Here is a 57,671-nt window from a genome sequence, read left to right as displayed (position 1 = left end):
CAAGAATGGCTACGTCTATTACCCGAATGTGAATGTCGTCAACGAGATGGCTGACATGATCTCGGCCAGTCGTTCGTTCCAGACCAACGCGGAAGTCATGAACACCGCGAAAACCATGATGCAGAAGGTACTGACCCTGGGTCAGTGATAAGGGGCGAAAGTCATGACGGTTACTAACACCAGCAACGATGCCTCGACGGCATTCCTCAAGTCGCTGCAATCGACCGGGACCACGGCAAGTACGAGCAGTACCTCAAGCACTGCAAGCACTGCGAGTACCGGAACCAGCTCGCTGGGCAAGGATTCGTTCCTTAAGCTGCTGGTCACCCAGATGCAGAACCAGAACCCGCTCGATCCGCAGGATAACAGCGAGTTCGTGGCGCAGCTGGCGCAGTTCAGCAGCCTGGAAACCATGCAGAACCTGAGTACCACGGTCGATTCGATCAGTACTCAGTATCAATCGTCTCAGGCGTTGCAGGCGTCTTCATTGGTAGGGCGCTCGGTGGTTGTCGACGCAGGTGCGACCTCCGTGGACACCACGGCCGGGATGACCGGCTCGGTGGTATTGCCGTCCTCCAGTACCGCAACCACGGTCAAGGTTTACGACTCGGCAGGCTCTGTGGTGCGCACCCTCGATCTGGGCAGTCAGTCGGCCGGTACCGCCAGCTTCACCTGGGATGGCAAGGATGAAAGCGGCGAAACGCTGGCGTCGGGTAACTACAGTTTTGTCGCCAACGGCAGTCTTGATGGCACCAGCACGGCGCTGACCACTTACCTGCCGGCCACTGTCAACAGCGTGACCATGGGGACCAGTGGGGCGGACATGACGCTCAATCTGGCCAGCGGCAACAGCATTGCATTGTCCAAAGTACAGAAAATCGGAATTTGAAGCCGGCTAAACGGCGCAGGAGTGAACCATGTCTTTCAACGTTGGCCTTAGCGGGCTTTATGCAGCAAACAAAAGTCTGGACGTTACCGGCAACAACATTGCCAACGTGGCGACCACTGGCTTCAAATCTTCTCGTGCAGAGTTTGCCGACCAGTACGCGCAGTCCATTCGCGGTACATCCGGCACCACGGCTACCGGCAGTGGCGTAACCACTGCGGCAGTTTCGCAGCAGTTCACCCAGGGCACGTTGAACACCGGCACCGGTCGTAGCCTGGACCTGGCGATCAACGGTAATGGCTTCTTCATGCTCAGCAACAACGGCGAGAAGCTCTACACCCGCGCCGGGGCATTCCATACCGACACTAACGGTTATGTCATCGACGAGTCCGGCAACAACCTGCAGGGTTACAGCATCGATGCCGAGGGCAATATCGCCACTGGTGTATCGAGCAACCTGCGCGTGGACTCCTCCAATCTCGCACCTAAGTCCACCAGCCTGATCACCATCGCGTCGAATCTCAACTCTTCCTCGACCGTACCGACGGTGACGACGTTCGATCCGAGCGATGCCTCCAGCTACAACGACACCTACAGCACGTCGATCTACGATAGCCAAGGTAACGAGCACACCCTTAGCCAATATTTCGCCAAGACCGACACCAACAGCTGGACCATGTACAGCTTGATCGACGGCCGCAGCATTTCCACACCGACCTCGACCACCGCAGACGCTACCAAGTTGACCTTCAACTCTGCGGGCGCGCTGATCACCAGCGGCACTGGTGCACCTGACATGACCGATTCGCCGAACATCTCCCTGGGTACCGATGGCACCTTCACCATCAATAACTGGGTACCTGCAGCATCGACGACCGTTGGCACCACCACCACCTGGGGTAGCAACGGCGCTGCGGCCAACAGCAGTGGCATCTCGCTTAACATGCTGGCAACCACCCAGACCAACTCGGCGTCGGGTGCCATCACCAAAACGCAGGACGGCTACGCGACCGGCCAGATCACCGCGATGAACGTTGATGCCTCCGGTAAAATGTTCGCCACCTACACCAACGGCGAGTCCAAAGTGATTGGTCAGGTGTCGCTGACCAACTTTGCCAACGTCCAGGGCCTGGCGCCGGCAGGTGGCACCAACTGGCGTGAAACCTACGCATCGGGTGTACCGGTTACCGGTGCTCCTGAGTCAGGCACTCTCGGGTCGTTGACCGGGCAGGCACTGGAAGAGTCCAACGTCGATCTGACCAGCGAACTGGTCAACCTGATCAAGGCGCAAAGTAACTATCAGGCGAACGCCAAGACCATTTCGACTGAAAGCACCATCATGCAGACCACCATTCAGATGACCTGATAGTGTTGGATTGCTGTCCATGAAGCCCCTCTTGTGAGGGGCTTTTTTATGTCTTTTTGCCGGCCGCGGACGCTGATCAGGGCGATCTGGGTCTTGTCGTCAGGGCCGCGCCTTTGCCGATGCAAGCGAGCAGTCCGATTTCAGGAACTCCCCGCTGATCCGGGCCCAGCCCTTGCCGGGACTGGTCTGGGCGCAAATGGTCCGGTGTTTGCCCTGCCACAGGTAATAAGGCGCGGGGGCTGCGAGCGAGAGGGTCGAGCAGCCAGCAAACGCCAGGGCGAGGGTGAAGCGCAAAAGCATGTCAGATTCCTGTGGGCAAAAGGCCGGGTAGGAAAATTGCTGCAATTATCGCTCCGGTGGCGAAATTTTTTTGGCGGCAAAGGCAGCGTTTTATACAAAAAGTGGCGGTCCACTGTCGCGGCGGCTTCGAAGGCCGATCGGGTTCATGGTTGCAGGCCAATAACCATTGGCAAATCAGCACTTTGTATCCTGTCTGAAAAACTGGTTCGATTATTGCTATGACCTCTTCAGTACAGCTACAGGCGGCAAGCGTCTGGCAGAGGAGGAAGACTGTGGACAAGTTGCTTTACGTGGCCATGAGCGGGGCGTCGGAAAACGCCATCGCGCAAAAGGCCCATGCCAACAACCTGGCGAACGTCTCGACCAACGGATTTCAGCGTGACCTCGAACAGGCCCGCTCGATGCCGGTGTTTGGCGAGGTCAACCCGTCGCGTGCCTATGCGATGAGCGAGCGTCCCGGCACCGACTTCAGCCAGGGTTCGATGATCGATACCGGTCGTGATCTGGACGTTGCCGTCAAAGGCAACGGCTGGATGGCCGTGCAGACCCCCGACGGCGGTGAAGCTTACACCCGCACCTCCAGCATGAATATTGACGCGTTGGGCGTGCTGCGTGATGGCAATGGTTTGCCGGTCATGGGCAACAGCGGGCCGATTGCCGTGCCGCCTCAGCAGCAGATCGAAATCGGCGCCGACGGCACCATCAGCCTCCGTTCGCTCGGTGAGAGCCCGAAGGTGATGGCCCAGATCGACCGTATCAAGTTGGTCAAGCCGGACCTGAAGAACATGGAAAAAGGCCCCGACGGTCTGATGCACACCAAAGACGGCAAACCGGCGCAGGCCGATGCCGATGTGCAGGTGGAATCCGGATTTCTGCAGTCGAGCAACGTCAACGCCGTCGACGAAATGACCTCGGTGCTGGCCTTGTCCCGGCAATTCGAACTGCACATCAAAATGATGAAGACCGCCGAGCAGGATGACGAGTCGATGGCTCGCGTCTTGCAAATGGGCTAATGACTGACAGCTTGCGCCGACAATCAGGCGCTCGAGGAGATTAAGAATGCTTCCGGCACTCTACGTAGCTAAAACCGGCCTGGCCGCTCAGGACACCAACCTGACGACCATTTCGAACAACCTGGCCAACGTGTCGACCACCGGTTTCAAAAGTGATCGCGCCGAATTCCAGGACCTGCTGTACCAGATCAAGCGTCAGCCAGGCGCCCAGTCCACCCAGGACAGCGAGCTGCCTTCGGGTCTGCAGCTGGGCACGGGCGTGCGCATCGTCGGCACGCAGAAAAACTTTACGGCCGGCAGCCTGCAAACCACCAACCAGCCGCTGGACATGGCGGTCAACGGTCGGGGTTTCTTCCAGATTCGTCAGCCTGACGGCACCGTGGCCTACACCCGCGACGGTACTTTCCATCTGGACAGCAATGGTCAGATCGTCACCGCCAACGGTTATGCGCTGGAGCCTGCGATCGTCGTTCCACAGGACTCGCAGACCTTCACCGTCGGCGAAGACGGCACGGTGTCGATTACCACCTCGACCAACACGGCGACGCCTCAGGTCATCGGCAATATTCAGACCGCCGACTTCATCAACCCGGCCGGGCTGCAATCGGAAGGCGGCAACCTGTACCTGGAAACCGCTTCCAGCGGCGCCCCGCAAGTCGGTACGCCAGGGTTGACAGGGTTGGGTGTGGTCAAACAGAACACCCTGGAAAACTCCAACGTCAGCACCGTGGAAGAACTGGTGAACATGATCACCACGCAACGTGCCTACGAGATGAACTCCAAGGTTATTTCCACCGCCGACTCGATGCTGCAGTACGTCACTCAGAATCTTTGACGCGTAGCAGTAAGCGGGACCTGAAACGCCTGATGTCCTGCAATAAACACCTGATCAATCCGATGGGGCGCCTGAAACGCCTGCTACACCGCGAGGTTTTAAGTGTCATGAAACGGCTTTCTGTATTGCGGCTTTCCCTGTTGGCAGCACCGCTGTGCGGTATCGCGCTGTTGACCGGTTGCGTTGCGCCTTCGGCCAAACCCAATGACCCTTACTACGCGCCGGTGTTGCCGCGAACGCCGCTGCCTTCCGCTGCGAATAACGGCTCGATCTATCAGGCCGGTTTCGAGCAGAACCTCTATGGCGACCGCAAGGCCTATCGGGTCGGTGACATCATCACCATCACCCTGTCCGAGAAAATGGCCGCCAGCAAGGCCGCCAGTTCCGGCATCAGCAAGACCAGCAAGACCACCATGGGCCTGACGTCGTTGTTCGGTGCCGGTGTCAGCACCAGCAACCCGGTGGGCGGCGGCAATCTGAGTCTGGATGCCGGTTACACCGGTGACCGCGCGACCACCGGCGACGGCAAGGCGGCGCAGAGCAACAGCCTGACCGGTTCGATCACCGTGACCGTGGCGGATGTGATGCCCAACGGCATTCTGTCGGTGCGCGGCGAGAAGTGGATGACCCTCAACACCGGTGACGAACTGGTGCGTATCGCAGGGCTCATCCGTGCCGATGACATCGCCACCGACAACACCGTTTCGTCCACTCGCGTGGCCGATGCACGGATCACTTATTCCGGTACAGGTGCATTTGCCGATTCCAGTCAGCCTGGCTGGTTCGACCGATTCTTCCTCAGCCCGTTGTTCCCTTTCTGATAGCGGGATAGCCATGATCACGTTCAAGCAACTGATAGCGGCAGCGTTGTTGTTCACCACGGCGCTGGGTGCGCATGCCGAGCGCCTGAAGGACATCGCCAGCATCTCCGGCGTGCGTACCAACCAGTTGATCGGTTACGGTCTGGTGGTGGGTCTTAACGGCACGGGTGACCAGACCACCCAGACGCCGTTCACCTTGCAGACCTTCAACAACATGCTCTCGCAGTTCGGCATCAAGGTGCCGGCGGGTTCGGGCACCGTGCAGCTGAAGAACGTCGCAGCGGTGGCGGTGTATGCCGACCTGCCGGCCTTCGCCAAACCGGGTCAGCAGATCGACATCACGGTGTCGTCCATCGGTAACTCGAAAAGCCTGCGCGGCGGTGCTCTGTTGATGACGCCCATGAAGGGTATCGACGGCAACGTCTACGCGGTCGCTCAGGGCAACCTGGTGGTTGGCGGTTTCGACGCCGAAGGCCGCGATGGTTCCAAGATCACCGTCAACGTTCCGTCCTCGGGCCGTATCCCTGGCGGTGCGTCGGTCGAGCGCGCGGTGCCGAGCGGTTTCAACCAGGGCAACTCGCTGACCCTGAACCTCAATCGCAATGACTTCACCACGGCCAAGCGCGTCGTCGACAAGATCAACGACATGCTCGGCCCTGGCGTGGCTCAAGCGGTGGATGGCGGCTCCGTGCGCGTGACTGCGCCGTTGGACCCCAACCAGCGCGTCGACTATCTGTCGGTGCTAGAAAACCTGGAGATTGATCCGGGCCAGACTTCGGCTAAGGTCATTATTAACTCGCGCACTGGCACTATCGTCATTGGACAGAACGTCAAGGTTTCGCCAGCCGCCGTTACTCACGGCAGCCTGACGGTGACCATCACCGAAGACCCTGTGGTTAGTCAGCCGGGCGCGTTCTCCAACGGCCAGACCGCCGTGGTGCCGCGCTCGAAGATCAACGCAGCGCAGGAAATGCACCCGATGTTCAAGTTCGGTCCTGGCACCACGCTTGACGAAATCGTGCGTGCGGTCAACCAGGTGGGCGCGGCGCCAGGTGACTTGATGGCGATTCTCGAAGCACTGAAACAGGCTGGCGCATTGCAAGCCGACCTGATCGTGATTTAAGGGAAGGGCTGATGAATATTCCTAGCGGCGGCACGAGCACAGCCGATTCCGGGGCGTACACCGACCTCAATCGCCTGGCCGCCATGAAGAACGGCGGCGACCGCGACAGCGATGCAAACCTGAAAAAGGTGGCGCAGGAGTTCGAGTCGCTGTTCGTCAGCCAGATGCTCAAGGCCATGCGTTCGGCCAACGAAGTACTGGCCAAGGACAACCCGATGAACACTGCGGCCACGCGGCAGTACCAGGACATGTACGATCAGCAGTTGTCGGTGAGCATGTCGCGCGAGGGCGGGGGCATTGGTCTGCAGGAGGTGCTGATGCGCCAATTGTCGAAGACCAAGGCCGGCACCGTAGCGCCAGCCACTGCAGACACCACTGCTGCCACCAAAACCGACGCCACCCAGGCTCAGCCCGCTCTGGCCACGCGGATTGCCCAGCGACCGTTGTGGGCCACCCGCTCGGTGGCGGCTGCGGCGACCTCCGCCGACGGCACGGTGCATAACGATGTCGCGGCGCTCAATTCGCGTCGTCTGTCGCTGCCAAGCAAACTCAGCGACCGGATCCTGGCGGGCATCGTCCCGAACACCGCTGCCCCCCAGGACGCGGCGGCCAGTGCGACCACGCTGAAGAATCGCATCGCCGTTTCCAGCGCCGTCGCCGCCGCGAAAAAGGCCGGCAGCAATGGCGACTGGACCATTGGCCCGGAATACACCGCGCAGGCCGACGCTTACGTACGTAGCCGGGTTCAGACTCCGTTGGCGCCTGGCAAATCGGCGTTCGCCAGTAACGACGAGTTCGTCGCTACCATGCTGCCGTTGGCCAAGGATGCTGCCGCGCGCATCGGTGTCGACCCGACCGTGCTGGTGGCCCAGGCCGCGCTGGAAACCGGTTGGGGCAAGTCGATCATGCGTCAATCCGATGGCAGCAGCAGCCACAACCTGTTCGGCATCAAGGCCCAGGGTGGCTGGCAGGGGCCGGAAGCCCGCGCCATTACCAGCGAGTTCCGCGATGGCCAGATGGTCAAGGAAACGGCGGATTTCCGCTCCTACGATTCATACGCCAGCAGCTTCCACGACCTGGTGAGCTTCTTGCAAAACAATAGTCGCTATCAAGCCACGCTGAAATCGGCCGATAACCCGGAACAGTTTGTGAAAGAGCTGCAGAAGGCCGGTTACGCGACGGACCCGGGTTATGCCAGCAAGATTTCTCACATAGCGAAACAGATGAAGAGCTACCAGAACTACGCAGCCGCATCGGGCTCTTCCACGACTTTATAAGGTTTGAATCATGTCACTGATCTCAATCGGGCTTTCAGGGTTGACCGCCAGCAGTGCAGCGATGACCACCATCGGCAACAACACTGCCAACGTCGACACGCAGGGCTACTCGCGCCAGCAAGTGCTGACCACTGCCAGTGCCCAGCAGAATATCGGCGTCGGTTTCATCGGCACCGGTACCACGCTGTCCGATGTGCGTCGGATCTACAACGGCTACCTCGATACCCAGTTGCAGACCAGTACATCGCTCGACTCCGACGCTCAGGCCTATCTCGGCCAGGCCAGCAAACTGGATTCGATCCTGTCGAGCAGTTCAACCGGCATCAGCACGGTGCTGAGTAATTTCTTCACCAAGTTGCAAGCGCTTTCAAGCGAGCCGACCGATTCCGCTGCCCGTAACGATTTTCTGACCAGCGCCTCGGCGCTGAGTGCGCAATTCAATTCGATTTCGTCGCAGATGAAAGACCAGAACTCGACGATCAATACCCAGATGACGGAAGTAGCGGGGCAGGTCAATTCGCTGGCATCGTCGATCGCTGACATGAACAAGCAGATCACTCAGGCCCAGGCCTCCGGTAGTCAGGCGAACACGCTGCTCGATTCGCGCAACGAAGCAGTGCGTCAGCTCAACGAGCTGGTGGGCGCCAAGGTCATTGAAACCAACGGCAGCTACGATGTTTACATCGGCACCGGCCAGCCGCTGGTCACAGGTACCACGGCCAATACGCTGACCGCAGCGCCGAGCGCCGCCGACCCGAGCGTGTATTCGCTCAAGCTCAATTATCAGAACAGCAGCGTCGATGTGACCGGTGTAGTGACCGGCGGTACGCTGGGCGGTCTGGTGCGCTACCGCAGCGACGTGCTGCAACCGGCGGCCAGCGAACTGGGACGCCTGGCGGTGGTGGCTGCCGATCAGATCAACCAGCAACTGAACCAGGGTGTTGATGCCAGCGGCAACTACGGCAGCAGCCTGTTCAACAGCATCAACGATTCAAGTCTCACCAGCCAGCGCAGTCTTGCCAACGCGAATAACGCTCAGACCTCAGGCAACTTTGCCGTGTCGATCAGCGACTCCGGCGCATTGACTACCAACAACTATCAGGTGACGTTTACCGACGCCAGCGGGCAGTACAGCGTCAAGCGTCTGCCTGATGGCAAGGACATGGGCTCGTATAACACCAGTGACAGCAGTGCCCCTGTCATCGACGGGTTCTCGCTCAAGTTCACCGGCGCTTCCGCCGAAGGCGACAGCTTCAAGATCAGCCCGACCGCTACCGGCGCCGCCAATATCAAGACGGTGATGACCGACCCGAAAGCCATCGCCACCGCCGCGCCCCTCACGGGCACTGCGGGGGCGAGTAACAAAGGCTCGGCGACGTTCACCCAGCCAACCCTCAATACCCTGGCCGATATCTACGACACCACGGCCACGACCGATCTGCGCAGTGCTATCACCAGCGCGACGCCGATGCGTCTGGTGCTGGGCGACGTCACCAGTGGCGCCCAGTCCTATTCGTTGATCGACGCCAATGGCGCGGCCGTCACGGACAAGGACGGCAATGCAATCACCGGCAATGTGGTTCAGGGGCAGAGCAACGATATTTCCCTGAACGTGGGCTACACCGACTCTACGGGCACGGCGCAGTCGTTCAATATCGGGATGACCATTGCCGGCTCGGCCACCAGTGGCGACACCTACAGCATCGCGCTCACCGGCGCAGGCTCTGCGGATAACCGCAACGCCGAGACAGCACTGACGCTGCAGACCAAGCAGACGGTCGACAGCGCCACGTCGAACGGCACCGGCATGAGTCTCAGCGGCGCCAACAGCAGCATGATCACCACGGTCGGTTCCAAGGCTGCGCAGGCCAAGAACGATGGCACGGCGACCACCGCCGTACTGACCCAGGCCAAATCCGCGCGCGACAGCGTCTCTGGCGTATCGCTGGATGAAGAAGCGGCCAATCTGATCAAGTACCAGCAGTACTACACCGCGTCGTCACAGATCATCAAAGCGGCTCAAGCCATCTTCAGCACCCTGATCAACAGTCTTTAAGGAGTCGTAATCCATGCGTATTTCCACTACTCAGTTTTACGAGTCAAGTGCGACGAACTACTCGCGTAACTACGCCAACGTCACCAAGACCGGCGACGAAGTGGCCAGTCAGATCAAGCTCAATACGGCGGCCGACGATCCGGTCGGCGCAGCGCGCGTTCTGCAATTGCAGCAGTCGGGCACCATGCTCAATCAATACAAGTCCAACATCGACAATATCAGCACCGGTGTAGTCCAGACAGAGACGGCGATGACGTCCATCACCCAGGCGCTCCAGCGCGCACAGGAACTGGTGCTGGGCGCCAATGACTCCACATTTACCGACAAGGACCGCCAGGCCAATGCCGCCGAGTTGAAGCAGCTGCAGACGCAAATCCTTGGCCTGATGAACAGCAAGGATGCCAGTGGCTCGTATCTGTTCGCCGGTTCCAAATCCACCACCCAGCCCTACGTGGTCAACCCCGATGGCACCTACAGCTATCAGGGCGACCAGACGCGCAACATGCTGGACATCGGCAGCGGCATTTCCATGGCCAGCAACACGACCGGCTGGGATGCATTCGAGCAAGCGGTCAATACGACACGCACAACGGCCACGTTGACCTCGCCGACCACCGACGATGGCATGATTTCCTTGTCCGGCGGCAGCGTCGGCGACACTTCCGCTTTCGACAGCAAGTTCACCACCGGCCAGCCTTACAGCGTCAGTTTCACCAACGGCAGCCAGTACACGATCCTCGACAAGGATGGTACTGACGTCACGGGTGAGGCGAGCTCGGCAGGCAAGTTCACCACCACCAGCGGCGCGTCGCAGGCCATCACGTTCCGTGGCCTGGAAATGAGTCTGAACATCAACCTGACGACGGCGCAGTACGGCAGCTCCACTGAAGCCGACGCGGCCATGACGGCATCGCCCCATACGTTCGAGCTGGCGGTGTCGCCGAGCACCGTCAGCACGGCGCGCCTGCCCACCAACTCGTCGGCTTCCACGGTGATCACCAGCTCCAAGGTCACCGATCAGGCCACGTTCGACAAAACGTTCCCCAATGGCGGGGCGGTGCTGCGTTTTACCGACGCCACCACGTTCAGCCTGTACGCCGCGCCCTACGATGCGGCGACCAGCAAGCCGGTATCCACCGGCACGCTGATCGGATCGCCTGTTGCCAACCAGGCGGTCGCCGCGGGTGTGACCTTTACCTTCAGCGGTACTCCGCCATCGCTGGCCAGCGGAGATCAGTTCACCGCCTCGTCGTCGACCCAGCAAACCCAGAATGTGCTCAACACCCTGTCTAACGTGATCACTGCGCTCAATGGCAAGGTCGATGGTGATCCGGTGGCGGCGCAGAAACTGCAGGCCACGCTGACCTCGACCATCGGCAACCTCAACAGTGCGTCCAGTCAGATCTCCAATGCAATCAGTGACGGCGGTGCACGGTCCGCGACCGCGACCGATCAGGGCGTTACCAACCAGACCCTGATCGACAACGGCAACACCGAAGCCAATACCATCACTGCCTCCGATCCGGTGGACGCCATTGCGCGCCTGACCCTGCAGAAGACCATGTTGCAGGCCTCGCAACTGGTCTTCACGCAACTGTCTGCGCTGAATCTGTTCAGCAAGTTGTAATCATCCCATTGCAAGGCGAGGCCGGATTCATCCGGCTTCGCCACCGCTGAGTCTCTACCGTTAATATCAGCGGCAAGTCCTTCCTTCCCGCGAGGAAACGCGCCGCTCAGTGAGCCCGCCCGTGAATTCAGCTCCCCTGGTCAGCATCGTCATACCCGCCTACAACTCGCGCTTTTTCCGTCGGGCGCTGCTGGATGCCCTGGCGCAGACCTGGCAGCCGTTGGAGGTGGTGGTCTGTGATGACAGCCAGGGCGATGAAATCGAGCAGATCGTCCAACAGCTCACAGGGACGGGGACTGCAACGTTGCGTTACGTGCGCAACCCGCAACGTCAGGGCTTTGTCGGCAACCTGCTGGTGGGCCTGAACGAGGCGCGTGGATCGTTCATCAAGTTCCTGTGCGATGACGACCGGCTGTTCCCTGCCGCAGTGGCCCGGCAGGCGCAGGTGCTGGATAAGCATGATGACGTCAGCCTGGTGTTGGCTCAGCGCTATTTCTGCGATCCGGATGACATCCAACTGCCCGCGCGCATCGAGAACTGCCCCCTGGCCGAAGTCAGTGCATTGTTTTACGGCGCCGACCTGCTGTCGGTTTTTGATATCTCTGCGACCAACTTTCTGGGCGGCTTTACCAGTTCGCTGATGCGCCGCAGCGATGTGGCGCAGATCCTGCCCGCCCTCAGAGAGGTCGGGGACGGGTTCACGGCGCTGGTCGATTTTGCGCTGTACATCTGTATGCTCAAGCGCGGCAACATGGTCATGCTCAACGATGTGCTCAGCGCCGAGCGTTTGCACCCCGAGCGCTTCAGCCGCCAGCAGGCGGTCATTGATCGGATCGACGGTGAGCGCGATTGGCTCAAAAAGATGCTCAAGGCACGTGCAGGCGAAGACGCACCTGACTACGGCTGGGTCCGTTTTGTACCCCTCGCTGAGGCGCATGACGGATCCCGCGTATGGCAGGAATTGCCGCTCAGTCGCATGCTGGGTGACCGACAGGCAGTGCTGCCATGGCGGGTCGGCAGCGACAGCGAAAGTTTTGCCGGGCTGTATCAGCAATGGCTGAGTTATCGCACCCTGTTTGGCGCCGAGCGGGCGCGTGTTCCCGATAACGTCGCTGCCTGGCCGGTGCAGCCCAAGCTGGTGGCGGTGGTTCTGGACCCGTTTGGCAGTTCGGCCAGTCTGGCACTGACGCTGGAAAGCCTTGAAGCCCAGTTGTATCCACCGGAGTTAATCCTGGTGCTGTCCGCCAGCTGTGAAGCGCCGGTGCTGCACGAGCGCGTGTTCACGCTGCCGGCGCAACCCGACTGGGTGACGCAATTAAACACGCTTGTGCCTCAGTTGCAGCGCATCGACTGGCTGTACCTGTTGCGCGCCGGTGATCGCCTGATCGATTGCGCGCTGCTGATCGTGGCCGAACGCATCGCCTCATCAGCCCAGGTGCTGTGCATCTATAGCGACGAGGGTGCCTTGCTCAAAGGCGAGTCGGCGCAGCCTGTGTTCAAGCCTGATTTCAACCTCGATCTGCTGCGCAGTTATCCCTACGTCGGCCGGGTGCTGGCCTTCCAGCTGGAGGCGATCACCGGGCTCGGTGGTTTCGACCCGCGGTATGGCGAACTGGCGCCTCACGATGCGATCTGGCGTTTGTTCGAGGCGCGCGGTGCAGTCGTGCATCACGTGGCCGAAATCCTGGTCGAGTCCCAGCTGGCCTTTGATCAGTGGCTCAAACTCGATCAGGTGGTCGAACAAAGCGCCGAAGTGCTCAAGGCGCATTTGCTGCGCCTGGGCGTAGAACATCGGTTGCATGAGACCGAGCAGCCGCTGATCAATCAGGTTCAATACCTCAGTGCCGATCAGCCGCTGGTGTCGGTGGTCATCGTCCATAAGGACCAGTTGGCTGCCTTGCAGCGTTGCATTGAAACGATGCTGACCCACACCGCCTACGGCAATTACGAAGTGCTGATCGTCGATCACGGCAGCCTGGGCGCAGACGTACGTGCCTGGCTGGCTGACATGCAGGCCGTGGGCGGCGACAAGCTGAGAGTGGTGCATTACGCAGGGCAGGGCAACGCTGCCGACATTCGCAATTACGCCGCGTCCCTGGCGCGCGGCGATTACCTGTTGATGCTCAGCGTGTATGCGGTGGTCGCCAACGCCGACTGGCTCGACGAGTTGCTCAATCACGGGCGCCGCTCCGAGGTGGGTGTGGTCGGCGGCAAACTGTTCAGCGCCGAAGGCTATGTGCTCCAGGCCGGACTCATTCTGGGTTACCACGGGCCCGCCGGTCCGGCTTTCTTTGGCGAGCCACTGAACGCAGCGGGCCATTTGCTGCGTTTGAAGGCAACGCAGAACCTGAGCGCCGTGGGGCCGGAATGCCTGTTGGTGCGTCGGGCCCTGTTCGAGCAACTGGGCGGGCTCGACAGTACCGGGTTCACGGGCAGCCTGAGTGAAGTCGACCTTTGCCTGCGGGCGCGTCAGTCCGGTTATCTGGTGGTGTGGGCGCCCCGAGCGTTGCTGGCCGTAGGTGCGTTGCCGGTGGCCGAGCAGCAGCGTGACAAACAGCTTCAGATCAATGATCAACAGGCGTTCTATCTGCGCTGGCTGCCGACCGTGGCTCGCGATCCGGCCTATAACCACAACCTGCGCCTGACCGGCTCGTTTTACAGCCTGGAGCCGGGGCTTAAAAAAGGCTGGAATCCTTATTCGTCACGACGCCTGCCCAATGTGCTGGCGATTCCCGTCAACAGCACGGCCGTCGGGCATTACCGCGTCGCTCAACCGTTTCTGGAACTGGAGGCCGATGGTCGCATCGAGGGGCGCCTGAGCTATGACTCGCCGTCGATCATTGATCTAGAGCGCCAGTCGCCCGATGTGATCATCGTGCAGTGCCGCTACAGCCAGGCCTCGATCGATGAGATCTTGAAGTTGAAGACCTACTCCAATGCGCGGCGCATCTATGAGCTGGACGATTATGTGATCAGCGTGCCGAAAAAGAACGGTCACTTGCGCAGCATGCCCCGCAACATGGAGAGCATGGTCCGCCTGGGCACGAGCCTGTGTGATCGCGTCGTTGTTTCCACGACAGCGCTGGCCGATGCGCTGTCGGGGCTGCATCAGGACATTCGCGTGGTGCCGAACATGCTGGCTTCGCAATTGTGGAGCAGTGTGCGCAGCCAGCGGCAGACCTCCCGCAAGCCCCGGGTGGGCTGGGGAGGTGGCACCAGTCATGCGGGCGACCTGGACATCATTGCCGATGTGGTGCGTGAACTGGCCGATCAGGTGGAGTGGGTGTTCTTCGGCATGTGCCCCGAGGCGCTGAAACCTTACGTGCACGAATTCCACCCCGCAGTCGGGCTGCATGCCTACCCGGCCAAGCTTGCCAGCCTGAACCTGGATCTGGCACTGGCGCCGTTGGAGTACCACATCTTCAATGACTGCAAAAGCAACCTGCGGCTGCTGGAGTACGGCGCCTGCGGTTATCCGGTGATTTGCAGCGATACCCGGGCTTACGAGGGTTACCTGCCATGCACGCGCATCATCAGCAACAGCACTGAAGAGTGGCTGGAAGCGATCCGCATGCACCTGGCTGACCCTGTTGCCAGCTATCGGATGGGCGATGACTTGAAAGAGATCGTGATGCGCGACTACATGCTGCGCGGTGACAACCTCCAGCATTGGGTCAATGGCTGGCTGGCCGACTGAGAAACTTGCATTTCCCATACGGCGGTTGCCGCCCGGACAGCCGCCGCTCTACCTCATCCCTCCTGTTCAGGCTAACCAGAGTTGGCGTGCTTCCTGCTACGTGAGCCGAATAACGCCATAAATCATGCACCTCTGGCGCTGACATGCGGCGAACGATGCATCCGCAGACAGGCCCCGATCAGCCCGGCCCGCAGCGTGTGCCCCGTTCACGGACAGTTTTCATGCTGACGGCGAAGAGCCTCCCGCTGCCCGGTAGCGCGCAGGGCTTTCACGAACATCGTTTTTTTGACGCTTGGCCGGATTGCAGGGAAAACCTAATGGACAGTCACCAACTTTCGGGAAACACCATGTCGCTTGACGAGCAACTCACCCTCGTTGTCCTCACTCAAGACCGGCCGGCATTCTTGCGTCGGACATTGCAGTACTACAGCACGCTGCCCGCGCGGGTGCTGGTTCTTGACTCTTCGCAACGCACCAATAGCGACATTGCCGCGCTGTTTGCTCAGGTGAGTTACCTGCATTTGCCGCAGTTTGCCGAGTGCGCGCTGCAAAGCATGATCGCCCACGGCGTCGAGCAGGTGACCACGCCCTTCATGGCACTGATCAGCGACGAAGACTTTCTGGTGCACGACGGGTTGGTCCAATCCGTGGATTTCCTGGCTGCGCAACCTGCATACGGTTTGTGCCACGGCTATTGCCTGATGTATCAGGCCCATGGCGACAAGGTCGAGTATCTGCGCCGCGACAAAAAGGTGCTGGAGGATTACGCATCCGATGACGCGGCAGAACGCGTACTGAGCTTTCTGAATCAGTACATTCCACCGTTTTATGCCGTGACGCGTACCTCATTGCTCAGGCAGTGGTTCGCAGCATTGCCGCAGGGCATCAGCGGCGAGCTGCAGGAATATGGTCACGCGTTCTTTCTGCTGGCCAGCGCCAAGGCACGAATCCTGCCGATTCCCTATGGGGTGCGCGAGCGCGATCATCGCTTTTGCGATCAACAGACCAACCTGCTCAAAAAACTGGGCAGCACTGCGCCCGAGGCGATGGTCGAGCGTCAGCAATTTGCCAGTTTTCTGGCTTCTCTTGAGACGGGCCTCGAACGCCTGAGCGTGCCTGCGCGCGTCGAACTTGCGGTCTCGGGTTACGCGGCCCTGCGCGCCTGCCTGGATGAACAGCGTTCGCTCGGCCTGACCAGCATCGTTTCCTCGCGCTGGAATGATGTGTTCAGCCCTGCGGACCGGCAGTTCGGACCCCGTCAGTTCGTTGAAATGCCGTTTTACAACCAGGCGTTCTTCGACGTATTGAACCAAATCGAGTTTCTGATTCATGCCATGCCTGCCGGCCAATTGCAGCTCGAGGCGCTTGAGGGGGTGTGGGTGCAGCAGGCGTTGCTGTTGCGCACCCACGTTAACGACAACCCTGAAACCATCGCCAACCGGCTGTGGGATGCAATGGCCTTGAATATTTTCAACCCGCACATTGTCGAACCGCTGGCAACCCTGATGGCCCGTCAGGACGATCCGCAGGAAGCCGGCCTGATGTCTCGCTGGCTCGAACGCCTGACCTCGGTCAATCGTGAAGACCACCGGGTGCGCTTCGACCGGATGCCGTCTGGCCGCTTGCTGCAATGGCTTGACGCACGCAAGCCTTCGCCAGCCGACGTGCAAGCCATCTCCAGCCACATCGCCGCGCAGGGCGCTGCGCCGCAATTCCTCATCCTGCTGCTGGACCTGGCTGATGACATGCGCAAGTTGCAGGTCACGCTCGACAGTCTGGTCGAAGGCCACTGCAAGGCTTTCAAGGTGGTGGTATTGACCACTGGCGAGCCGCCATCGACCACCAGCGCGCAGAACACCCTGCACTTTGTCAGGGTCACCAAAAACAGCTGGGTCGAGAAGATCAATCAGGCGGTCCAGCAGTCCTCTTGCAACTGGGTGCTGCTGGCTGAAGTGGGCGATGAGTTCACCCCGGGTGGGCTGTTGCGCGCCTCGCTGGAGTTGCAGGCTGCGCCGCAATGTCGTGCGGTGTTCGCCGACGAAATTCAACGCCTGTCTGGCGGCGCGCTGACCCACGTGATGCGCCCCGGTTTCAACCTTGACCTGTTGCAAAGCAACCCGAGCCAGATGTCCCGCCATTGGCTGCTGCGTCGCGACGTACTGCTGGACGCTGGCGGCTATTCGGCCGACTTCGCTCAGGCGCTGGAGTTCGAACTGCTGTTGCGCGTCATCGAGCAGGGCGGCATGGGCTGGCTCGCGCACCTGGACGAGCCGTTGCTGGTCTGCGCCGCGCCGACGAGCGAAGACAACCCGCAGCAGCGTCTGGCGCTGACGCGTCACCTGAATAATCGCGGTTACAAGGCGCAGGTGATTGCCGCCACGCCGGGCACCTGGCGTATCGACTACCGCCACAGCCAGCGCCCGCTGGTGTCAATCGTGTTGTCCTGCGCAGACGATCTGGCCGAGTTGCAGCGTTGTCTGGCGAGCGTCACCTTGCGTACGCGTTACGTCAGCTACGAGGTGCTGCTGGCTGACAATCACAGTCAGTCGCCGGAAATGGTCGAGTGGCTGGCGCGTCAGGAGAAAGGGCGCGTGCGCGTCGTACGGACCGAGGCGCGTCTGAGCAAGGCAGCCCTGATCAATACGGTCGCCGCGCAGGCCAAGGGCGAGTACCTGATCCTGTTGTCAGCTGACAGTGAAGTGACAGGGCCGAACTGGATTGATGCATTGCTCAATCACGCCATGCGTCCCGAAGTGGGCGTCGTCGGCGCCAAACTCATCGACCGCCAGGGCAACGTCAGCCAGGCTGGTCTGATTCTGGGCTTGAACGGGGGCGTCGGTTCGGCCTTTGTCGGTGAGACCAGGGATGCAGCGGGTTATCTGCAGCGCCTGCTGCTGGATCAGAGCTACTCTGCGGTATCGGATGCCTGCCTGATGGTGCGCAAGCAATTGTTTGACAGCGTCGGCGGCCTTGACCAGAAGCAGTTCGCCGAAGCGTTTGCGGATGTCGACCTGTGCCTCAAGCTGGGCCAGGCCGGTTATCTGACGGTCTGGACGCCGCAGGTGCAGGTCATTCACCCAGGCACGTTGCCGACGGCACCTTCGGCCTTGGCGGCGTTGCGGGGTAAATGGGCTGATGCATTTGCCCACGACCTTGCCTATAACAAGAACCTGACGCTCACCGGTGAGGGGTTCACTCTGGGTCAGGCGTGCGGTTCAACCTGGGCGCAGCTGCTCCCCCAGTGATGCAAGGGTAGGGACACAATCATGTTCAACGGCAAGTCAGTATTGATCTCCGGCGCGACCGGCTCGTTCGGTCGCCAGTTCATCCGCACGTTGCTTGCGCGCTATCAACCGCGGCGCGTGGTGGTGTTTTCCCGCGACGAGCTCAAGCAGTACGAGATGCAGCAGGAATTCAACGCCCCGTGCATGCGCTACTTCCTGGGGGATGTGCGCGACGCCGAGCGCCTGCAACAAGGTATGCGCGGCATCGATTACGTGGTTCACGCCGCCGCGCTCAAACACGTTCCGGCGGCGGAGTACAACCCCACCGAATTTATCCGCACCAATGTCAACGGCGCGGAAAACATCATCGCGGCAGCGATTGCCAATGGCGTGAAAAAGGTCATCGCGCTGTCTACCGACAAGGCGGCCAGCCCGATCAATTTGTACGGCGCCACCAAACTGCTGTCGGACAAACTGTTCGTGGCCGCCAACAACATTGGCGGAGAGGAGCAGACGCGCTTTGCCGTGGTCCGCTACGGCAATGTTGCAGGCTCGCGTGGCTCGATCGTGCCGTTCTTCAACAAGCTGATCGCAAGCGGCGCCACGCAATTGCCGATTACCGATCCGCGCATGACCCGCTTCTGGATCACCCTGGATCACGGTGTGGATTTCGTGCTGCAAGGTTTCGAGCGCATGCACGGCGGCGAAGTGTTCGTGCCGAAGATCCCCTCGGTGCGCATCGTCGATCTGGCCCAGGCCATGGCCGCCGAGCTGCCGTATAAACTGGTCGGCATACGTCCGGGCGAGAAGCTTCACGAACTGATGGTGCCGCAGGATGACGCGCGCATGACCCTGGAATTCAAGGATCACTACACCATCGTGCCGTCGATCCGCTTCAACAACGTGGACACCGATTTCGCCGTCGACGCGCTTGGCGAAACAGGGGCGCCCGTGGCCGATGATTTTGAGTACCGCTCCGACACCAATCCGGATTTCATGTCGGTTCCCGAGATTCGCCAACTGCACGCCGATACCACGTCATGATCCCCTACGGTCGCCAAAGCCTGGATCAGGCCGACATTGATGCCGTGGTCGAGGTGCTCAAGTCCGACTGGCTGACCCAGGGCCCGACCATCGAGCGTTTTGAAGCCGCGATGGCCGAGCATTGTGAAGCCGGTTTTGGGATTGCGGTGTGCAACGCCACGGCCGCCTTGCATATTGCCTGTCTGGCGGCGGGGCTGGGGGAGGACGATGTGCTCTGGACCAGCCCCAATACGTTTCTGGCCTCGGCCAACTGCGGGCGTTATTGCGGGGCAGCCGTTGATTTCGTCGATATTGACCCTCGCACCTGGAACCTCGACGTCAACGCCCTGACCCGCAAGCTCGAAGAAGCCGAACGTGACGGTCTGTTGCCGAAGGTGTTGGTGGCGGTGGCGTTCTCAGGCCAAAGCTGTGACATGCGGGCGATTGCCCAGTTGTCGCAGCGCTACGGCTTTGTCGTCATCGAAGACGCCTCCCATGCCGTCGGTGCACGTTATGCAGGACGTCCCGTGGGGTGCGGCGAATTCGCCGACATGACCGTGTTCAGCTTTCATCCGGTGAAAATCATCACCACCGCAGAGGGCGGACTGGTGTTGACCAATCGCCCGGAATTGGCCGATCGTCTGCGTCGCTTGCGCAGCCACGGCATAACCCGTGATACGGCGCAGATGGACGAGCCGAGCCACGGCCCCTGGTACTACCAGCAGGTTGAACTGGGCTTCAATTACCGCATCACCGACATGCAGGCCGCACTGGGACTTTCGCAGCTGAGCAAGCTCGACGGTTTTCTGGCGCGACGTCGCGAGTTGGTGGCCCGTTATCAGGCGCTGCTTGCCGACCTGCCGCTGACCTTGTCGACCGCACAGGCCGACGCCGAGTCCGCCTGGCATCTGTATGTGGTGCGCTTGCAGACCGAACGTCTTTCGCGCAGCCATCGCGAGGTATTCGAGGGCCTGCGCGCGGCAGGCATTGGGGTCAACCTGCATTATATTCCGGTGCATTTGCAGCCGTACTATCGCGACCTTGGCTTCAAGGTCGGCGACTTTCCCGAAGCTGAAGCCTATTACGCGCAAGCCATCAGCCTGCCGCTGTACCCGGCCATGACGAATGAGCAGCAGGATTTCGTCATTGATCGGCTGCGGCACCTGCTGGTCGATGGCCAAGCATCGGGCCTTTGACATGACTGCATCCGTTACCCTGAGCACCAACGCTGTGGCGATCATTCCGGCGCGTGGCGGAAGTCAGCGAATACCTCGCAAAAACCTGAAGCTGTTCAATGGCGAGCCGATGATTGTCGGCTCGATTCGCAAGGCGTTGACCAGCGGCCTTTTCGAACGGGTGGTGGTCAGCACGAACGATGAAGAAATTGCCACCGTCGCCCGTGATCACGGCGCCGACGTGCCCTTCATGCGCCCCGCGGAACTGGCCGACGCGTTCGCCGGCACAGCGCCGGTGATTCAGCACGCGATTCGCAGTCTGGATCGTCATTACGATTTCGTCTGCTGTATCTACGCCACCGCACCTTTGCTGCAGGGGCGTTATCTGCGTCAGGCCCTGGAAGCGTTGCGGGCAGCGCCGGACAAGTCCTATGCGTTCTCGGTCTGTGGTTTCGGTTTTCCGATCCAGCGCGCGCTGTTGATCAATGAGGACGGCAACCTCGATGCCATGTACCCCGAGTACCGGCACGTGCGCTCCCAGGATCTGCCAGCCGCCTATCAGGATGCCGCTCAGTTCTATTGGGGGCGTAGTGAGGCCTGGCTGCGTGGCGATGCGATGTTTTCGCCGCAGAGCGTGCCGGTGATCCTGCCGCGGCATCTGGTGCAGGACATCGATACCGAAGAAGACTGGGTGCGGGCCGAATACCTCTATGCAGCGCTCAAGGCCGGCGGGGAGATCGACGGGTGAGGGTGCTGATTCGGGCTGACGCCTCCATTGCCATCGGCAGCGGGCATGTCGCGCGCTGCCTGACGCTGGCCAACGCCTTGCGCAAGCGGGGCGCCGACGTGCAGTTCGCGTGCAGGCAATTGTCCGGCCATCTGCTGCAACGTCTGCGCGAGCAGGGCTATACCGCCTTTGGTTTACCCGAGCTTTATCCGCAGGAGCAGGGCAGTACACCTATCGAGGTGAGTTTGCCTTGGCAGGCCGATATCGAAGCGCTGGCCGAAGCCTTGCGGAGCGAGCAGCCGTTCGACTGGTTGATCGTCGATCACTACGACCTGGATGCGCGGTGGGAGAGGGCGGCTGGACGGTTTGCCAGTGGCTTGATGGCCATCGACGACCTCGCCAATCGACCGCACGCCGTGGACGTGTTGCTTGACCAGAATTTTTCCGCACAGGTAACGGACAGCCCCTATGCGCAGTGGATACCCGGTGACTGCCAGGCTTTGCTTGGCCCGCATTTCGCTTTGCTGCGCGACGAATTCCAGTGCCAACCCATCGCGATCAACCCTTGGGTGGAACGGGTGCTGGTGAATTTCGGTGGTTTCGATGCCGCGTGTCAGGTGCACGCGACCATGCACGCGCTGCAGGGCTTCGATGATATGCAGGTGGACTTCGTTGCCGGGCTGCACAACCCACAATGGGAAGCCATGATTGAATTGGCACGGGGCCGACCCAACTGGCGTCTGCATGGGCTGGTCGATGACTTTTTCGGATTGATGCAACAAGCGGACCTGTTCATCGGTGCAGGCGGCGGTACGACCTGGGAGCGTGCTGCTCTGGGGCTGCCGACGGTCTGCATTTCTGTCGCCCATAATCAGCAGCTCAATGCTCGGCTGTTGGCCGAGGCGGGCATCCACCTGTATCTGGGGCCCCATGAGCAGTTGGATGTGCAGCAACGGGTGAGGGCGATTGCGAGCCTGCTGGGCGATGCGCCTCAGCGGCAGGCATTTGCCGAGCGTTCGCGAGGGTTGGTGGACGGTTACGGGGCCGGGCGGGTGGCGGATACGCTGGCCGGTCATGACAAAATTTGCAGTGAGTGAGCGAGCATGAACTCTTTCAAGATCGGTTCAAGAATTGTCGGTCCGGATGCGCCGCCGTTCGTTATTGCCGAAATGAGCGGCAACCACAATCAGTCTCTGGCTCAGGCGCTGCGCATCGTCGAGGCCGCTGCCAGGGCGGGCGCTCATGCGTTGAAATTGCAGACCTACACCGCCGATACCATGACGCTGGACATTGCCGAAGGTGAGTTCTTCATTAAGGACCCCGGCAGTTTATGGGCCGGGTCGTCGCTGTATGCGCTCTATGAGCAGGCCTATACACCGTGGGACTGGCACGAGCCGATCTTTGCCCGCGCGAAAGAATTGGGTTTGCTGGCGTTCTCCACCCCATTCGATGAAACCGCTGTGGACTTTCTCGAAGGCCTCAACGTCCCGGCCTACAAAATCGCCAGCTTCGAAAACACCGACATTCCGCTGATCCGCAAAGTGGCGGCCACCGGCAAGCCGATGATCATCTCCACCGGGATGGCCTGCATCGCTGAACTGGATGAAAGCGTGCGCGCGGCGCGTGAGGCAGGCTGCCAGGATCTGGTGCTGCTCAAATGCACCAGCACCTACCCGGCCTCGCCCGAGAACAGTCACATCCGCACGATTCCTCATCTGGCCGGGCTGTTCGGCTGTCAGGTCGGGCTGTCCGACCACACCATGGGCGTCGGCGTGTCGGTAGCGGCGGTGGCCATGGGCGCGACCGTGATCGAGAAACACTTCACTCTGGATCGTGCTGACGGCGGGGTCGATGCCAGCTTCTCGCTGGAGCCTGCCGAAATGACGAGTCTGGTGACTGAAACCGAGCGTGCCTGGCAAGGCCTGGGGCGCGTGCACTATGGCGCTACGCAGGCCGAGCAGGCATCGCTGGTGTACCGCCGTTCGCTTTATGTGGTCAAGGACATGGCCGAGGGGGATGTCTTCAGCAAGGACAACATTCGCGCCATACGCCCGGGGCTTGGCCTGGCGCCCAAACACATCGGCGCCGTGCTCGGACGCACCGCTCGCCGGGGCCTCAAGCGCGGCACGGCGTTGAGTTGGGATGTCGTCGGCTAAGTCGGACTGAGCCCTTAAGAAGCGCGCTTGCCGGACGCATGCCTATCGACAGCTGCACCGCATTCGCCACGGTTGCACAGCCCAGCAGTTCCCACAGGTTCAGCGGCGCTGGCACCGCTTCGGCTTGACGCAATCCCAGTAGGAGACGCCGGAGGTTACGACGGCAGCAAAGGCGGTGGATCAGGCACTTCCATGGGCCTGGCTCCAAGGCATCTGCAACCAAGCGCGCTTCGAAATTGGAGAAAGAGCGGTATGCACAGGTAGGCTTTACGCGCGACCGATAAACCGGTGGTTTCTTCATGTCAATTGCCTGTCTGAAGGCTGATCCACCCTTGCGCAGCCCCCACGGGTCAGCTAAAAGCTTGTAAAACTTTTGGTGACCTGTGGGTCATAACGCGCATCTCCACTGTATCGTGTTTGCAGAAGATGAAGGCATCAGGCTGATTTCAGAGACTTTCTCTGACTGCCCGAGCCGTTCCGTTGCCGGTTATTCAGGCCTCAAGCCCCCGGATTTCAATGCCCCCGCTCGATGGCGCCGGGTGATGTTCAGCAGTTTTTGATTGGGAAGCCATGATGATTGGCATTAAAAGCATAGCGAGTTACGTGCCTGCGGCTGGCGTCGACAATTACGCGCAGGGTGCGAAATTCGGAAAGGATGAAGATTTCATTCTGGGCAAGATCGGTTCTGCTTTTCTGCCACGCAAGGACGACGCCCAGGAAACTTCCGACCTGTGTGTCGAAGCAGTCAACCAGTTGTTCGCCAACAACCCGGGCCTGTCCCGCGAATCCGTCGATGCTTTGATCGTCGTCACCCAGAACGGTGACGCAGAGGGTCTGCCGCACACTGCAGCCATCGTCCAGCACAAGCTGGGATTGCCGACTCACGTGGCCGCGTTCGACATCTCGCTGGGCTGCTCCGGCTACGTCTACGGCATCTATGCGCTCAAGGGCTTCATGGAGGCCGCGGGCCTAAAGAACGGTCTGCTGGTCACCGCCGACCCCTATTCCAAGATCGTCGACCCCGAAGACCGCAACACCACCATGCTCTTTGGCGATGCTGCCACCGCCACCTGGATGGGTGAAGACGCTCCGTGGCAGTTGGGTAAAGCCAAGTTCGGCACTGACGGCGGCGGTGCCGATTTCCTCAAGACTACCAACGGCGCATTCTTCATGAATGGCCGTCAAGTGTTCAACTTTGCGCTGATCAAAGTCCCGGCGCACTTGAACGAATTGCTCAGCGAGTCCGACCTGCAGCCCTCGGATATCGACGCCTTCTGCATTCACCAGGGCAGCGCGGCAATCGTCGACGCGGTGGCTCGTCGTTTCGACGACGGCAATACGCCGGAGAAGTTCGTCAAGGACATGCTGGAAACCGGCAATACCGTCTCTTCGAGCATCCCGCTGCTGCTGGAAAAGCACGTGCTCAATGCGACCTGGAAGCGCGTGGCCCTTAGCGGTTTCGGCGTGGGCTTGTCCTGGGGCTCGGCTATCCTTTATCGTCCCTGACCTTAAGTCACCCAAAACGGCGACGCTGGACTCCAGGTCGCCGTTTTACATTGTGTTCTACTCGTGCGAAATGGATGGCTGTCATGAGCGAGATACTCCAGCGCAACCTGGCCGTGCTCGAGCAGCGTTGGCCTGGCATCGCTCAGCGGCTGCTGAACGAAAACGCCGACGCGGTCCCCGCTCAACTGATCCAAGGTCAGGGCTCGACGCTGAGCGTGGCCGGTATCCAGCTCACCAGCCGCCATGACCGTTTGGCCGAAGCGCGGTTGCAGGCAGCGAGCCTGCCCGTCGACAGCCCCCAGGTTCACGTGTATGGCACTGCGCTTGGCGACCTGCAGCGGGTGCTTCTGGCCTGCGACAGCTTGCGCGTGCTGCATGTCCATATCCTCAATGGCGCACTGTTCTCGCTGGTCCTGCGGCTGCTGGAGCAGCAGGACTGGCTGAGCGACCCACGCGTAGTGCTGGCCTACGCCGACGCCGCCACAGAGATCCGCCTGCCGTTTTTTGCGCTGCCCGCCGAGCTGGTGCTGGCTGATGACAGCAGCGCAAGGATTCGTGATCGGCTGGTGAGCGAAGTCCACGTCGGTTTCAATAATCAGGAGTTCTCACCGGATAACCCCGACAACGTGAGAATGCTCGAACAGGGCAGGGCGTTGTTGCTTGGCGACGCCGATGTTGCCGACCTGTTCGGCCGTCAGCCCGGGCGCGAAGCGTTCGTCATCGCTACCGGCCCCAGCCTGCAACAGCATCTGCCCCGACTGGCGGCCACGTCTCGAGACCCCATGCGACCTTTGCTGATCTGCGTCGACACAGCCTATGTACCGCTGCGCAGACAAGGGGTCAGGCCGGACATGGTGGTCAGCATCGATCACCGCATCAGCACCCGGCATTTACCGCCGGACGATACCGCAGGCATTGCGCTGGTGTACCTGCCATGTCAAGACGCCGAAATGCTCAAGGCCTGGCAGGGACCACGTTACGCGGGTTACTCGAGCAGCCCGGTGTACTCGCGGATTCGCCAGCAGATTCCCAAGGCTGACCTGCATGTCGGTGGCAGCGTGATTCACCCGGCCGTTGACCTGGCGGTGAAGATGGGTGTCGCACGGATCACTTTGTTCGGCACCGACTTCGCGTTTCCGGGGGGCAAGACTCACACCGGCTGGCAGGATGGCGACCTCGGCCCGCAATTGCATGTCGCCCGGCACTGGGTACGCGACGGTCGTGGAGAGAAAGTCACCACGCAGCTCAACTTCCGCAGTTACCTGATCGAACTGGAACGCTACATCGCCCGACATCCTGAGGTGCAGTTCTTTAACACCAGCCGCGACGGCGCACTGATCGCAGGCACTCAATTCGACCCCGACTGGACCGCGCCATGAACGTCCCCACGCAAATCATCGACACCGCCCGACACTGTGCCGGACTGTTTCGTCTGGGCCGCGACATTGAGGCTGCGCTGGAGATGGTGGAATTGATCGAGACCGCCATGCCGCTGTTCACCTCTCGCTCGGTCCAAGAACAAGCGCAATGGATGCAGGTGCTCAGTGCGGTTTTGCAATGCCAGGAGCGTCAGGACTGGTTGGGGGTGGCGGATTGGCTGGAGGTGGAGTTCGTCGAAATGTGGCATTGGCAATAGTTGCAGAAAAGCCTTACAGCAAGTTAGGAAGTCAGTAATAGGTAAACCCTTAAACCGGCGCGTCGACAGGCGCGTCCGGGCCAGGAACACTGGTTGCATAGAAGGTTGGCGTCGTAATTAAAGCTTATAGGGATTGCGCCGAAACGCTGTGTATCCCCCGTCAAAAAAGCAGGGGTGGCGCTCTGGTGGCAAAAAATTTTGAAAAAGCCCTCAAGCTCCTTGCAGATACGACGATAAACATTATGTAGGTTCTCTAGGCCACACCCGGCGCTTGCCAGGGCCGGATAGCCGCAGTACCCAACCAACGAGGAATTCATCATGGCTTTAGGCGTAAACACCAACGTAGCTTCCCTGGCTGTTCAGAAAAACCTGAGCAAGGCTTCCGACGCACTGTCGACTTCGATGACCCGTCTGTCTTCCGGTCTGAAAATCAACAGCGCCAAAGACGACGCCGCCGGCCTGCAGATCGCTACTCGCGAAACTTCGCAAATCCGTGGTCAGACTGTGGCCATCAAGAACGCCAACGACGGTATCTCGATCGCTCAGACCGCTGAAGGCGCTCTGCAAGAGTCGACCAACATTCTGCAACGTATGCGTGAACTGGCTGTTCAGTCCCGAAACGACACCAACGGTACTGCGGACCGTACCGCGATGGATTCGGAATACGGCCAGATGTCTGACGAACTGACCCGTATTGCCAGCTCCACCAACTTGAACGGAAAAAACCTGCTGGACGGTTCTGCGAGCACCGTGACCCTGCAAGTGGGCTCCAACACCGGTACTTCGAACCACATCGACCTGGTTCTGACCGGCAGCTTCACCGCTTCGTCACTGGGCGTAGCCAGCGGCACCACTTCGATCAGCGGCGCGGACAACGACACTGCGCACACTAACGTTGACTCCGCGATCTCGGCAATCGATGCTGCACTGGCGACCATCAACGCCACCCGCGCAAGCCTGGGTGCTTCGCAAAACCGTCTGACCAGCACCATTTCCAACCTGCAGAACGTCAACGAAAACGCCACCGCTGCACTGGGTCGTATTCAAGACACCGACTTCGCAGCTGAAACCGCTAACCTGACCAAACAACAGACTCTGCAACAGGCTTCCACCTCTGTTCTGGCCCAGGCTAACCAGCTGCCATCCGCTGTTCTGAAGCTGCTTCAGTAATATCGGCTAGAGTTTTGGCGGGGGAGTGTGCTTGCGTGCTTCCCCGCTTTTTACTTTGAGAGGTGAGAAGACATGGATATCAGCACCCGATTGAGCGTGACTTATCCTGTAATGCCGTTGTTGCCGGTGGTGCCTGTAGCGGCTGACAAGTCCGTCGGGGCGCCTCAAATCGTTTCTGCGCCGGCCGCATCTGCCGATACGGATGCGTCGAAAAGTAAAGACTCTTCTGCCGATGCCGATAAAAAGTCAAAGGAGTTGAAAGCAGCCGTTCAGGATATGGATAAGTTCTTTAACTCGGTCCGCCGTAACCTTGAATTTTCGATTGACGAAGGTTCTGGTGAGGTGGTCGTTAAGGTCATTGCCACTGAAACGGGCGAAGTGGTGCGGCAGTTGCCGTCCGCTGAGGCGCTGAAAATTGCTGACAGCCTGAAAAACGCAGACAGCATGAAACATGCAGATAGTCTGTTGTTCGACGCTAAAGCTTGACTGGCATGAAACGTGAACGCGGTTCTTTTGAGCTGTTTATAGTCAAAAGACCGACTAAAACCGAAAGGAGCTAGAAATGGCGAGTCCAATTACCACTACCACCGGCCTGGGGTCGGGCCTTGCGATCAGTAGTATTGTCACTGCGCTGGTCGACTCCGACAAACTTGCAAAACAGACGCAAATCACTACCCAGACCAAGCTGGTTACGACCAAGCTGTCCGGGATTGGCACGTTGCAGAGCGCAATGGCGTCTTTTCAGACCGCACTGACCAATCTGGGCAAAACCAGCAACGGAGCATTTGCGGGGTATTCAGCCACATCGTCGGACACCAGCAAGCTGACAGTAACCTCCGATAACACGGCGGTGCCTGGTACCTACAGTATTAAAGTTTCGAATCTTGCCAGCAGCTCCCGCGTTGCAAGTGCCTCTTTTTCTGAGGGGGCGACCAGTGCTATTCCGAGTGGCGATCTGACCCTCACTCAAAATGGCATTGATACAAAAATCACCATTCCTACTGGGGCTACCCTCTCGTCAGTGGCAACACTGGTCAACGCGCAAAGTTCGACCTCGAACATCAGCGCCAACATCATCACTGACGATAATGGTTCCCGCCTGGTTTTCTCATCGACAGTGACCGGGGCTGGAACAGACATTACAGCCTCCAGTGACACGGTGACCGGGTTCAATATCACTGCCGGTACCAAGCTTGACACGACCAGTACCACCAGTGCGGGTTATATTGATGCGCAGGCTGCCAGTGCCAAACTGACCATCAACGGCCTGTCGGTCACCAGTGCCAGCAACACTATCGATAAAAGTCTTGGTGGCGTATCGATGACCTTGTTGGCGCAGACCGATGCGGCGACGATCACGGTTGCAACCAATACCGACGGCTTGAAAACGTCGCTGCAGACGTTCATTGATTCATACAACGCGGTGGTCACTGCGGTCAGTACAGTGACCAAGGGCACCGTTCTGACTACCCCGGATGCGACGACCGGATCGACCTATACCGCAGCCGCGCTCACGGGCGACGCTATGCCGCGTTCGATTCTTGCGGCGCTTCGTAAAGAACTGGTCACGACCGGCGCCAGCGGTAACCTGTCGGTTCTGTCTCAGTTGGGCATTACCACCGGTCAATCGGACGGCAAGCTAACGCTCGACAGTACCAAGTTCACGACTGCGATGAGTCAGGGTCTGGCCAGTGATGTGCAGCAGTTGTTCAGTGGTACCGGGGACGGCTCCAACGGCCTGGTGGCACGTATGAACGCGGCCATCACGCCTTACACCGAGACTGGCGGGATTTTCGCCACGCGCACCACCAGCCTGAACAAGCAACAGAAAGATCTGACCAGCCAGCAGGCAGCGCTCGATCTGCGTGTCACCAACATGACCGCGACCCTCACTGCCAAGTACAACGCCATGGACTTGCTGGTCGGTCAGTTGAAGGCTTCTGCCACCAGCATCACGTCGTTCTTCGACTCGCTGAACGCTTCGCAGAGTTCATAACGGGGTACGCATGTGCAAAACACCATGACCCGGCCAGAGTGCCGGGTTTTTGGCATCTGGCGTTAAAGTTTTTCGGGGCCTTGTCGATACCCTGAATATAGGAACTTCAAGCTGTGAGGTAAGAAAACATGAACCGTATGGCAGCCCTTCGGCAGTATCAGAAGGTCAATTCACAGGCGCAGACCGCTGTGGCAACACCCCACCGTCTGGTGCAAATGCTGATGGAGGCCGGGCTTGATCGCATCGCTCAGGCCAAAGGTGCGATTGGCCGCAAGGACGTTGCCGCCAAAGGCGTGCTGATTGGCAAGACCATTGAAATCGTCGGTGGTCTGCGCGAAGGTCTGGACATGGAAAAACAGGCCGATGCCCTGGCCCGAGTCGACAACCTGTATGTGTACATGATGAAGCGTCTGGCTGAAGCCAACATCAAAACCGATCCGCGAATCCTCGATGAAGTCAGCGGCTTGCTGACAACGGTCAAGGAAGGTTGGGACGCGATTGGCGATCAGCAGCCAGCGTAAAGGAGATCACCATGAGTGCTGCACTCAAGCGAATCGAAGAAACCCGTGAGGCCCTCGTCGGTGCACTCGCTGAGCGCGACTGGGAGACCATCGGCAAGCTCGACCTGGCCTGTCGCGCCTGCGTCGACGATGTCATCCGCGAGTCGACCGACGCTGAGCCTGAACTGCGCAGCAATCTGGAAGAATTACTGGGTGTGTATCGACAGTTGATAGACATCGCCGTCGGTGAGCGGCAAGCGATCGTCGATGAAATGTCGCAGATCCAACGAGCGAAAAACGCGACAAAGGTTTACCATCTCTTCGGCTAACGCATGGTTAATCGAAAATTTGTGCGCCATAAAATTGACTGTGTACGGTTTTTTGACTTAACTAGTGTTGTTCACTAATTTCTGGTCTTTGTAATGTGTCTGCGGGCTATACAAACGCCGAGCTTGCCCTTGACGGGGCATCGAGTTGACTAGGGAAGTTGCTATTGCATGTGGCGTGAAATCAAGATTCTGCTGATCGATGACGATAGCCAGCGCCGCCGGGACATGGCGGTGATTCTGAATTTTCTCGGCGATGAGAACCTGTCCTGCTCCAGTACCGACTGGCAGCAAGTGGTGGGTTCTTTGGCGTCCACTCGGGAAGTCCTGTGCGTGTTGGTCGGCACTGTAAATGCCCCAAGCAGTCTTCAAGGGTTGCTTAAGACCGTCGCGGCATGGGATGAGTTCCTTCCTGTGCTGCTGATGGGCGAAAATTCTGCCGCGGACCTCCCCGAGGATCTGCGCCGCAAGGTGTTGTCCACCGTCGAGATGCCGCCCAGCTACAGCAAACTGCTGGATTCCCTGCACCGCGCTCAGGTCTATCGTGAAATGTACGATCAGGCCCGCGAGCGGGGTCGGCAGCGCGAAACCAATCTGTTCCGCAGCCTGGTCGGCACCAGCCGTGCCATTCAGCACGTGCGCCAGATGATGCAGCAGGTGGCCGACACCGACGCCAGCGTGCTGATCCTTGGTGAGTCCGGCACCGGCAAGGAGGTGGTAGCACGTAACCTTCATTACCATTCCAAACGCCGCGACGGACCGTTCGTGCCCGTCAACTGTGGCGCCATACCTGCCGAACTGCTGGAGAGCGAGCTGTTCGGTCACGAGAAGGGCGCGTTCACCGGTGCAATCACCAGTCGGGCAGGGCGCTTCGAGCTGGCCAACGGCGGAACGCTGTTCCTCGACGAAATCGGTGACATGCCGCTGCCGATGCAGGTCAAGCTGCTGCGCGTGCTGCAGGAGCGTACCTTCGAGCGCGTGGGCAGCAACAAAACCCAGAGCGTTGATGTGCGGATCATTGCGGCTACGCACAAGAATCTCGAAGACATGATCGTGACCGGGGGTTTCCGTGAAGACCTTTACTACCGGCTCAATGTGTTCCCGATCGAAATGGCGCCGTTGCGTGAGCGTGTGGAAGACATTCCGCTGCTGATGAACGAGCTGATCTCGCGCATGGAGCATGAGAAACGCGGTTCGATTCGTTTCAATTCCGCTGCAATCATGTCGCTGTGCCGCCACGGCTGGCCGGGCAACGTTCGCGAACTGGCCAACCTGGTGGAGCGCATGGCGATCATGCATCCGTACGGTGTGATAGGCGTCGCTGAACTGCCGAAGAAATTCCGCTACGTCGATGACGAAGACGAGCAGTTGGTCGACAGCCTGCGCAGTGACCTGGAAGAGCGCGTTGCCATCAACGGCCACACGCCGAACTTCGCCAACGGCGCGCTGCTGCCGCCCGAAGGACTGGACTTGAAGGATTACCTGGGTGGCCTTGAGCAGGGGCTTATTCAACAGGCTCTGGACGATGCGAATGGCATCGTAGCCCGTGCCGCGGAGCGTCTGCGCATTCGCCGTACCACGCTGGTAGAGAAGATGCGCAAGTACGGAATGAGCCGCCGTGAAGGTGACGATCAGCTCGAAGACTGACACTGGTTTGACGCCAAAAAAATAAACCGCTGATTTTTCAGCGGTTTTTTTTCGGCACGAGGATTGCTAAGTCTCTTGCAACATACCGTTTGCCGACGGTTCGCCACCGAGAGATTAACTATGCCCCAGGCCGCTCAGATGTCTTCCGAACCCGTCTTGCCAGGTTCGCAAGTGCAGCCGTCCCCGGAAGTGGAAAGTCGACAAGGGTTAGAGCAGGCATTTGCCCTCTTTAACCAGATGTCGGTGCAATTGACCGACTCCTATGGTTTGCTGGAAGCCCGAGTCACTGAGCTCAAGGGCGAGTTGGCCGTGGTCAGTGCCCAGCGCATGCAGGAGCTGGCTGAAAAGGAACGTCTGGCCAACCGTCTGCAAAATCTGCTGGATCTGTTGCCCGGAGGGGTCATCGTCATTGATGGAACCGGTACGGTTCGTGAAGCCAATCCGGCCGCGCTGGAGCTGTTGGGCGAGCCGCTGATCGGCATGCTCTGGCGCCACGTCATTGCCCGCTGTTTTGCCCCGCGTGAAGACGACGGGCATGAAATATCCCTCAAGGACGGTCGTCGTCTGTCCATCGCGACCCGCTCGCTGGATGCCGAGCCTGGGCAACTGGTACTGCTTAACGACCTCACTGAAACCCGCCACCTGCAAAGCCAACTGGCGCGCCATGAGCGCTTGTCGTCGTTAGGGCGCATGGTTGCTTCGCTTGCCCACCAGATCCGCACCCCATTGTCGGCAGCTATGATTTACGCCAGCCACCTGACCGAGCAGGCCTTGAACGTCGAGACTCAGCAACGTTTTGCCGGTCGCCTCAAGGAGCGGTTGCACGAACTGGAGCATCAAGTTCGGGACATGCTGGTGTTTGCCCGGGGCGAGCTGCCGCTGACCGATCGGGTGAGCCCGCAGGCAATCATCGAAGTATTGGCATCGGCTGCGCAAACCCATGTGCGCGACAGTGCCGTGCGTTGGCAGTGCGACAGTGTCGACGGCGAGCTGTTGTGCAACCGTGACACGCTGGTCGGAGCGCTGTTGAACCTGATCGAGAATGCCGTTCAGGCCAGTCCGGCAGGCGCACGCGTCAAGATTCATGCGTACAACCGTGGCAACACCTTGCGTGTGTGCATCAGCGATAACGGCAGTGGCATCGATGCCGCCGCCCTGGCGCGTATCGGTGAGCCGTTCTTCACCACCAAAACCACCGGCACCGGCTTGGGGCTGGCGGTTGTCACCGCTGTCGCCCGAGCTCACCAGGGACAGGTGCAGTTTCGTTCGCGTCCCGGTCGCGGCACCTGTGCCATCGTTTCGTTGCCGCTGATTCCAAGCGTCTGTGCCCCAGGTGATGACTCATGATGATCAAGGTATTGCTGGTCGAGGACGACCATTCACTGCGTGAGGCGCTGGGCGAAACCCTGGAGCTGGCAGGTCACGATTATCAGGCCGTAGGGTCCGCTGAAGAAGCGTTGCGAGCCGCTGGCGCAGACGCCTTTAACCTTGTGATCAGTGACGTCAACATGCCCGGCATGGACGGTCACCAGTTGCTGGCCCAGCTGCGCAACCGCTATCCACAATTGCCGGTATTGCTGATGACCGCCCATGGCTCAGTCGATCGCGCTGTGGAAGCGATGCGCCAGGGCGCCGCCGATTATCTGGTCAAACCCTTCGAGCCCAAGGCGCTGATGGCACTTGTAGCCCGCCATGCATTGGGCCGTTTGGGCCCGACGGACGGTGAAGGTCCGATTGCGGTCGAGCCAGCCAGTCTGCAGTTGCTCAATCTGGCAAGCCGTGTGGCGAAAAGCGATTCCACGGTGCTGATTTCCGGGGAGTCCGGGACGGGTAAAGAAGTGCTGGCGCGCTTCATTCACCAGCAGTCGCCGCGGGCAGGCAAACCCTTTATCGCCATCAATTGCGCAGCAATTCCGGACAACATGCTGGAAGCTACGCTGTTCGGTCACGAGAAAGGCTCCTTTACCGGCGCCATCGCGGCTCAGGCGGGCAAATTCGAACAGGCAGATGGAGGGACCATTCTGCTCGACGAAATCTCCGAAATGCCCATGGGCCTTCAGGCCAAATTACTGCGTGTGCTGCAGGAGCGCGAAGTGGAGCGGGTCGGTGCGCGCAAGCCCATCGAGCTGGACATTCGCGTGCTGGCCACCACCAACCGTGACCTGGCGGGTGAGGTGGCGGCCGGACGTTTCCGCGAAGACCTGTTCTATCGGTTGTCGGTATTTCCGCTGGCCTGGCAGGCGCTTCGTCAGCGTCCCGGCGACATCCTGCCATTGGCCGAACGTCTGCTGGCCAAGCACGTCAATAAAATGAAGCACGCCCCGGTGCGGCTTTCGAGCCAAGCGCAGCAGTGTCTGGTCGGATACAACTGGCCGGGCAACGTACGCGAACTGGACAACGCCTTGCAGCGTGCGCTGATCCTGCAACAGGGCGGCGTCATCCAGCCCGGGGACTTCTGTCTGACGGGGCCCGTCAGCTTCGCATCGCAGTCAGCCGCCGCACCGACGCAGCAGGCGCAAATGCCGCCGCCGATGACGCCGGGCGTCACGGAATCGTCGCTCGATGTCGGCGGCAATGAAGTCGCTGGCGCGCTGGGGGAAGACCTGCGGCGTCGTGAGTTCCAGATGATCATCGATACACTGCGTGCCGAGCGCGGACGTCGTAAGGAAGCCGCTGAACGCTTGGGTATCAGCCCGCGTACGTTGCGCTACAAGCTGGCGCAGATGCGTGATGCAGGCATGGATGTCGAAGGTTATCTGTTTGCCAGCTGAGCCCGCCCGGGACGAAATACAGGCTGCCCTAAACATAAGAGAGCGTGCCTGTTCACGAATGCTGGCTGTCGTGCGACCAAATGCTTGATCGATGCCGGCTTTCTCGCCAGCTGTTCGCTTCAACAGGGTTCTGAAGTAGCAGGCTAAAAGCAGCGCCAGCGCTGCGCGTGACCCATTCTGTAACTACCCGAATACTTTTATGAGATGTGGCAATGTGCCTTCATTGGGCTGGCACCGTTGTTGCTACTACATGGATAACCGCTGAATCGGTGTCAAAAATTTGCGGCCCTTTTGAGAGAGAAGTCCATGAGCCAAGGTGTTGAATTTAATCGCTTGATGTTGGACATGCGCTCCATGCAGATGGACGCTATGGCCAAGCCCAAAGCTGTCGATGCGCCGGAAATGGCTGGCGGGACCAGCTTTTCCGACATGCTTGGTATGGCCGTCGGTAAGGTCAACGATACCCAGCAGGCATCGAACCAGCTGTCCACGGCATTTGAGATGGGCAAGAGCGGCTTGGATCTCACCGATGTGATGATTTCCTCGCAGAAGGCCAGCGTTTCGTTCCAGGCTCTGACTCAGGTACGCAACAAGCTGGTTCAGGCGTATCAAGACATCATGCAAATGCCGGTTTGAGGACGATTTAAGTCATGGCTGAAGCCGCCGCCGATAACGTACCCGTCAAGACGGGTGCGACAGCAAGCAAGTCGCCGATGTTCGGTTTGGCGTTCCTGCAAAATCTTTCCGAAATGACCATGTTGCGTCAGGTCGGCCTCATGGTGGGGCTGGCTGCCAGCGTGGCGATTGGTTTTGCCGTCGTGCTCTGGTCGCAACAGCCAGACTACAAGCCGCTGTACGGCAGCTTGTCGGGCGTGGACACCAAACAGGTCATGGACACCCTGGCCCAGGCCGACATTCCCTACACCGTGGAACCCAACTCCGGCGCCTTGCTGGTCAAGTCCGATGACCTGTCCCGTGCCCGCATCAAGCTGGCCGGTGCCGGGATCGCTCAGAGCGATGGCAACGTCGGCTTCGAGATCCTCGACAAGGATCAAGGTCTGGGTACCAGCCAGTTCATGGAGGCCACGCGTTACCGTCGTGGTCTGGAAGGCGAACTGGCGCGTACCATCTCCAGCCTGAACAACATCAAGGCGGCCCGCGTGCACCTGGCGATTCCGAAAAGTTCGGTGTTCGTCCGCGACGACCGCAAACCCACTGCGTCGGTGCTGGTGGAGATGTACGCCGGACGTACCCTTGAGCCGGGTCAGGTGATGGCCATCGTCAATCTGGTGGCGACCAGCGTTCCCGAGCTGACCAAATCACAGGTCACCGTCGTAGACCAGAAAGGCAACCTGCTGTCCGATCAGGCGGAAAACTCCGAGCTGAGCATGGCTGGCAAGCAGTTCGACTACACCCGCCGCATGGAAAGCATGCTGACCCAGCGCGTGCAGAACATCCTGCAGCCGGTGTTGGGTAATGACCGTTACAAGGCTGAAGTCTCAGCCGACGTCGATTTCAGCGCGGTGGAATCCACGGCCGAAAGCTTCAACCCAGACCAGCCCGCGCTGCGCAGTGAGCAGACGGTCAACGAACAACGTTCCAGCGGCAGCGGTTCCCAAGGCGTTCCGGGTGCTCTGAGCAATCAGCCGCCGGGGCCGGCCACTGCGCCGCAGAATGCAACCGCCGGTGCGGCCGGCGCTACCGGTCCGATCGCAGCAGGCCAACCGCTGCTGGACGCCAACGGTCAGCAAATCATGGACCCGGCCACCGGTCAGCCCATGCTCGCGCCTTACCCTGCGGACAAGCGTAACCAGTCGACCAAGAACTTCGAACTGGACCGTTCCATCAGCCACACCAAGCAACAGCAGGGCAAGATCAATCGCCTGTCGGTGGCGGTGGTGGTGGACGATCAGGTCAAGGTCAACCCGGCCAACGGTGAAACCACCATGGTGCCGTGGACTGCCGATCAGCTGACACGTTTTACCCGTCTGGTGCAGGACGCCGTGGGCTTCGATGCCGCACGGGGCGATAGCGTCAGTGTCATCAACGTGCCGTTCTCGGCCGAGCGTGGCGAAGTGATTCCGGACATCCCGTTTTACTCGCAGCCGTGGTTCTGGGACATCGTCAAGCAGGCGATGGGCGTGATCTTTATCCTGGTGCTGGTCTTCGGGGTCCTGCGTCCGGTGTTGAAGAACATCACCAATCCGAAGAGCCAGGCTGCCGACGGCGACATGGAACTGGGTGGCATGGTCGGAATGGATGGTGAGTTGGCCAATGACCGCGTGAGTCTGGGCGGTCCGCAAAGCATCCTGCTGCCGAGCCCGAGTGAGGGTTATGACGCGCAGCTCAACGCTATCAAGAGCCTGGTAGCTGAAGACCCGGCTCGCGTGGCTCAGGTCGTTAAAGAGTGGATCAACACAGATGAGTGACAGTCGTGCTGCGGTCAAACTGAGCCGGGTTGATAAAGCGGCGATCCTGCTCCTCACCCTGGGTGAGACGGATGCTGCGCAGGTGCTGCGCCACATGGGCCCTAAAGAGGTCCAGCGTGTCGGTGTGGCGATGGCGCAGATGCGCAACGTTCATCGCGAACAGGTCGAAGTCGTGATGAGCGAGTTCGTCGATGTCGTCGGTGATCAGACCGGTGTGGGCATCGGCTCCGATGGCTACATCCGCAAGATGCTGACCCAGGCCCTGGGCGAAGACAAGGCCAACGGCCTCATCGACCGCATCCTGCTCGGTGGCAACACCAGCGGCCTGGACAGTCTCAAGTGGATGGAACCGCGCGCCGTTGCCGACGTCATTCGTTACGAGCACCCGCAGATCCAGGCCATCGTCGTCGCGTACCTGGATGCTGATCAGGCCGGTGAAGTGCTGAGCCATTTCGACCACAAGGTACGCCTGGATATCATCCTGCGCGTGTCCTCGTTGAACACCGTGCAACCTGCTGCGTTGAAAGAGCTGAACCAGATCCTCGAGAAGCAGTTTTCGGGCAATGCCAATACCTCGCGTACCACCCTGGGTGGTATCAAGCGTGCGGCGGACATCATGAACTTCCTCGACAGTTCGATCGAAGGGCAGCTCATGGACTCCATCCGTGAAGTGGACGAAGACCTGTCGACGCAGATCGAAGACCTCATGTTCGTCTTCAACAACCTGTCCGATGTCGACGACCGTGGCATTCAGGCGCTGTTGCGCGAGGTGTCTTCCGATGTGCTGGTCCTGGCGCTCAAGGGCTCGGACGAAGCGATCAAGGAAAAGATTTTCAAGAACATGTCCAAACGTGCTGCCGAGTTGCTGCGCGACGATCTGGAGGCCAAGGGCCCGGTTCGCGTCAGCGATGTGGAAGGCGCCCAGAAGGAAATTCTCACCATTGCCCGTCGTATGGCGGAGGCCGGGGAGATCGTTCTCGGCGGCAAAGGTGGCGAAGAAATGATTTAACAACAGGTGCAGTCGATGTTCAGCTCCGATAAAGAACCACCCACCGAGCTCATCCGCGCCAAGGATCTGCGTGGGATCGATGTCTGGACGTTGCCCAGCTTCGACCCCCGTGTGGAAACACCTGAGCCAGCGCCTGAGGCTGAGGAACCGGAGCCTGCGGAAAGCGAGGAAGTGCCGCTTGAAGAAGTCCAGCCGCTGACGCTGGAAGAGTTGGAAAGCATCCGTCAGGATGCCTACAACGAAGGTTTTGCCATCGGCGAGAAAGAGGGCTTTCACAGTGCCCAGCTCAAGGTTCGTCAGGAAGCCGAGCAGGCACTGGCGCCCAAGCTGGCAAGCCTTGAAATGCTGATGACCCACCTGTTCGAACCGATTGCCGATCAAGACGCGCAGATCGAAAAATCCATGATTCAGCTGGTCGAGCACGTTGCCAGGCAAGTCATCCAGCGCGAACTTAAAAGCGACTCAAGTCAGATCGGCAAAGTGCTGCAGGACGCCCTGCGGTTGCTGCCGATGGGCGCCGCCAATGTGCGCATCCTGATCAATTCACAGGATTTCGCGCAGGTAAAGGCCTTGCGTGAGCGTCATGAAGAAAGCTGGCGGATTCTCGAAGACGACACGCTGCAGCCGGGCGGCTGCCGGGTTGAAACCGAATACAGCCGGATCGATGCCACGGTCGAGAGCCGCATCGGCCAGGCCATCGGCAAGATGTTCGATCAACTGCATGAGCAGGCGCTGCATCCTGCGGTTCCCGATGTCGCCATCGAGCTGGAAGAGGCGATCCAGAGCGCCGAAAAGACCGTTTATCCGCTCGGAGCGGGGGTGACCGATGCTTCTTGAGCGCACCAGCTTCGGCAAACGTCTGAGCACCTACGCCGACGCCATCACCTTGCCTGTTCAGCCCGTGGTCGAAGGCCGCTTGCTACGTATGGTGGGGCTGACGCTGGAGGCCGAAGGCCTGCGTGCGGCCATGGGCAGTCGGTGTGTGGTGATCAACGACGACAGCCATCATCCGGTGGAAGTCGAAGCCGAAGTCATGGGTTTTGCCGGTGGCAAGGTGTTCCTGATGCCGGTGGGCAGCGTCGCGGGCATTGCTCCCGGCGCTCGCGTCGTACCGCTGGCGGACACGGGTCGTTTGCCGATGGGCATGACCATGCTCGGTCGGGTGCTCGACGGCGCCGGACGTCCGCTGGACGGCAAGGGCGGCATGAAGGCTGAAGACTGGATACCGCTGGACGGGCCGATCATCAATCCGCTCAAGCGTGACCCGATCAGCCAGCCGCTGGACGTCGGCATCCGCTGCATCAACGGTTTGCTCACAGTCGGCCGCGGCCAGCGACTTGGTCTGTTCGCCGGTACGGGCGTGGGCAAAAGTGTGCTGCTGGGGATGATGACCCGCTTTACCGAGGCCGACATCATCGTCGTCGGGCTGATCGGTGAGCGGGGTCGTGAGGTCAAGGAATTCATCGAACACATTCTTGGCGAAGAAGGTCTCAAGCGCTCGGTGGTCGTCGCTTCTCCAGCCGACGACGCGCCGCTCATGCGCTTGCGCGCGGCCATGTACTGCACGCGCATTGCCGAATATTTTCGTGATAAGGGCAAGAACGTCCTGTTGCTGATGGACTCGCTGACCCGTTTCGCTCAGGCCCAGCGGGAGATTGCCCTTGCCATCGGCGAGCCGCCAGCGACCAAGGGTTACCCGCCTTCGGTATTCGCCAAGCTGCCCAAGCTGGTGGAGCGTGCCGGCAACGCCGAAAAGGGCGGAGGCTCGATCACCGCGTTCTACACGGTGCTGTCCGAAGGTGACGATCAGCAGGACCCGATCGCCGACTCGGCGCGAGGTGTGCTCGACGGCCACATCGTGCTGTCCCGGCGTCTTGCGGAGGAGGGGCATTATCCGGCCATCGACATAGAGGCGTCCATCAGTCGGGTCATGCCATCGGTGGTCGACCCTCAGCACATGGTTCAGGCGCAGTATTTCAAGCAGCTGTGGTCGCGTTATCAGCAGAGTCGCGACCTGATCAGCGTCGGCGCTTATGTGGCCGGCGGTGATCGCGAAACCGATCTGGCGATCAACCTGCAGCCGCAGTTGGTGCAGTACCTGCGTCAGGGTCTGCACGACAACGAAAGCATGCAAAGCAGCGAAGCTCAGTTGGCGAAGATCTTCAGTCCACAGGGCGGGAGCTGATAAGTCATGGCGCTAACGCGTGCGTCCCGCCTGGCGCCAGTGGTGGAAATGGCAGAAAAAGCCGAGAAAGCCGCCGTCCAGCGGCTGGGGCATTTTCAGGGGCAGGTCCGGCTGGCCGAAACCAAACTCGGCGAACTGGAAAAGTTTCGCTCCGACTACCAGCAGCAGTGGATCGACAAGGGTGCTCACGGGGTTTCCGGCCAGTGGTTAATGAACTACCAGCGCTTCCTCAATCAGCTGGAGACCGCCGTCAGTCAGCAGCGTCAGAGCCTGAGCTGGCATCAGAACAATCTGAGCAAGGCTCGCGGCGAATGGCAAAAGGCCTATGCGCGGGTGGAGGGGCTGCGCAAACTCGTGCAGCGCTACATCGACGAAGCCCGCGCGCTGGAGGACAAGCGTGAGCAGAAGCTGCTGGACGAACTGTCCCAGCGGCTGCCACGGCAGGAGCAGTTCTGATTTCTTGAGCGTCGGTTTGGGTTCACAACCGCAATCTTGCAGTTGCCGCGTTACATAACCGGTGCTACACCTTCAAACGTCTGACGCCGTTTCATATAAGGAATTTGATATGTCGGTAACCTTCCAGCACTCTCCCGACGGGCAGCAACTGACCATTATTATCAAGGGACGCTTCGATTTTTCGAAGCATCAGGATTTCCGCAGCGCCTACGAAAACGAGAACAGGGCCAAACATTTTGTGGTCGATCTCAAGGACACCACCTACATCGACAGCTCGGCGCTGGGTATGCTCTTGCTGTTGCGCGACCATGCTGGCGGTGAAGATGCAGACGTGCAGTTGAAAAACTGCGCTCCCGACGTCAATAAAATCCTCAGCATTTCCAATTTCTCCAAACTTTTTCGCATTCTCTGATGGTGGGTTCCGCACCGCCCGAGCGCCTGGCGATTCTCATCGCCGATGACAATGAAAGCGACCGCCTGCTGCTCTCGGCGATCATCAATCGCCAGGGGCATGAAGTGCTGAGGGCCTGCAATGGAGCCCAGGCCGTAGAAATGTTCGAACAGCACCGCCCGCAGCTGGTGTTGATGGACGCCTTGATGCCGGTCATGGACGGTTTCGAGGCCGCGCGCCGAATCAAGGTGCTGGCTGGCGAATCACTGGTCCCGATCATTTTTCTGACCGCCCTGACTGAAGGCGAAGCCCTGGCGCGTTGCCTGGATGCAGGGGGGGATGACTTCGTCGCCAAGCCTTATAACCAAGTGGTGCTGGCCGCCAAAATCAATGCGATGAACCGTTTGCGGCTGTTGCAGGAAACGGTTCTGCAACAGCGCGACCTGATCGCCCGGCATCATAAATACCTGCTTAACGAACAGCGCGTGGCCAAGGCAGTATTCGATCAGATTGCCCATTCCGGCTGCCTGGGTGCGCCAAACATTCGCTACCTGCAGTCCCCTTACGCACTGTTCAATGGTGATCTGCTGCTGGCGGCCTGGGCACCCTCCGGCAACATGCACGTGTTGCTTGGCGACTTTACCGGCCATGGCTTGCCGGCGGCAGTCGGTGCCATGCCGCTGGCCGAAGTGTTCTATGGCATGACGGCCAAGGGTTACGGACTTCCGGAAACCCTGCGCGAGATGAATGCCAAGCTCAAGCGCATTCTCCCGGTCGATATGTTCTGTTGCGCTGCGCTGATCTGCGTGAACTTCAAGCAGCAACTGGTCGAAGTCTGGAATGGCGGACTGCCGGATGGCTACCTGCTGCACAGTGACGGGCGACCCCACACATCACTCATTTCGGCGCACTTGCCGTTGGGTGTGCTAAGCGCCAGCAGTTTCGATGACAACACACAGGTTTATCCCTTTGCCGCCGGTGACCGGGTATTTCTGCTATCCGACGGTGTGGTGGACAGTACCGACGAAAGTGGGGAGATGTTCGGCGCTCGGCGTCTACAGAATGTGTTGGTCTCCAATCGCAACCCCGCGACGCTGATCGAAGAGGTACAGTGGTCCCTTGCACGTTTTCGCGGGCAGGTTCGCGACGACGTGAGCATGCTCGAAGTCGGCTTCACGGAGCCGGAATCCTTGGGTCCGCCGTCGGTGATCTACACTGACAGCGGCGATTCCAGCCCACTGGATTGGTCGGCGAGTTTCGAATTCCGTGCCTCGACCCTTAAACGGTTTAATCCTCTGCCTTATCTGTTGCAGCTTTTGCAGGAGGTTCACGGCCTGCGTCAGCAAAGCAGCGAGCTGTATGTCGTGCTGGCCGAGCTGTACAGCAACGCCCTGGAGCATGGTGTCCTGGGCCTGGATTCTGCGCTCAAGCGTGATGCCGAAGGATTCGCCCTTTACTACCAGCAGCGAGGTGAGCGGCTGGACGCGCTGGAGGATGGTTTTATCCGCATCAGTTTTCAGATAGTCCCGGTGTCGCAGGGCGGGCGCCTGACGGTTCAGGTGCACGACAGCGGCCGGGGTTTCGACGCCGAGCACACGCTGGCGCTGCCGCCGGCGGTCGACCAGTTGTCGGGCAGAGGGTTGAGCCTGGTCCGCCAGCTCAGTGATCGCTGTCAATGGTCTGAAGACGGCCGTACCGCATCTGTGGAGTTTGCATGGGAGGCTCTGGCATAATCGCGCAAATCTTGATCAAGGAGCGAACAAGTGTTGCAAAATCATGTGGATCTGGCGGTGCTCAGTACCTTGCGCGATGTGATGGAGACTGAATATCCGGCATTGCTGACTATCTTCATCAGGGATTCGGAAACCCGGATCATGGACTTGAACGGGGTGATCCAGGCCTCTGATTTCTCTCCGGCCTCGGCGGCTCAGCTGCATCAGTTGGGCATGATGGCCCACAGCTTCAAAGGCAGCAGCAGCAACATGGGTGCCGCTCATCTGGCCGAGCTGTGCCGACAGCTGGAAGAACTGGTCCGCGGGCAGGCCGCGATCAGCGCCTCGCGGGTGACGCAATTGGTCGAGGCGATCGACTATGAATTCCGCGCGGTGCGTGAAATGTTCGACATTGAATTGCAGACCACACTTATTCGCCATTAACGCTATTTGCGATAGCGTTCGACGTTGGCCCGCCATTTGCTTGATCTGTGTGTAATCGTGCTCTTGCGGAGATCAACATGGCACTCGCCAACAATCCTTTACTGACGGCTTTGACAGCTGCAAAAGCGCAGAAAGCCAGCGCCGCCACAGCGGTAAAGGCGCCGGACCCCGTCAAGGGCGGCACTTCCAGCTTTTCCAGCGTGTTCGCCAAGCAGGCCACGCCTGCGCCGAACACTGTCGACCAGAGCCCTGCAAAGCCTTCCAGCGCCAAGAGTCCGACGGCTGACAGCAAGAACAGCGCCGGTCATTCGACTTCCGCTCCCGACAAGACGGTTGCCGATAACGGCAATGGTTTGCCTGCCAAGGCGGTTCACGACAAGTCGGACCCGGACAGCAATGGCGATTCCAAAGAAAAGCCTGATGACGATTCGGACGAAAGTCTGGCCGACGACACCTCCGTGGCCGATACGCCGGTGACCGATCCGCCCGTCGATCCGACGTTGCTTGTGGCAGTGCCCTCGGCACCCGTGCCTCCACCGGTGGTGGAGGCTCAGCCGGTGGTCGATCCGGCTTTGCTGGCTGCGGCTGCGACAGGCGTGGCGCAGCCGGTGGTCCAGGCGCCTGTGGGCGATGCGCTGACGGAAGGCGGCGACGATAAATTCGATCCTTCGGCCGACCCGCTAGAAGGGTTGACAGCGGTGCAGGTCGCGCTGGAAAACAAAACCCGGCAAACGGCTCAGGCGACCGGTAGCGAGGCGAGCAAGACCTCCGGAACGCAGAACCCGAATGCAGATCCTGCACAGCTGCTGACCGCTAATCTGGCGGCATTGGGCGATCAGCCGGTAGACAAGAGCACAACCGAAGGCGGCGGTGACAAGGCCTTCGGCGGCTTGCTTGCAGATGGCCTGAAAGATGTCAAGGATGCCACCAGTGACACGCGTGTGGACAACTTCGCCGAGCGTCTGGCTGCGCTGTCTCAGGCCGCTCAAATGAAGAACAATGCCCCGGCGTCCGCTCCATTGATTAACCAGCCGCTGGCCATGAACCAAGGTGGCTGGACCGAAGGCGTGGTGAACCGCGTCATGTATTTGTCCAGCCAGAACCTCAAGCAGGCCGATATTCAGTTGCAGCCAGCTGAGCTCGGCCGGCTGGACATTCGCGTCAATATGGCGGCGGATCAGCAGACCCAAGTGACCTTTATGAGCGCCCATGTGGGCGTGCGTGAAGCGCTGGAAAGCCAGATGTCGCGTTTGCGTGATTCCTTTGTCCAGCAGGGCATGGGGCAGGTCAACGTCAACGTCTCGGATCAGTCTCAGGGCTGGCAGCAACAAGCCCAGCAGCAGTCAGGTGGTGACGGGCGTGGCAATGGCGGCAGCGGCTCCGGTGGTTCCGGTGGCAGCGACCTGATTGCCGACGGCGCGCCGGTGGATGCAGCCAGCGCCGCGGCCAGCGCGCCGCTGACGGTCATTGGCTCCAGCGCGGTCGATTACTACGCCTGACGCCACCTGGGCGTCAGCAATAGCGAGTTGAAGCTCCAGTCGGCAAGTGCAAGCAAGATCAAGAGCGGTGGTCGTCAGGACACGTATTCCGGGCGCTCACCGCTTTTGCGTTTTTCGACGCTCAACGCTCGCAGCTCGTTACTGCGTTTCTGGCACAACCCTTGCTCTTGCTCTGTCACGCAGCACCGAACCCCTTGGATAGTGACGGATTATTGGCATGGCGAAGAGCGACGACGCAGTTAAAGACCCGGCGAAGAAAGGCAAGCTGAAGATCATCATTTTTGTGGTGGTGGGCCTGCTGCTGGCCATCGGTCTGTCGGTTGGCGCAACCTGGTTCATCATGCACAAGGCCGAGAGCAAGCCTGATCCGGCGCTCGCGGCCGACGCTGCCAACGCCAAGAAGGAAGCGGTTTTCGAACCACTGACGCCACCTTTCGTCGTCAACTACAACGTCAACGGCCGCCAGCGCTACATGCAGGTCAGCATTACCTTGCTGGCGCGTGACCACGCCGATATGGACGCGTTGAAAGTGCACATGCCGGTCATTCGCAATAACCTTGTCATGATGTTCTCCGGGCAGCCGTTCGACACGCTCGCAACGCCGGTGGGCATGGAAATGCTGCGCCAGAAAGCCGCTGCGGTGGTGCAGGAAGTCGGCCAGAAAGAGCTTGGCAAAAGCGTCATCGAACAGCTGCTTTTCACTAACTACGTATTGCAGTAGGACCACGACATGGCCGTGCAAGACCTGCTGTCCCAGGATGAGATCGACGCGCTGTTGCATGGCGTAGACGATGGTCTGGTACAGACCGAAAGCGTTATGGAGCCTGGCAGCGTCAAGAGTTACGACCTGACCAGCCAGGACCGCATCGTCCGCGGACGCATGCCAACCCTGGAAATGATCAACGAGCGCTTCGCCCGTTATACCCGTATCAGCATGTTCAACCTGCTGCGCCGCTCTGCGGATGTCGCGGTCGGTGGCGTGCAGGTCATGAAGTTCGGCGAATACGTGCATTCGCTGTATGTGCCCACCAGTCTGAATCTGGTCAAGATCAAGCCGCTGCGCGGCACCGCGTTGTTCATCCTTGACGCCAAGCTGGTGTTCAAGCTGGTGGACAACTTCTTCGGTGGCGATGGCCGTCACGCCAAGATCGAAGGCCGGGAGTTCACCCCGACTGAATTGCGCGTGGTGCGCATCGTGCTGGATCAGGCGTTCATCGACCTGAAGGAAGCCTGGCAGGCCGTCATGGAAGTCAACTTCGAGTACATCAACTCGGAAGTGAACCCGGCCATGGCCAACATCGTCGGCCCGAGCGAAGCGATTGTGGTGTCGACTTTTCACATCGAACTCGATGGCGGTGGCGGCGACCTGCACGTGACCATGCCGTATTCGATGATCGAACCGGTGCGTGAAATGCTCGACGCCGGTTTCCAGTCCGACCTGGACGATCAGGACGAGCGCTGGGTCAACGCCCTCAAGCAGGACGTTCTGGATGTGTCAGTACCGTTGAGTGCCACGGTAGCCAGGCGTCAGCTCAAGTTGCGGGACATCCTGCACATGCAGCCGGGCGATGTGATTCCGGTCGAGCTGAACGATCAACTGGTCATGCGCGCCAATGGCGTGCCGTCGTTCAAGGTCAAGCTCGGTTCGCACAAGGGCAATCTGGCCCTGCAAGTGATCGAGCCGGTAGAACGCCGCTGACGTTCTGTCGTCAGCTTAAGAATGTGCTGTAAAAACGAATTGCTATTGCTCCCCGAGGACAATCATGGCTGATGAAAACGAAATGAACTCCGCAGACGATCAGGCACTGGCCGACGAGTGGGCTGCGGCGTTGGGTGAAGCCGGAGAGGGTGGTCAGGCGGACATCGATGCGCTGCTGGCTGCCGATGCCGGGAACTCGACCAATCGCCTGACGATGGAGGAGTTCGGCAGTGTGCCGAAGAACAACGGTCCGGTGTCACTGGACGGCCCGAACCTGGACGTGATCCTCGACATCCCGGTATCGATTTCCATGGAAGTGGGCAGCACCGAGATCAACATCCGCAACCTGCTGCAGCTGAACCAGGGCTCGGTCATCGAGCTGGACCGGCTGGCGGGCGAGCCGCTGGACGTGCTGGTCAACGGTACGCTGATCGCTCACGGTGAGGTGGTGGTGGTGAACGAGAAGTTCGGCATTCGTCTTACCGACGTGATCAGCCCGAGCGAACGCATCAAGAAGTTGCGTTGAATGAGCCGCTTTTCGAAGGGCTTGTCCGGGTTGGCACTGCTGGCCACGTCGTGGGCTGTGATGGCTGCCGATCCTGCAACCACTGCCGGCACGCCTGCTGCTCCCGCCACCGCTTCAGTCGTTGTACCGCCAGTGTCCGGGTTGAGCAGCGGCATGGGCGGTCAATTGTTGCAACTGGTGCTGGGCCTGTTGCTGGTGGTCGGGATGATTTTCGTACTGGCCTGGCTGATGCGCCGGGTTCAGCGGGCAGGGCCTGCGGGTAATCAGGTGATCGAGCTGGTCGGTTCCCGCGCCCTCGGACCGCGTGACCGGCTGGTACTGGTTCAGGTGGGCAACGAACAGGTCCTGTTAGGGGTTTCGCCCGGCAGCATTACCGCGCTTCACGTGATGAATGAACCGGTTCAGGTCCCCGAGACCCAGAACGCCACGCCTGAGTTCGCCAGACGTCTGATGGATGTGCTCGGCAACAAAGGCGTGACTGGGCCGCGCGCAGGCAAGGGCGGGCTGGGCAACCTGGATCAGAAGGATAAGCATTGATGCGTATTGTTTTGACGCTGCTGTTGCTGCTGGCTACGCCGCTGGCGTTCGCCGCCGACCCGTTGTCGATCCCGGCCATCACCCTGGGCACCGGTGCCAACGGGCAGCAGGAATACTCGGTCAACCTGCAGATCCTGCTGATCATGACGGCGCTGAGTTTCATTCCGGCGTTCGTCATGCTGATGACCAGCTTCACCCGGATCATCATCGTGTTTTCGATTCTGCGTCAGGCCCTGGGCTTGCAACAGACGCCGTCGAACCAAATCCTCACCGGCATGGCGCTGTTCCTGACCATGTTCATCATGGCGCCCGTGTTCGATCGGGTGAATAACGACGCGTTGCAGCCCTACCTTGCGGAAAAAATGACTGCTCAGGACGCCGTGGCCAAGGCTGAAGTGCCAATCAAGGACTTTATGCTGGCCCAGACCCGCTCAAGCGATCTGGAGCTGTTCATGCGCCTGTCCAAGCGCACCGACATTCCGACGCCCGATGCTGCGCCCTTGACCATCATCGTCCCGGCGTTCGTAACGTCCGAATTGAAGACTGCCTTTCAGATCGGCTTCATGATTTTCATCCCGTTTCTGATCATCGACCTGGTCGTCGCCAGTGTGCTGATGGCGATGGGTATGATGATGCTTTCGCCCCTGATCATTTCCCTGCCGTTCAAGATCATGCTGTTCGTTCTGGTCGATGGCTGGGCGTTGATCATCGGCACACTGGCCGGCAGTTTCGGCGGCGTATGAACCTGTTTGACGAGGAGTGCCCGGCATGACCCCGGAAGTCGCTGTAGACCTGTTTCGCGAAGCGCTGTGGCTGACCACTACCATGGTGGCGATTCTCGTGGTGCCAAGCCTGGTGGTCGGCCTGCTGGTGTCGATGTTCCAGGCTGCAACGCAGATCAACGAACAGACCCTGAGCTTCCTGCCGCGCCTGCTCGTCATGCTGGTCACCCTGATCGTGATCGGCCCGTGGATGGTGCGCACGTTCATGGAGTACATCACCAACCTGTACACCAGCATTCCTCAAGTGATCGGCTGAACCGCAAATGGAACCTGTGCTGGCGCTGACCGACACGCAGATCAGCACGTGGGTCAGTGCGTTCATGCTGCCGCTGTTCCGCATCGCAGCCGTGTTGATGACCATGCCGATCTTCGGCACGACGCTGGTGCCCAAGCGCGTGCGGCTGTATCTGGCCCTGGCGATCACCTTCGTGGTCGCGCCGAGCCTGCCGCCGATGCCGGAAGTTCATGCCCTGGACCTCAGCGCACTGCTGTTGATCGCCCAGCAGATCATCATCGGCGCTGCGCTGGGCATGTCGCTGCAGTTGTTCTTTCAGGCGTTCGTGATCGCCGGTCAGGTGGTGGCGATCCAGATGGGCATGGGCTTCGCGTCCATGGTCGACCCGATCAACGGGGTCTCGACCGCCGTGATCGGGCAGTTCTTCACCATGCTGGTGACGCTGCTGTTTCTGGCGATGAATGGCCACTTGGTGGTGTTCGAGGTGCTCATCGAAAGCTTCACCACGCTGCCGGTAGGTGACGGTCTGGTGACAGCCAATTTCTGGGAGCTGGTATTGCGCCTGGGCTGGGTGCTCGGCGCGGCGCTGCTGCTGGTACTGCCGGCGATCACCGCGCTGTTGGTGGTTAACATCGCTATGGGTGTGATGACCCGTGCGGCGCCGCAATTGAACATCTTCTCCATCGGTTTCCCGTTGACGCTGGTGCTGGGCATGGGGATTCTCTGGATCTCGCTCGGCGACATTCTCAATCAATACCAACCGCTGGCGGTCGACGCCTTGCAGTTGCTCAAGGAAATGGTCAAGGCGCGCTGACATGGCTGAAAGCGAGAGCGGTCAGGACAAGACAGAAGACCCCACGGACAAACGAAAACGTGATGCCCGGGAGAAGGGCGAGATCGCCCGTTCCAAAGAGCTCAACACGGTCGTCGTGATGATCGTCGGCGCCGCCGGTTTACTGGCGTTTGGCGGCTCCATGGCGGAAATGCTGATGCAATTGATGCGGGACAACTTCACCATTTCCCGCGAAGCGCTGATGGATGAGCGCAGCATGAGCCTGATGCTGCTGGCGTCGGGCAAAACCGCACTCATGTCGGCGATCCCGCTGCTGCTGGCGCTGACCATCGCTGCACTGGTCGGGCCGATTTCGCTGGGCGGGTGGCTGTTCGCTGCCGGTTCGATGGCGCCCAAGTTCAGCCGCATGAATCCTCTGTCGGGTCTTAAGCGCATGGTTTCCCCCAAGGCGCTGATTGAATTGCTCAAGTCCTTCGCCAAATTCATCATCGTGCTGGTGGTGGCGGTGGTGGTGCTTGCCAAGGACAAGAATGACCTGCTGTCGATTGCCCATGAATCGTTGGAAATGGCGGTGGTGCACAGCCTGCAACTGGTGGGCTGGAGCACGCTGTGGATGGCGATGGGGTTATTGGTCATTGCGGCAGTGGATGTGCCGGTGCAGCTGTGGGATGCCCACAAGAAGCTGCTGATGACCAAGCAGGAAGTGCGTGACGAGCATAAGGACAACGAGGGACGGCCTGAGGTCAAGCAGCGGATTCGCCAGTTGCAGCGCGAGATGTCACAGCGGCGGATGATGGCGGCGATCCCGGATGCCGATGTGGTCATCACCAACCCGACTCACTACGCCGTTGCCCTCAAATACGACCCGGACAAGGGCGGAGCACCGATGCTGCTGGCCAAGGGCAGCGATTTCATGGCGTTGAAGATTCGCGAGATTGCAGCGCAACATCAGATTCTCTTGCTTGAGTCGCCGGCGCTGGCCCGTTCGATCTACTACAGCACCGAGATTGAGCAGGAAATTCCGGCAGGTTTGTATCTGGCCGTGGCGCAGGTATTGGCCTACGTCTATCAGATCCGCCAATACCGTGCCGGACGCGGCAAGCGTCCTGATCCACTGAAGGAAAATCTGCCAATACCGCCGGATCTGAGGCGCGACTCCTAGTCTGATCACTTCATCAATCGCAACCCGCAACGCGGTCTCCCTTCAGTGAAGTCACGATCTCCTTGTCATGGAAAAAACTAGCTAAGCAAGTTAGCTACATGTTAGCGTGCCTGCCTCTCGAATTCGGCCTGAGGCAGAACTCCCATGCGCACGCCGCCTTTTTCTTCATCATCCCTTGCGGACGCTCCACGCAGCCTGCAGATCGCCAGCGACAGAGTCGGGCAGCAGCTGCAACAGATTGCAGTTCAGACCCGCAAAGCGGCCGGCCATCTGGGCTCGGCCCTTGGCATCAATCAGACCGATATGGCAGCACTGGAGCACCTGATCAGTGACGGCCCATTGCCGCCGACCGAGCTTGCGGCGCGCCTGTCGGTGACCACCGCCGGCATCACTCAGGTTATCGACCGGCTGGAAAGCGCCGGGCACGTGGTCCGTGAGCGCCAGCTCAATGACAAACGCCGGGTGCTGGTACGTCCTGTGCCGGCCTCGGTGGCGAGCGTCTATCAACATATCGCTCCGATGCTTAATGGTCTGACCGCCGTGCTCGATGCGCTCGATGGCCAGGATCGCGTAGTGGTCGAGACCTTTCTTGCGCAGGTGATCGAGGTCTACCGCAGCACATTGCCGGGCAGCGCTAGCCCCACTGTTGAAAACGGGGACGTGCGATGAAATCGCAAAAAATTCTTGTCACCGGTGCCAGTGTCGCCGGCCCCGCATTGGCCTGGTGGCTGTCCCGGCAGGGCATGGAGGTCACCGTGGTCGAGAAGGCTGCAGAGTTTCGCGATGGCGGGCAGACCATCGATGTGCGTGGCGCCGGGCGGGTTGTCATCCAGCGCATGGGATTAGAGAACATCATCCGGGCAAACACTACCCACGAAGAGGGGATTGCCTTCGTTGACCAGGACGACCGGACCAAAGCGTTCATGGGTGTCAACGCGTTTGGCGGCGAGGGGCCAATAGCAGAACTGGAAATTCTGCGAGGTGAGCTGGCCAAACTGCTGATCCTGCATGGCCAGGACAGGGTCGCCTATCGGTTCGGCGACAGCATTGAAGCTCTTCACGACGATGGCGAGCAGGTTCATGTGCGCTTCGAAAGCGGGGCGGAGCAGGCTTACGATCTGGTCATTCTCGCTGAGGGTATCGGTTCGGCGACGCGCAATCGGGTTTTTGGCGACGAAGTGCAGCGGCGGCCACTTGATCTCTACACGGCCTATTTCACTCTGCCTCGACAGCCGAGCGATGGGCAGGTGATGCGCTGGTACAACATTCCTGGTGGCCGCTGTGTGTGTTTGCGGCCAGATAACCTGGGCACCACGCGTGCGCTGCTGTCGTTTCAGCAGGTGCCAAGTGGCTACGAGAAACTTACGCGCGACGAACAGGCGTCGTTGCTCAGGCAAAGGTTCGCTGGAGCGGGTTGGGAAACGCCCCGCGTGCTCGCCGCCCTGGATGACGCCCCAGACCTCTATCTGGAAGCCGTGGGGCAGGTGAGGATGTCGCGTTGGTCCAAGGGGCGTATCGCGCTGGTGGGAGACGCGGGCTACTGTGCATCGCCCATCAGCGGCATGGGCACCAGCCTGGGCCTGTGCGGCGCGTACGTGCTGGCGGGTGAACTGGGTCGCCATGCCGATCACACTCAAGCCTTTGCAGCCTATGAAGCGCTGATGCGGCCTTACGTCACTCAGGCGCAAGGTGTGCCCAGGTTCGCCCCCAGACTGGCCTCCCCGCATTCGCGTTTGGGCATCGGTCTGGGCCATGCCGTATTGAGAATGGCGACTGCACCCGGCTTCAAGCGCCTGCTTGGCAGGTTCCTTTCACCCAAAGCCGACGCCATCGACTTGCCAGACTATGACGTGCTCCAGAGGACGTAGGCTCGACCTTCGCGTCAGACGCTTTTTAAAATTCTGAAGGGTGGGACCCTGGCATTTTTTCGCTTTTCAAGAGTTGGACAGGTTTTTGCAATACCTGCGTTACAGCGCCTTCGGCGTCAAAAGTTTGATTTAACGCGCAGGTACAGAATTGGTGGATCGCTCACAGTTAATCTCTAACGCTCGCATTGGGCTGATCGGCCTGGGCCGTGGCCAGCTGGGTGTGCCGTTGCTGTTGCTGGTCATGCTGGCAATGATGATGTTGCCGATGCCACCGTTTCTGCTGGACGTGTTTTTCACGTTCAACATTGCGCTTTCCATCGTCGTGCTGCTGGTCTGCGTTTACGCATTGCGGCCACTGGATTTCTCGGTCTTCCCGACGATTCTGCTGATCGCGACCTTGCTTCGACTGGCGCTCAACGTGGCGTCCACCCGCGTGGTCATGCTCCACGGTCAGGACGGACACGCCGCAGCCGGTAAAGTGATTCAGGCCTTCGGTGAGGTGGTCATCGGCGGCAACTACGTGGTCGGTATCGTGGTGTTCGCGATCCTGATGATCATCAACTTCGTGGTGGTCACCAAGGGGGCCGGTCGTATCTCTGAAGTGAGTGCGCGGTTCACCCTGGACGCGATGCCCGGCAAGCAAATGGCAATCGACGCTGACCTCAACGCCGGCCTGATCGATCAGCCCGAAGCCAAGCGCCGTCGTCTGGAAGTGGCTCAGGAAGCCGAGTTCTACGGCTCGATGGACGGTGCCAGCAAATTCGTGCGCGGTGACGCCGTCGCAGGTCTCCTGATCCTGTTCATCAACCTCATTGGCGGCGTGCTGGTGGGCATCATTCAGCACAACATGAGCTTCGGCGACGCGGGTAAGGTCTACGCCCTATTGACCATTGGTGACGGTTTGGTGGCGCAGTTGCCATCGCTGCTGCTGTCCACCGCGGCCGCGATCATGGTGACCCGTGCCTCCGGTTCGGAAGAGATGGGCAAGCTGGTGGGCCGTCAGATGTTCACCTCGCACAAGGCTTTGGCCGTGTCGGCGGGCATCATGATCGTCATGGGGCTGGTACCGGGCATGCCGCACTTTTCGTTCATCAGCCTGGGGCTGGTGGCGGCGGGCGGCGCTTACCTGCTGTGGAAAAAACAGAATGAGGTCAAGCTGGCGGCGATTCAGGAGGTCAAGCGTCAGCAGGAACTGTTGCCCTCACCGATCCGCGCTCAGGAATCCAAAGAGCTGGGCTGGGACGACGTCACCCCTATCGACATGATCGGCCTGGAAGTGGGCTATCGGCTGATTCCACTGGTGGATCGCAACCAGGGTGGTCAGTTGCTGGCGCGGATCAAGGGCGTGCGCAAGAAGCTTTCTCAGGAGCTGGGCTTCCTGATGCCGACCGTTCACATTCGCGACAACCTGGACCTTGCGCCAAGCGCCTACCGCCTGACGCTGATGGGCGTCACCCTTGCCGAGGCGGAAATCTATCCGGATCGCGAGCTGGCGATCAACCCTGGTCAGGTATTTGGCAGCCTCAACGGCATCACTGCCAAAGACCCGGCGTTCGGTCTGGAGGCGGTGTGGATCGAAATTAGCCAACGCGCCCAGGCGCAATCGCTCGGCTACACCGTGGTAGATGCCAGTACCGTAGTGGCGACTCACTTGAACCAGATCCTGTACAAGCACTCTCATGAGTTGATCGGGCACGAAGAAGTCCAGCAATTGATGGCATTGCTGGCCAAAAGCTCGCCAAAACTTGCCGAAGAACTGGTGCCGGGCGTGCTGTCGCTGTCGGCGCTGCTCAAGGTGTTGCAGGCGTTGTTGGCCGAACAGGTTCCGGTGCGTGATATCCGCAGCATCGCCGAAGCTATCGCCAACAATGCTGCGCGGAGTCAAGATACCGCCGCATTGGTGGCCGCCGTACGGGTCGGATTGTCCCGCGCCATCGTGCAAAGCATTGTCGGCATTGAGCCGGAGCTGCCTGTTATCACGCTTGAGCCAAGGTTGGAACAGATTTTGCTCAATAGTCTGCAGAAGGCAGGTCAGGGTCAGGAAGAAGGCGTTCTGCTCGAGCCGAGCATGGCTGAGAAACTTCAGCGCTCGTTGATCGAAGCGGCGCAGCGTCAGGAGATGCAGGGTCAGCCGGTTATTTTGTTGGTTGCAGGTCCGGTTCGCGCCATGTTGTCCCGCTTTGGACGCCTCGCAGTACCGAATATGCATGTTTTGGCTTACCAGGAAATTCCTGACAATAAGCAAGTCACCATCGTAGCGACTGTTGGGCCGAACGGCTGAGGTAGTGAGTCATGCAAGTTAAGCGTTTTTTCGCCGCCGATATGCGACAGGCCATGAAGCTGGTTCGCGATGAGCTGGGCGCTGAAGCCGCCATCATCGGCAACCGGCGGATTGCCGGCGGCGTGGAACTGACTGCCGCGCTGGACTACAAGCTTTCTGCCCTGGCACCGCGTGTGCCGAACATGGAGCTCGAAGACGAACTGCGCAAGACCCAGTCGCGCATCGTTACCGCTCAGGCGGAGCTGACCCACCGCAGCGAACTGGATACGGTCGCCAATCGCCAGCTGTTTACCGGTCTGGCGATGGACGACAGCAAGCAGATCGAACCCACGCTGGACGAACCCTTTCGCCCCTCGATCCATGCGGCCATTGCCGCTGATCGTGCAGAGCGTCAGGCAGCCGCTGAGCCAGGAATCAGCGAGCGTGTTTACGAATCGATGCGCTCTGAATTGAACGGCCTGCGCGAATTGCTGGAAGTCCAGCTCGGCTCACTGGCATGGAGTCAACTGCAGGGCACTCGTCCGCAGCAGGCCAACCTGTGGCGTCGCCTGCAACGCGTCGGCCTGTCCGGCCCGTTGTCGCGCGACCTGCTGGCGATGGTCCCGGACACCGATGATCAGCCTCACGCCTGGCGCATGTTGCTGGCGCATCTGGCGCGCATGATCGCCACCCCTGATATCGAGCCGCTGGAAGAGGGCGGCGTGATCGCCATGGTCGGTCCTGCCGGTATGGGCAAAACCACCACATTGGCGAAACTGGCGGCCCGTTATGTGTTGAAATATGGCGCGCAAAATATCGCGCTGGTGAGCATGGACAGCTTCCGTATCGGTGCTCAGGAACAGCTCAAGACGCTGGGACGTATTCTCAATGTGCCGGTGACCCACGTCGATCCGGGGCAATCCCTGGCGCAGGCGCTGGAGCCCCTGCTGCGCAAGCGCGTGGTGCTGATCGATACCGCCGGCCTGCAAGCCAGCGATCCGGCGCTGCGTCTGCAACTGGAAAGCCTGGCCGGGCGCGGAATAAAGGCGCGCAATTACCTTGTCCTGGCCACTACCAGCCAGAAGCAGGTACTGACGGCGGCTTTCCACAGTTACAAACGTTGCGGTCTGGCCGGGTGCATCCTGACCAAGCTCGACGAAACCGCAAGCCTGGGCGAAGTGCTGAGCCTGGCGGTGACACACGAACTGCCCGTGGCCTATCTGACCGATGGCCCACGGATACCGGATGATCTGCATCTACCACGCCGGCACCAGTTGGTCAGCAGGGCTGTCAGCGTGCAGATGCAGGAGGAGCCTAGCGAGGAAGCGATGGCGGATATGTTTGCGGATCTTTATCACAGCCCCGGCAAGCGTGCGGGCTAGGTAGGGAAAATGACAGTGGAATCTACCTGCATCGATGGTCTGCCAGGCATTGTTCACACAGTGAACGTGCAGCCCGAAATGTGGCTTTGGTCTAAGCAAGACAAGGTAAAAAATTAACATGGGCAGCATGCATCCCGTACAGGTTATCGCGGTGACCGGTGGCAAAGGTGGCGTAGGCAAGACCAATGTGTCAGTGAACCTCTCGCTGGCCCTGGCCGAGCTGGGACGTCGCGTCATGTTGCTGGACGCCGATCTGGGTCTGGCCAATGTCGACGTTTTGTTGGGCTTGACCCCCAAGCGCACCCTGGCGGACGTCATCGAAGGGCGCTGCGAGTTGCGCGATGTCCTGTTGCAGGGCCCGGGGGGCGTTCGCATCGTGCCTGCGGCGTCCGGCACCCAGAGCATGGTCCACCTGACCCCGGCTCAACATGCCGGTCTGATCCAGGCATTCAGTGATATCGGCGACAACCTGGATGTGCTGGTGATCGACACCGCTGCCGGAATTGGCGAGTCGGTGGTCAGCTTTGTACGGGCCGCCCAGGAAGTACTGCTGGTGGTCTGTGACGAGCCGACGTCGATCACCGATGCCTATGCGTTGATCAAGCTGCTCAACCGCGACTACGGCATGAACCGCTTCCGCGTACTGGCCAATATGGCTCAGAGCCCGCAGGAAGGCCGTAATCTGTTCGCCAAGCTGACCAAGGTGACCGACCGTTTCCTTGACGTGGCCCTGCAATATGTCGGCGCCGTACCCTATGACGAATGCGTGCGTAAGGCCGTTCAAAAGCAGCGTGCCGTTTACGAAGCATTTCCGCGTTCCAAATGCGCGCTGGCGTTCAAGGCCATCGCGCAGAAGGTCGATACCTGGCCGCTGCCGGCGAATCCGCGTGGCCACCTTGAATTCTTTGTTGAACGCCTTGTTCATCAGACCAGCGCAGGGCCAGTGTCATGACAGCAAGTGGCTATCGCATGTACAGCAAATCATCCAAAGATTCCCAGTATGAGCTGATCGAGCGCTACGCTCCTCTGGTCAAACGTATCGCTTACCACTTGCTGGCGCGTCTGCCCGCCAGTGTGCAGGTCGAGGATCTGATCCAGGCGGGCATGATCGGCCTGCTTGAGGTGTCGACCAAGTACGACTCGACCAAGGGTGCCAGCTTCGAAACGTACGCAGGTATTCGTATCCGTGGCGCGATGCTCGACGAGGTGCGCAAGGGCGACTGGGCACCGCGTTCGGTTCACCGCAATACGCGCATGGTCAGCGACGCGATTCGTGCGATTGAAGCTAAAACCGGTCGTGACGCTAAAGATCACGAAGTTGCTGCCGAACTTCAATTGAGTCTCGACGATTATTACGGGATTTTGAACGATACCTTGGGCAGTCGGCTGTTCAGTTTCGACGACCTGTTGCAGGACGGCGAGCATGAAGGATTGCATGAGGACG

The 57,671-nt window shown here is 59.8% G+C and carries 53 protein-coding genes (2 of these 53 cut by a window edge); 52 read left to right on the top strand and 1 reads right to left on the bottom strand.

From position 1 onward, the window contains the following. The 3 genes in view from flgC to flgE are tightly spaced (at most 28 nt apart) and all read left to right on the top strand, a layout consistent with a single transcriptional unit that may run on beyond the window. Positions 1-148: the 3' end of a flagellar basal body rod protein FlgC gene (flgC, locus tag EC915_RS11650; RefSeq protein WP_133750665.1), read on the top strand. It extends 296 nt beyond the left edge of the window; 148 of the gene's 444 nt are visible here — the last part of the coding sequence; the start codon falls outside the window, past its left edge; the stop codon is at positions 146-148. Positions 149-163: 15 nt separating this feature from the next. Next, positions 164-889 (top strand): flagellar hook assembly protein FlgD, encoded by a 726-nt coding sequence (flgD, locus tag EC915_RS11645; protein ID WP_133750664.1) that lies wholly within the window; start codon positions 164-166, stop codon positions 887-889. 28 nt (positions 890-917) lie between these two features. Continuing rightward, on the top strand, positions 918-2,252 hold the full coding sequence (flgE, locus tag EC915_RS11640) for a flagellar hook protein FlgE (protein WP_133750663.1): 1,335 nt from the start codon (positions 918-920) through the stop codon (positions 2,250-2,252). A 99-nt stretch (positions 2,253-2,351) separates the two neighbouring features. On the opposite strand, the gene EC915_RS11635 is transcribed toward flgE, so the two are convergent. After that, a complete protein-coding gene (locus tag EC915_RS11635) occupies positions 2,352-2,552 on the bottom strand; it encodes a hypothetical protein (protein WP_133750662.1) in 201 nt (66 codons plus the stop codon). Between the two features lie 272 nt (positions 2,553-2,824). Here EC915_RS11635 and EC915_RS11630 point away from each other — a divergent pair, with 272 nt between their 5' ends. The 49 genes from EC915_RS11630 to fliA all read left to right on the top strand — a co-directional run. Beyond that, the gene (locus EC915_RS11630) at positions 2,825-3,565 is read left to right on the top strand and encodes a flagellar basal body rod protein FlgF (RefSeq protein WP_133750661.1); all 741 of its coding nucleotides are present in this window, start codon (positions 2,825-2,827) and stop codon (positions 3,563-3,565) included. A 46-nt stretch (positions 3,566-3,611) separates the two neighbouring features. Continuing rightward, positions 3,612-4,400, top strand: a complete 789-nt coding sequence (gene flgG, locus EC915_RS11625) for a flagellar basal-body rod protein FlgG (protein ID WP_133750660.1) — start codon at positions 3,612-3,614, stop codon at positions 4,398-4,400. A 107-nt stretch (positions 4,401-4,507) separates the two neighbouring features. After that, positions 4,508-5,221 (top strand): flagellar basal body L-ring protein FlgH, encoded by a 714-nt coding sequence (gene flgH, locus EC915_RS11620; RefSeq protein ID WP_133750659.1) that lies wholly within the window; start codon positions 4,508-4,510, stop codon positions 5,219-5,221. A gap of 13 nt (positions 5,222-5,234) precedes the next feature. Next, complete coding sequence (locus tag EC915_RS11615; protein WP_133750658.1) at positions 5,235-6,344, top strand: flagellar basal body P-ring protein FlgI; 1,110 nt, start codon at positions 5,235-5,237, stop codon at positions 6,342-6,344. Positions 6,345-6,355: 11 nt separating this feature from the next. Further along, on the top strand, positions 6,356-7,621 hold the full coding sequence (gene flgJ / locus EC915_RS11610) for a flagellar assembly peptidoglycan hydrolase FlgJ (protein WP_133750657.1): 1,266 nt from the start codon (positions 6,356-6,358) through the stop codon (positions 7,619-7,621). A 10-nt stretch (positions 7,622-7,631) separates the two neighbouring features. Then, positions 7,632-9,677: a flagellar hook-associated protein FlgK gene (gene flgK, locus EC915_RS11605; RefSeq protein ID WP_133750656.1), complete on the top strand. Its 2,046-nt coding sequence runs from the start codon at positions 7,632-7,634 to the stop codon at positions 9,675-9,677. 13 nt (positions 9,678-9,690) lie between these two features. Further along, complete coding sequence (locus tag EC915_RS11600) at positions 9,691-11,304, top strand: flagellar hook-associated protein 3 (RefSeq protein WP_133750655.1); 1,614 nt, start codon at positions 9,691-9,693, stop codon at positions 11,302-11,304. Between the two features lie 121 nt (positions 11,305-11,425). Further along, positions 11,426-15,001 (top strand): glycosyltransferase, encoded by a 3,576-nt coding sequence (locus EC915_RS11595; protein WP_133750654.1) that lies wholly within the window; start codon positions 11,426-11,428, stop codon positions 14,999-15,001. A 317-nt stretch (positions 15,002-15,318) separates the two neighbouring features. Next, entirely contained in the window at positions 15,319-18,246 is a 2,928-nt protein-coding gene (locus EC915_RS11590) for a TIGR00180 family glycosyltransferase (RefSeq protein ID WP_133750653.1), read from the top strand. A gap of 21 nt (positions 18,247-18,267) precedes the next feature. Continuing rightward, the gene (gene pseB / locus EC915_RS11585; RefSeq protein ID WP_133750652.1) at positions 18,268-19,269 is read left to right on the top strand and encodes a UDP-N-acetylglucosamine 4,6-dehydratase (inverting); all 1,002 of its coding nucleotides are present in this window, start codon (positions 18,268-18,270) and stop codon (positions 19,267-19,269) included. Beyond that, positions 19,266-20,444 (top strand): UDP-4-amino-4,6-dideoxy-N-acetyl-beta-L-altrosamine transaminase, encoded by a 1,179-nt coding sequence (gene pseC, locus EC915_RS11580; protein WP_133750651.1) that lies wholly within the window; start codon positions 19,266-19,268, stop codon positions 20,442-20,444. The genes pseB and pseC overlap by 4 nt, the downstream gene beginning before the upstream one ends. A gap of 1 nt (position 20,445) precedes the next feature. Continuing rightward, positions 20,446-21,171, top strand: coding sequence for a pseudaminic acid cytidylyltransferase (gene pseF / locus EC915_RS11575; protein WP_133750650.1), 726 nt, complete (start codon positions 20,446-20,448; stop codon positions 21,169-21,171). After that, positions 21,168-22,247 carry a UDP-2,4-diacetamido-2,4,6-trideoxy-beta-L-altropyranose hydrolase gene (pseG, locus tag EC915_RS11570; RefSeq protein ID WP_133750649.1) on the top strand — a complete coding sequence of 360 codons (1,080 nt, stop codon included), beginning with the start codon at positions 21,168-21,170 and terminating at the stop codon, positions 22,245-22,247. The genes pseF and pseG overlap by 4 nt, the downstream gene beginning before the upstream one ends. 6 nt (positions 22,248-22,253) lie before the next feature. Beyond that, positions 22,254-23,306: a pseudaminic acid synthase gene (pseI, locus tag EC915_RS11565; RefSeq protein ID WP_133750648.1), complete on the top strand. Its 1,053-nt coding sequence runs from the start codon at positions 22,254-22,256 to the stop codon at positions 23,304-23,306. Between the two features lie 573 nt (positions 23,307-23,879). Continuing rightward, positions 23,880-24,812, top strand: coding sequence for a ketoacyl-ACP synthase III (locus EC915_RS11560; protein ID WP_133750647.1), 933 nt, complete (start codon positions 23,880-23,882; stop codon positions 24,810-24,812). 83 nt (positions 24,813-24,895) lie between these two features. After that, positions 24,896-26,191: a motility associated factor glycosyltransferase family protein gene (locus tag EC915_RS11555; protein ID WP_133750646.1), complete on the top strand. Its 1,296-nt coding sequence runs from the start codon at positions 24,896-24,898 to the stop codon at positions 26,189-26,191. Beyond that, positions 26,188-26,448 carry a hypothetical protein gene (locus tag EC915_RS11550; RefSeq protein WP_133750645.1) on the top strand — a complete coding sequence of 87 codons (261 nt, stop codon included), beginning with the start codon at positions 26,188-26,190 and terminating at the stop codon, positions 26,446-26,448. Before EC915_RS11555 ends, EC915_RS11550 begins: the two co-directional genes overlap by 4 nt. 318 nt (positions 26,449-26,766) lie before the next feature. Beyond that, entirely contained in the window at positions 26,767-27,618 is an 852-nt protein-coding gene (locus tag EC915_RS11545; protein ID WP_133750644.1) for a flagellin domain-containing protein, read from the top strand. A gap of 72 nt (positions 27,619-27,690) precedes the next feature. Further along, positions 27,691-28,104, top strand: coding sequence for a flagellar protein FlaG (locus EC915_RS11540; RefSeq protein WP_133750643.1), 414 nt, complete (start codon positions 27,691-27,693; stop codon positions 28,102-28,104). A 76-nt stretch (positions 28,105-28,180) separates the two neighbouring features. After that, positions 28,181-29,614 carry a flagellar filament capping protein FliD gene (gene fliD / locus EC915_RS11535; protein WP_133750642.1) on the top strand — a complete coding sequence of 478 codons (1,434 nt, stop codon included), beginning with the start codon at positions 28,181-28,183 and terminating at the stop codon, positions 29,612-29,614. Between the two features lie 128 nt (positions 29,615-29,742). Then, positions 29,743-30,135 carry a flagellar export chaperone FliS gene (fliS, locus tag EC915_RS11530; RefSeq protein WP_133750641.1) on the top strand — a complete coding sequence of 131 codons (393 nt, stop codon included), beginning with the start codon at positions 29,743-29,745 and terminating at the stop codon, positions 30,133-30,135. An 11-nt stretch (positions 30,136-30,146) separates the two neighbouring features. Then, a complete protein-coding gene (fliT, locus tag EC915_RS11525; protein WP_133750640.1) occupies positions 30,147-30,443 on the top strand; it encodes a flagellar protein FliT in 297 nt (98 codons plus the stop codon). A 168-nt stretch (positions 30,444-30,611) separates the two neighbouring features. Further along, the gene (locus EC915_RS11520; protein ID WP_133750639.1) at positions 30,612-32,087 is read left to right on the top strand and encodes a sigma-54 dependent transcriptional regulator; all 1,476 of its coding nucleotides are present in this window, start codon (positions 30,612-30,614) and stop codon (positions 32,085-32,087) included. A 138-nt stretch (positions 32,088-32,225) separates the two neighbouring features. Continuing rightward, positions 32,226-33,434, top strand: a complete 1,209-nt coding sequence (locus tag EC915_RS11515; RefSeq protein WP_256658706.1) for a PAS domain-containing sensor histidine kinase — start codon at positions 32,226-32,228, stop codon at positions 33,432-33,434. Beyond that, a complete protein-coding gene (locus EC915_RS11510; protein ID WP_133750637.1) occupies positions 33,431-34,858 on the top strand; it encodes a sigma-54 dependent transcriptional regulator in 1,428 nt (475 codons plus the stop codon). The genes EC915_RS11515 and EC915_RS11510 overlap by 4 nt, the downstream gene beginning before the upstream one ends. Before the next feature lie 306 nt (positions 34,859-35,164). After that, positions 35,165-35,494, top strand: a complete 330-nt coding sequence (gene fliE, locus EC915_RS11505) for a flagellar hook-basal body complex protein FliE (RefSeq protein ID WP_133750636.1) — start codon at positions 35,165-35,167, stop codon at positions 35,492-35,494. A 14-nt stretch (positions 35,495-35,508) separates the two neighbouring features. After that, a complete protein-coding gene (gene fliF, locus EC915_RS11500; RefSeq protein WP_133750635.1) occupies positions 35,509-37,287 on the top strand; it encodes a flagellar basal-body MS-ring/collar protein FliF in 1,779 nt (592 codons plus the stop codon). After that, on the top strand, positions 37,280-38,296 hold the full coding sequence (gene fliG / locus EC915_RS11495) for a flagellar motor switch protein FliG (protein WP_133750634.1): 1,017 nt from the start codon (positions 37,280-37,282) through the stop codon (positions 38,294-38,296). Before fliF ends, fliG begins: the two co-directional genes overlap by 8 nt. Before the next feature lie 15 nt (positions 38,297-38,311). Then, positions 38,312-39,133 (top strand): flagellar assembly protein FliH, encoded by an 822-nt coding sequence (fliH, locus tag EC915_RS11490; protein ID WP_133750633.1) that lies wholly within the window; start codon positions 38,312-38,314, stop codon positions 39,131-39,133. After that, a complete protein-coding gene (gene fliI, locus EC915_RS11485) occupies positions 39,123-40,481 on the top strand; it encodes a flagellar protein export ATPase FliI (RefSeq protein ID WP_133750632.1) in 1,359 nt (452 codons plus the stop codon). Before fliH ends, fliI begins: the two co-directional genes overlap by 11 nt. A gap of 6 nt (positions 40,482-40,487) precedes the next feature. Beyond that, positions 40,488-40,937 (top strand): flagellar export protein FliJ, encoded by a 450-nt coding sequence (gene fliJ, locus EC915_RS11480; RefSeq protein ID WP_133750631.1) that lies wholly within the window; start codon positions 40,488-40,490, stop codon positions 40,935-40,937. A gap of 109 nt (positions 40,938-41,046) precedes the next feature. Beyond that, a complete protein-coding gene (locus EC915_RS11475) occupies positions 41,047-41,349 on the top strand; it encodes an STAS domain-containing protein (protein ID WP_133750630.1) in 303 nt (100 codons plus the stop codon). Then, positions 41,349-43,061 (top strand): fused response regulator/phosphatase, encoded by a 1,713-nt coding sequence (locus tag EC915_RS11470; protein ID WP_133750629.1) that lies wholly within the window; start codon positions 41,349-41,351, stop codon positions 43,059-43,061. The genes EC915_RS11475 and EC915_RS11470 overlap by 1 nt, the downstream gene beginning before the upstream one ends. Positions 43,062-43,091: 30 nt before the next feature. Then, positions 43,092-43,484: an Hpt domain-containing protein gene (locus tag EC915_RS11465; protein WP_256658704.1), complete on the top strand. Its 393-nt coding sequence runs from the start codon at positions 43,092-43,094 to the stop codon at positions 43,482-43,484. Between the two features lie 77 nt (positions 43,485-43,561). Then, positions 43,562-44,983, top strand: coding sequence for a flagellar hook-length control protein FliK (locus tag EC915_RS11460; protein WP_133750628.1), 1,422 nt, complete (start codon positions 43,562-43,564; stop codon positions 44,981-44,983). A gap of 217 nt (positions 44,984-45,200) precedes the next feature. Further along, positions 45,201-45,704, top strand: coding sequence for a flagellar basal body-associated protein FliL (fliL, locus tag EC915_RS11455; RefSeq protein WP_133750627.1), 504 nt, complete (start codon positions 45,201-45,203; stop codon positions 45,702-45,704). 9 nt (positions 45,705-45,713) lie between these two features. Continuing rightward, positions 45,714-46,682 (top strand): flagellar motor switch protein FliM, encoded by a 969-nt coding sequence (fliM, locus tag EC915_RS11450; protein WP_133750626.1) that lies wholly within the window; start codon positions 45,714-45,716, stop codon positions 46,680-46,682. A 64-nt stretch (positions 46,683-46,746) separates the two neighbouring features. Then, entirely contained in the window at positions 46,747-47,208 is a 462-nt protein-coding gene (gene fliN / locus EC915_RS11445) for a flagellar motor switch protein FliN (RefSeq protein ID WP_133750625.1), read from the top strand. Continuing rightward, positions 47,209-47,745 carry a flagellar biosynthetic protein FliO gene (fliO, locus tag EC915_RS11440; RefSeq protein WP_256658703.1) on the top strand — a complete coding sequence of 179 codons (537 nt, stop codon included), beginning with the start codon at positions 47,209-47,211 and terminating at the stop codon, positions 47,743-47,745. Next, a complete protein-coding gene (gene fliP, locus EC915_RS11435; protein ID WP_133750624.1) occupies positions 47,745-48,488 on the top strand; it encodes a flagellar type III secretion system pore protein FliP in 744 nt (247 codons plus the stop codon). The genes fliO and fliP overlap by 1 nt, the downstream gene beginning before the upstream one ends. A gap of 25 nt (positions 48,489-48,513) precedes the next feature. Continuing rightward, positions 48,514-48,783: a flagellar biosynthesis protein FliQ gene (gene fliQ, locus EC915_RS11430; protein WP_133750623.1), complete on the top strand. Its 270-nt coding sequence runs from the start codon at positions 48,514-48,516 to the stop codon at positions 48,781-48,783. 7 nt (positions 48,784-48,790) lie between these two features. Next, positions 48,791-49,576, top strand: a complete 786-nt coding sequence (fliR, locus tag EC915_RS11425) for a flagellar biosynthetic protein FliR (protein WP_133750622.1) — start codon at positions 48,791-48,793, stop codon at positions 49,574-49,576. Position 49,577: 1 nt separating this feature from the next. Beyond that, a complete protein-coding gene (gene flhB, locus EC915_RS11420) occupies positions 49,578-50,717 on the top strand; it encodes a flagellar biosynthesis protein FlhB (RefSeq protein WP_133750621.1) in 1,140 nt (379 codons plus the stop codon). A gap of 144 nt (positions 50,718-50,861) precedes the next feature. Further along, positions 50,862-51,386, top strand: coding sequence for a MarR family winged helix-turn-helix transcriptional regulator (locus EC915_RS11415; RefSeq protein WP_133750620.1), 525 nt, complete (start codon positions 50,862-50,864; stop codon positions 51,384-51,386). Beyond that, positions 51,383-52,585 (top strand): FAD-dependent monooxygenase, encoded by a 1,203-nt coding sequence (locus EC915_RS11410; RefSeq protein WP_133750619.1) that lies wholly within the window; start codon positions 51,383-51,385, stop codon positions 52,583-52,585. The genes EC915_RS11415 and EC915_RS11410 overlap by 4 nt, the downstream gene beginning before the upstream one ends. A gap of 151 nt (positions 52,586-52,736) precedes the next feature. Continuing rightward, positions 52,737-54,866, top strand: coding sequence for a flagellar biosynthesis protein FlhA (gene flhA, locus EC915_RS11405; protein WP_133750618.1), 2,130 nt, complete (start codon positions 52,737-52,739; stop codon positions 54,864-54,866). Positions 54,867-54,877: 11 nt separating this feature from the next. Continuing rightward, positions 54,878-56,227 carry a flagellar biosynthesis protein FlhF gene (gene flhF, locus EC915_RS11400; RefSeq protein WP_133750617.1) on the top strand — a complete coding sequence of 450 codons (1,350 nt, stop codon included), beginning with the start codon at positions 54,878-54,880 and terminating at the stop codon, positions 56,225-56,227. Between the two features lie 118 nt (positions 56,228-56,345). Then, positions 56,346-57,179 (top strand): flagellar synthesis regulator FleN, encoded by an 834-nt coding sequence (fleN, locus tag EC915_RS11395; protein ID WP_062385964.1) that lies wholly within the window; start codon positions 56,346-56,348, stop codon positions 57,177-57,179. Further along, positions 57,176-57,671: the 5' portion of an RNA polymerase sigma factor FliA gene (gene fliA / locus EC915_RS11390; RefSeq protein ID WP_081568863.1), read on the top strand. Its footprint extends 245 nt past the window's final position; the window shows 496 of its 741 coding nt (coding positions 1-496); it begins with the start codon at positions 57,176-57,178; its stop codon lies off the right edge, out of view. Before fleN ends, fliA begins: the two co-directional genes overlap by 4 nt.

Origin of the sequence: Pseudomonas sp. LP_7_YM, assembly GCF_004364435.1 — a bacterium.
GTDB lineage: Bacteria > Pseudomonadota > Gammaproteobacteria > Pseudomonadales > Pseudomonadaceae > Aquipseudomonas.
This window is presented reverse-complemented; position numbering and strand designations above follow the sequence as displayed.

Coding starts and splice junctions, on each gene's coding strand:
- flgD (WP_133750664.1), top strand. CDS start 164: ATGACGGTTACTAACACCAGCAACGATGCCTCGACGGCATTCCTCAAG.
- flgE (WP_133750663.1), top strand. CDS start 918: ATGTCTTTCAACGTTGGCCTTAGCGGGCTTTATGCAGCAAACAAAAGT.
- EC915_RS11635 (WP_133750662.1), bottom strand. CDS start 2,552: ATGCTTTTGCGCTTCACCCTCGCCCTGGCGTTTGCTGGCTGCTCGACC.
- flgG (WP_133750660.1), top strand. CDS start 3,612: ATGCTTCCGGCACTCTACGTAGCTAAAACCGGCCTGGCCGCTCAGGAC.
- flgH (WP_133750659.1), top strand. CDS start 4,508: ATGAAACGGCTTTCTGTATTGCGGCTTTCCCTGTTGGCAGCACCGCTG.
- EC915_RS11615 (WP_133750658.1), top strand. CDS start 5,235: ATGATCACGTTCAAGCAACTGATAGCGGCAGCGTTGTTGTTCACCACG.
- flgJ (WP_133750657.1), top strand. CDS start 6,356: ATGAATATTCCTAGCGGCGGCACGAGCACAGCCGATTCCGGGGCGTAC.
- flgK (WP_133750656.1), top strand. CDS start 7,632: ATGTCACTGATCTCAATCGGGCTTTCAGGGTTGACCGCCAGCAGTGCA.
- EC915_RS11600 (WP_133750655.1), top strand. CDS start 9,691: ATGCGTATTTCCACTACTCAGTTTTACGAGTCAAGTGCGACGAACTAC.
- EC915_RS11590 (WP_133750653.1), top strand. CDS start 15,319: ATGGACAGTCACCAACTTTCGGGAAACACCATGTCGCTTGACGAGCAA.
- pseB (WP_133750652.1), top strand. CDS start 18,268: ATGTTCAACGGCAAGTCAGTATTGATCTCCGGCGCGACCGGCTCGTTC.
- pseC (WP_133750651.1), top strand. CDS start 19,266: ATGATCCCCTACGGTCGCCAAAGCCTGGATCAGGCCGACATTGATGCC.
- pseF (WP_133750650.1), top strand. CDS start 20,446: ATGACTGCATCCGTTACCCTGAGCACCAACGCTGTGGCGATCATTCCG.
- pseI (WP_133750648.1), top strand. CDS start 22,254: ATGAACTCTTTCAAGATCGGTTCAAGAATTGTCGGTCCGGATGCGCCG.
- EC915_RS11560 (WP_133750647.1), top strand. CDS start 23,880: ATGATTGGCATTAAAAGCATAGCGAGTTACGTGCCTGCGGCTGGCGTC.
- EC915_RS11555 (WP_133750646.1), top strand. CDS start 24,896: ATGAGCGAGATACTCCAGCGCAACCTGGCCGTGCTCGAGCAGCGTTGG.
- EC915_RS11550 (WP_133750645.1), top strand. CDS start 26,188: ATGAACGTCCCCACGCAAATCATCGACACCGCCCGACACTGTGCCGGA.
- EC915_RS11545 (WP_133750644.1), top strand. CDS start 26,767: ATGGCTTTAGGCGTAAACACCAACGTAGCTTCCCTGGCTGTTCAGAAA.
- EC915_RS11540 (WP_133750643.1), top strand. CDS start 27,691: ATGGATATCAGCACCCGATTGAGCGTGACTTATCCTGTAATGCCGTTG.
- fliD (WP_133750642.1), top strand. CDS start 28,181: ATGGCGAGTCCAATTACCACTACCACCGGCCTGGGGTCGGGCCTTGCG.
- fliS (WP_133750641.1), top strand. CDS start 29,743: ATGAACCGTATGGCAGCCCTTCGGCAGTATCAGAAGGTCAATTCACAG.
- fliT (WP_133750640.1), top strand. CDS start 30,147: ATGAGTGCTGCACTCAAGCGAATCGAAGAAACCCGTGAGGCCCTCGTC.
- EC915_RS11520 (WP_133750639.1), top strand. CDS start 30,612: ATGTGGCGTGAAATCAAGATTCTGCTGATCGATGACGATAGCCAGCGC.
- EC915_RS11515 (WP_256658706.1), top strand. CDS start 32,226: ATGTCTTCCGAACCCGTCTTGCCAGGTTCGCAAGTGCAGCCGTCCCCG.
- EC915_RS11510 (WP_133750637.1), top strand. CDS start 33,431: ATGATGATCAAGGTATTGCTGGTCGAGGACGACCATTCACTGCGTGAG.
- fliE (WP_133750636.1), top strand. CDS start 35,165: ATGAGCCAAGGTGTTGAATTTAATCGCTTGATGTTGGACATGCGCTCC.
- fliF (WP_133750635.1), top strand. CDS start 35,509: ATGGCTGAAGCCGCCGCCGATAACGTACCCGTCAAGACGGGTGCGACA.
- fliG (WP_133750634.1), top strand. CDS start 37,280: ATGAGTGACAGTCGTGCTGCGGTCAAACTGAGCCGGGTTGATAAAGCG.
- fliH (WP_133750633.1), top strand. CDS start 38,312: ATGTTCAGCTCCGATAAAGAACCACCCACCGAGCTCATCCGCGCCAAG.
- fliI (WP_133750632.1), top strand. CDS start 39,123: ATGCTTCTTGAGCGCACCAGCTTCGGCAAACGTCTGAGCACCTACGCC.
- fliJ (WP_133750631.1), top strand. CDS start 40,488: ATGGCGCTAACGCGTGCGTCCCGCCTGGCGCCAGTGGTGGAAATGGCA.
- EC915_RS11475 (WP_133750630.1), top strand. CDS start 41,047: ATGTCGGTAACCTTCCAGCACTCTCCCGACGGGCAGCAACTGACCATT.
- EC915_RS11470 (WP_133750629.1), top strand. CDS start 41,349: ATGGTGGGTTCCGCACCGCCCGAGCGCCTGGCGATTCTCATCGCCGAT.
- EC915_RS11460 (WP_133750628.1), top strand. CDS start 43,562: ATGGCACTCGCCAACAATCCTTTACTGACGGCTTTGACAGCTGCAAAA.
- fliL (WP_133750627.1), top strand. CDS start 45,201: ATGGCGAAGAGCGACGACGCAGTTAAAGACCCGGCGAAGAAAGGCAAG.
- fliM (WP_133750626.1), top strand. CDS start 45,714: ATGGCCGTGCAAGACCTGCTGTCCCAGGATGAGATCGACGCGCTGTTG.
- fliN (WP_133750625.1), top strand. CDS start 46,747: ATGGCTGATGAAAACGAAATGAACTCCGCAGACGATCAGGCACTGGCC.
- fliO (WP_256658703.1), top strand. CDS start 47,209: ATGAGCCGCTTTTCGAAGGGCTTGTCCGGGTTGGCACTGCTGGCCACG.
- fliP (WP_133750624.1), top strand. CDS start 47,745: ATGCGTATTGTTTTGACGCTGCTGTTGCTGCTGGCTACGCCGCTGGCG.
- fliQ (WP_133750623.1), top strand. CDS start 48,514: ATGACCCCGGAAGTCGCTGTAGACCTGTTTCGCGAAGCGCTGTGGCTG.
- fliR (WP_133750622.1), top strand. CDS start 48,791: ATGGAACCTGTGCTGGCGCTGACCGACACGCAGATCAGCACGTGGGTC.
- flhB (WP_133750621.1), top strand. CDS start 49,578: ATGGCTGAAAGCGAGAGCGGTCAGGACAAGACAGAAGACCCCACGGAC.
- EC915_RS11415 (WP_133750620.1), top strand. CDS start 50,862: ATGCGCACGCCGCCTTTTTCTTCATCATCCCTTGCGGACGCTCCACGC.
- EC915_RS11410 (WP_133750619.1), top strand. CDS start 51,383: ATGAAATCGCAAAAAATTCTTGTCACCGGTGCCAGTGTCGCCGGCCCC.
- flhF (WP_133750617.1), top strand. CDS start 54,878: ATGCAAGTTAAGCGTTTTTTCGCCGCCGATATGCGACAGGCCATGAAG.
- fleN (WP_062385964.1), top strand. CDS start 56,346: ATGGGCAGCATGCATCCCGTACAGGTTATCGCGGTGACCGGTGGCAAA.